Source organism: Vibrio sp. St2 (genome assembly GCF_947311885.1).
In the GTDB taxonomy this organism is placed as follows: domain Bacteria; phylum Pseudomonadota; class Gammaproteobacteria; order Enterobacterales; family Vibrionaceae; genus Vibrio; species Vibrio coralliilyticus.
In genome coordinates, this window is record NZ_CAMZNA010000004.1 from 173,014 (window position 1) to 230,684 (window position 57,671).

Genomic DNA, 57,671 nt, shown 5'->3' on the forward strand with positions numbered 1-57,671 from the left:
AAGCAGAGTTGGGCGCCGGGCTGCCGATGAAACCCGATGAAACACAATCTCGGGAGGTGTCATGCGGATCATTGCGCTAGCAGTATCCACATATTGCTGCAGAGAGGGAGCATTAAGCTTGCCTGCCTTCCAAGCTTTAGCCATGGTACTACCTTCAACAATGTGCAAACTGTGAAGTTTGATCCCATCAGTTCCAACATCAATAACTTTACGCATCGTATCAATGTTATCTTGGTGAGTTTCTTTCGGTAGGCCAACTATCAAGTGGGTACAGACTTTAATACCTAAAGCTCTCGCTCGTTTGGCGATGCTAGCATAACAATTAAATTCATGGCCGCGATTTATACGCTTCAGGGTATCATTGTTCGCAGTCTGAAGACCGAGCTCTAGCCAGATCTCAAAGCCTTCTCGTACATAACCAGACAGCAACTCCAATACAGCATCAGGCACACAATCTGGCCGTGTACCAACACACAGACCCACAATATCGGTCGCTTTTATTGCCTTTTCATACATACTCTTCAGAGCCTGAACTTCAGCATACGTACTGGTATATGCTTGAAAGTAAGCTAAATACTTCTTAGCCCTATGTACTTCCCCTGCACGATCTTTAAGTTGTTCAAGAATACTCTTTGTCTGAGTTTCTTCGTCTGCAAACGAGGCAACATTACAGAAAGTACATCCCCCTCGACCTATAGTGCCATCTCTATTTGGGCAGCTAAAACCGCCATGTAACGTCAGTTTGTGGACTCTCTCGCCATAACGACGCTGAAGATCTTGTCCAATCGTATTAACCAGCTCATGTAACTGCATAGTTTTTTCACAACACAAACAATAATGAATATCATTTCCATTAATGTAATTAAATTACAGCAATGAAAAATTTGCAGGTGAAAATCTAGCGATTTAAAACAGAAAGGAAGTTATTCAAAGTCAATAAACATGCACAAAATGGAGAACAAAACCCAATTGTTAAGCAAAAGTTAAACATAATACCTATAACAACGGCTAAAAAAGTACTCTGCTAACTCGAATTTTGATTGCAATTCATCCTGACAAAATTGTAGGATAATTTCAGATTTTAGTTTTATTTATGTAATAAATTACATATTTAGTTGCTAAAACATCGGTGTTTTCCAGCTCCCACCTATATAAATCACTAGATTGTGATACAAAAAACATGGATTTCACCAAGGATTGTTTTTCTCGCAATATTTTTCCTGCGAGATACGGAATGGAATCAAAGTCGCCAACCTAGGCAGGCTGCGAATCATAAAAATAAAGGACTGGACGCAAAACTAGTATCGGCTAGTACATTTGCGTCTTCTGAACTGGAAGGATGTATCTATGGTAGATAGAGAGCAAAGTTCACAGGGTCTGTATACTCCTGAACTGGAGCATGACGCTTGTGGTATCGGTTTTGTTGCTCACCTCAAAAACCGTAAATCGCACGAAGTAGTAACTCAAGCATTGGATATGCTGGCACGAATGGAACACCGTGGTGGTCAAGGTTGTGACCCATGCAGCGGTGATGGTGCGGGTATCTTGCTACAAAAACCTCATGAATTCCTATTAGAAGAAGCCGTTAAGTTAGGCATTAAACTGCCTTCGTTTGAAAAGTATGGTGTTGGTGTCGTTCTTTTCCCGAAAGACGAGTACAAACGCGAACAATGCCGTGACATTCTAGAACGTAACGCACAACGTCTAGATCTTGAAGTTATCGGCTACCGCGTATTGCCAACCGATAACTCTATGATCGGTGCTGACCCACTAAGCACAGAACCTCAGTTTGAGCATGTGTTTATCTCTGGTGGCCCTGGCATCACACCTGAAGAGCTAGAGCGCAAACTGTACGTACTTCGTAACTACACTGTGCGTGTTTGCCTAGAAAGCGTTTCGAACATTGGTGACGACTTCTACATTAACTCCATGTCTTACAAGACATTGGTGTACAAAGGTCAGTTAACGACCGAGCAAGTACCTCAGTACTTCCTTGATCTGCAAAACCCAACCATGGTGACTGCACTAGCACTTGTACACTCTCGTTTCTCTACCAACACCTTTCCGAAATGGCGTCTTGCACAGCCTTTCCGTTACATTGCCCACAACGGTGAAATCAATACAGTTCGCGGTAACTTGAACTGGATGAAAGCCCGTGAAGCAATCCTAGAATCAGACCTGTTTACTCAGGCTGAAATCGACATGCTTCTTCCAATCTGTCAGGAAGGGAGCTCGGATTCATCTAACTTTGACATGGCACTTGAGCTCCTAGTTCTTTCTGGTCGCAGCCTGCCACATGCGTTGATGATGATGATCCCGGAAGCATGGCAAGAAAACAAAAACATGGATCCTAAGCGTCGCGCGTTCTATCAGTACCACGCGAATATCATGGAACCATGGGATGGTCCTGCTTCAGTATGTTTTACTGATGGTGTTCAAGTTGGCGCGACACTAGACCGTAACGGTTTGCGCCCTTCTCGCTACACAGTGACCAAAGACAACTTCCTAGTAATGGCATCAGAATCCGGTGTTGTGGATATTGAGCCAGAGAACGTAGAGTTCCGCGGTCGTCTACAACCAGGTCGTATCTTCGTTGCAGACCTAGAGCAAGGTCGCATCATCTCTGATGAAGAAGTGAAAGACACCATCGCAACAGCGCAGCCTTACGAGAAGTGGGTAGAAGAAAACCTACTGAGCTTGAAGAAGCTGCCAGATGCGAGCAACCAGTTCAGCCAACCTTCTCCAGAACGTTTGCTACACCGTCAACAAGCTTTCGGTGTGAGCACTGAAGAAGTGAACGAAATCATCGTTCCAATGGCGAATGATGCGAAAGAGCCATTATCAGCAATGGGTGCCGACTGGCCTCTTGCGGTTCTATCTCATCAGTCTCAGCACCTTTCAAACTACTTCAAGCAACTGTTCGCACAGGTAACCAACCCGCCGATCGACCCGATCCGTGAGCGCATGGTTATGTCGCTGAACACTTACTTGGGTAAAGACCAAAACCTTCTGACTGAAACACCACTTCACTGTCAGAAAGTTGAATTGGAATCACCTGTTCTGGCGAACTCTGAGCTTGAGAAATTGCGTGCGATCGATAACGAGCACCTACAAGCGAAGACACTGGATATCGTGTTCCAAGCCAATGAAGATCAAGGCAAGCTTGAGCGCGCACTAAAACGTATCTGCCAATACGCAGAAGACGCGGTTATCGATGGTTACTCAATCATCCTACTAACTGACCGTGCAGTGAACTCAAACCATGCGGCGATCCCAGCAATGCTGGCCGTTGGTGCAGTGCACCACCACTTGATCCGTAAAGGCCTACGTGCGAAGTGTGACATCGTGGTTGAAACCGGTGACGCACGCGAAACGCACCACTTTGCAACGCTACTTGGTTACGGTGCGAATGCGGTTAACCCTTACCTAGTGATTGAAACCATCATTGAACTTCAACGTACGAAGAAGTTGGATCCAGAAGCGAACCCTCGCGATCTGTTCAACAACTACCGTAAAGCGATCAATGGCGGTCTTCTGAAGATCTTCTCGAAGATGGGTATTTCTACGCTGCAGTCGTACCATGGTGCGCAAATCTTCGAAGCCTTGGGTATCCATAAGTCTGTTGTAGACAAATACTTCACAGGTACGGTTTCTCGTATCCAAGGTCTCACCCTTGATGATATCGCCAAAGAAGTGCTGATCCGTCACCGCATCGGTTACCCACAACGTGAAATCCCAATTCAAATGCTGGATGTTGGTGGTGTTTACCAATGGAAACAGCGTGGTGAGAAGCACCTATTCAACCCAGAAACCATTTCTCTACTGCAAGAGTCTACGCGCAACAAGAACTACGATCAGTTCAAACAGTACGCGACAGCAGTAGATAAGCAAGGCGACAACGCGGTAACCCTTCGTAGCCAACTTGAGTTCATTAAGAACCCAGCCGGTTCTATCTCTATCGACGAAGTCGAGCCAATTGAAAGCATCGTGAAACGCTTCGCGACGGGTGCAATGTCATTCGGTTCTATTTCTTACGAAGCACACTCGACACTGGCTGTTGCGATGAACCGCCTTGGCGCGAAATCGAACTCTGGTGAAGGTGGTGAAGACCCAATGCGTTTCGAGCGCAAAAACAACGGTGATTGGGAACGCTCTGCAATCAAGCAGGTGGCTTCAGGTCGTTTCGGCGTAACCTCTTACTACCTAACCAACGCTGATGAGCTACAAATCAAGATGGCTCAAGGTGCGAAACCAGGTGAAGGTGGTCAGCTACCAGGCGATAAAGTAGACGACTGGATCGGTGCAACGCGTCACTCAACTCCGGGCGTCGGTCTTATCTCTCCACCGCCACACCACGATATCTACTCAATCGAAGATTTGGCTCAGCTTATCTACGACTTGAAGAACGCGAACCGCGCGGGCCGCGTAAACGTGAAACTGGTATCGGAAGCAGGCGTAGGTACGATCGCTTCTGGTGTAGCGAAAGCGAAAGCGGACGTTGTACTAATCGCAGGTTTCGACGGTGGTACTGGTGCATCACCAATGTCTTCAATCCGTCATACAGGTCTACCTTGGGAACTTGGTTTGGCAGAAACACACCAAACGCTACTGAAGAACGGTCTGCGTAACCGTATCGTGGTTCAAGCGGATGGTCAGATGAAGACACCTCGCGACCTTGCAGTGGCAACACTACTTGGTGCAGAAGAATGGGGCGTGGCAACCGCAGCGTTGGTGGTTGAAGGTTGTATCATGATGCGTAAGTGTCATAAGAACACCTGTCCTGTCGGTATCGCGACTCAAAACAAGACGCTTCGTGAGCGCTTTGATGGTCGCGTAGAAGACGTAGTAACCTTCTTCCAATACATGGCACAAGGTCTGCGTGAAATCATGGCTGAACTTGGCTTCCGCACTATCGATGAGATGGTCGGTCAAGGTCAGAAGCTGAAGATTCGCCAAGATGTATCTCACTGGAAATACAAGAACCTAGATCTGTCTCCTGTTCTGCACGTGGAGCAAGCTCGCGAAGCCGATGGCGTATTCAACCAAGCTCAGCAGAACCACAATCTAGAAGAAGTTCTAGATCGCAAGCTGATTCAAGCAGCGATTCCTGCTCTCGAGAAAGGCGAAGCGGTAAATGCCGAATTCCCTATCGTCAACACGGACCGCTCTGCAGGTACCATGTTGTCGAACGAAATCTCGAAAGTGTACAAAGATGCTGGTCTACCTAAGCCAATGAACGTGAAGTTCAACGGTTCTGCGGGTCAGTCATTCGGCGCATTCCTAGCTAAGGGTGTGAAGTTCGAAGTGGAAGGTGATGCTAACGACTACTGGGGTAAAGGTCTGTCTGGCGGTACCTTAGTGCTCTACCCAGACGCGAAATCGAGCATTGTCGCGGAAGACAACATCGTAGTTGGTAACGTGTGTTTCTACGGTGCAACTTCGGGTGAGTCTTTCATTCGCGGTATGGCTGGTGAACGTTTCTGTGTTCGTAACTCAGGCGCGAAAGTCGTAGTAGAAGGCGTCGGTGACCACGGTTGTGAATACATGACTGGCGGTGCAGCAATTATCCTTGGTTCAACAGGTCGTAACTTTGCCGCAGGTATGAGTGGCGGCGTGGCTTACGTATGGGATAAATCAGGTGACTTTGAGTCAAAGCTGAACCCAGAGCTAGTAGACCTAGATCCAATCGAGCAAGAAGACAGAGATCTCTTACTCGACATGCTAACTAAGCATGTTCAATTCACAGGAAGTGAAGTCGCTCAGTCTTTCCTAGACAACTTTGAAGCAAGCCTAGCCTCTATGGTTAAGGTAATGCCGCGTGACTACAAAGCGGTTCTTCAAAAGCGTAAAGCTGAAGCACAGTCTCAAGGAAACGAAACTCAAGTGGAGGCCGTATAATGGGTAAGCCTACTGGATTTTTAGAGCATGGTCGTGAACTACCACAGAAGATCGACCCAGCTGAACGCATCAAGAACAACAAAGAGTTCGTTCTGAACGAGGAGTTTGGTGACAAGATCAATACTCAAGCTTCTCGTTGTATGGATTGTGGTGTGCCGTTTTGTCATAACGGCTGCCCTATCGGTAACATCATCCCAGAATTTAACGATGCGGTTTATCGTGATAGCTGGGAAGAAGCATGGAACATTCTAAGCTCAACCAATAACTTCCCAGAGTTCACTGGTCGTGTTTGCCCTGCTCCATGTGAAAGTGCTTGTGTACTTGGCATCAACCAAGACCCAATCACTATCTGTAATATCGAGAAAACCATCGTAGAAACGGCGTATCGTGAAGGATACGCTAAACCAAAAACACCGCGTTCTCGCACAGGCAAAACCGTTGCGATCATCGGTTCGGGCCCTGCTGGTCTTGCGGCTGCTGAGCAGCTAAACAGCGCTGGTCATACCGTTACCGTATTCGAACGTGACGAAAAAGTCGGTGGTCTTCTACGCTTTGGTATCCCAGATTTCAAACTGGGCATGGACGTGATTGATCGTAAGATCAACTTGATGGCAGACGCTGGCATCGAGTTCAGAGTAAACCAACATGTTGGTGTTGATGTGAATGCCCAACAACTACGTCAAGAGTTTGATGTGGTTTTACTGACTGGTGGCTCGACAGTGCCACGTGATTTGCCAGTTCCAGGTCGTGAACTAAAAGGCGTTCACTTCGCGATGGAGTTCCTGGGGCAAAACAACCGTCGTGCCAACGACATGGATCTTAAGACTGAAGAGATCCACGCGAAAGACAAACACGTTGTTGTCATTGGTGGTGGTGATACTGGTTCTGACTGTGTAGGTACTTCTAACCGTCATGGCGCTGCAAGCATCACTCAAGTTGAAATCATGCCGATTCCACCGGAGAAACGCCCAGCAAACATGCCTTGGCCACAATACCCAATGATTATGCGCACCTCGACGTCACACGAGGAAGGTGTCGATCGCCATTGGAATATCTTGACCAAAGAATTCATCGGCAACGACCAAGGTCAGGTAACAGGTCTACGTATTGCAGACATCGTATGGCAAGATGCGAAACCAGGCGAGCGTCCAAACTTCAAAGAAGTAGAAGGCAGCGAGCGTGTGATCCCATGTGATATGGCATTCCTAGCGATGGGTTTCCTGCACCCAGAACCAACAGGCGTACTTGCTCAACTGGATATCGCACTAGATGATCGCGGTAACGTAGCAACTCAAGGTTTTGCTACTAACCAAGAAGGTGTATTTGCTGCTGGTGATATGCGAACAGGCCAATCCTTGGTGGTTCGTTGTATCAACGAAGGTCGCGAATGTGCCCGTGCTATCGATGATTTCCTAATGGGTGGAACTCATCTTGAAGCTAAAGCCGATTCACTGATGCTATCAGCGTAAACCGGATGAAACCTAGAATCAGGTAGCAATGAATGATTCTGGGTCTCAAGCGAATAACTAATCAATCCTTCCAAACTTTCTAACTTGACCAGCACATTGTGCTGGTCTTTTTTATATCCACCGAACTCAATTGTTGCAAAAATGTAACAATCAAAAATCTATACATATGATATATAAGTACTTTTCTAGGTTATTGCTTGGTAAATCGAACATTGACGTGATATTTCACCAAAAACTTGACCTTTTCTATCATAAGCTATACGTTGTGAAGTCGATGAAAATGATTTCGTCTTATTTTGTAAAATAATAACAAAAGATTTTGTGTATATTTATGCAAAATTTAACAATTTGAAAGCATAGTTAGTCATAAATACCAACCCTTTAAATGTTGGTAGTTCTGTCTGGAAGACAGAGAAGCAAAGGGAGAATTGCAATGGCTTTATATGATCCTAGTCTTGAAAAAGACAACTGTGGATTTGGTTTGATTGCCCACATGGAAGGACAACCAAGTCACAAACTGGTTCGTACAGCAATTTCGGCATTGGATCGCATGACCCACCGAGGCGGTATCGCCGCTGACGGTAAAACCGGTGATGGTTGTGGTCTTCTATTACAAAAGCCCGACTCATATTTACGCCTCATCGCTGAAGAAAACGGCTTCAACCTCGGTAAACAATACGCCGTAGGTATGATGTTTTTCAGCCAAGACCCAGTCAAAGCTCAATCCGCTAAAGACATCATCAATAAAGAGTTAGCTCAAGAAACACTTACCGTTTCAGGGTGGCGAGATGTGCCGACCAACTCAGATGTTTTAGGCCCGATCGCACTGGATTCGTTACCTAACATTCAGCAAGTGTTCATTTCAGCTCCAGCAGGCTGGCGTGAGCGCGACATTGAGCGTCGTTTGTATATCGCACGCCGCCGCATAGAAAAGCAAATCACACAAGACAGTGATTTTTATATCTGCAGCTTGTCCACACAGGTGATTGTATATAAAGGTCTGTGTATGCCTGCAGACTTACCACGCTTTTACCTGGATCTTGCAGATTTACGCATGGAATCGGCTATTTGCTTGTTCCACCAGCGTTTTTCAACAAATACCCAACCACGTTGGCCGCTGGCTCAACCGTTCCGCTATCTAGCACACAATGGTGAAATCAACACCATTGAAGGCAACCGCCAGTGGGCACGCGCTCGTGCATACAAATTCGCTTCGCCACTACTGCCTGATCTGCAAACGGCTGCTCCATTTGTTAACGAGACGGGGTCTGATTCGTCCAGTCTGGACAACATGCTTGACCTTTTCCTCGCGGGTGGCATGGACGTCTTCCGCGCGATGAGAATGCTCGTGCCGCCTGCATGGCAGAACCACCCGGATATGGATCCGGACTTGCGTGCGTTCTATGACTTCAACTCTAAACACATGGAGCCATGGGATGGCCCTGCTGGCATCGTATTGTCCGATGGTCGTTATGCCGCGTGTAACCTAGATCGTAATGGCCTGCGCCCAGCTCGTTATGTGATCACCAAAGATCAACTCATCACGCTGGCGTCAGAAGTGGGTATCTGGGATTACGCTCCCGACGAAGTGGCAGAAAAAGGCCGTGTTGGACCGGGTGAGTTGTTGGTCGTTGATACACGCCGCGGGAAATTGTGGCAATCAAGTGAAATTGATAACGATCTAAAAGGTCGCCACCCATATAAAGAGTGGATGGACAACAACGTCCATAAGCTCACACCATTTGCTCAATTGCCTGAAGATCAGGTAGGTGAGCGCAATTTTGACAGCGATTTGCTCAAGACCTATCAGAAGCAATTCGCTATGACCAACGAAGAAGTCGATCAAGTCCTTCGAGTGCTTGGTGATATGGCTCAAGAAGCCGTTGGCTCTATGGGAGATGATACCCCGATGGCCGTTCTTTCTTCTAAAGAGCGCCTAGTTACCGACTACTTCCGTCAGAAATTTGCTCAGGTCACCAACCCACCGATTGACCCGTTGCGTGAAAAACACGTCATGTCATTGGCGACCAGTGTTGGCCAAGAAATGAACGTGTTCTGCGAAACCGATGGACACGCTCATCGCGTAACTTTTGATTCGCCGGTACTGCTTTATTCAGACATGCAGCAACTGCTCGAACTGGCTGATGCGCACTACCGTAACACCATCTTAGATATCAATTACGATCCTGAGAGCAAAGACCTACAACAAGCTATCAACGACTTATGTGACCAAGCAGTCGATGTTGTGCGTGAAGGGACTGTATTGGTGGTTTTATCTGATCGCGCGTTAGTGAAAGGCAAGCTGCCGATTCCTGCTGCGATGGCAGTAGGCGCGGTGCAAACACGTTTGATTGAAGAGAATCTTCGTTGTGATGCCAACATTATTGTCGAGACAGCCACCGCTCGCGATCCACATCAGTTTGCTGTACTACTTGGATTTGGTGCAACAGCGGTTTACCCATATTTGGCTTATGAAGCCTTAGGTAAACTGATTGATGATGGTGCGCTTGAAAAAAGCTATCGCGATGTGATGCAAAACTATCAATATGGCATTAACAAAGGCCTCTACAAGATCATGTCCAAAATGGGCATATCCACCGTTGCCTCTTACCGTTGCTCGCAACTGTTTGAAGCGGTGGGCCTGAGTGAAGATGTTGTCGAACTTTGCTTCCGCGGGGTCACGACTCGTATCCAAGGCGCCAGCTTCGACGACTTCCAGCAAGACTTGTTTAACCTTTCACGTAAAGCCTGGGCTAAACGTAAAGCCATTGAACATGGTGGTTTACTGAAATATGTCCATGGCGGCGAGTATCATGCCTATAACCCGGATGTCGTTGGCACATTGCAACAGGCCGTCAAATCCGGTGAGAGTGGTGATTATCAAAGTTTTGCCAAACAAGTAAACCAACGTCCAGTTGCGATGTTGCGCGACTTGATGACGCTGAAAAAATCTGCGACACCGCTACCACTAGAACAGGTTGAGCCAAGCACGGAACTGTTTAAACGCTTTGACTCTGCCGCAATGTCCATTGGCGCTCTGAGCCCAGAAGCTCATGAAGCTCTGGCAACCGCGATGAACAGTCTCGGTGGCTATTCAAATTCAGGTGAAGGTGGCGAAGATCCACGCCGCTTCGGCACAGAACGTAACTCTCGTATTAAACAGATTGCCTCAGGTCGATTTGGTGTGACCCCGCATTACCTAACTAATGCCGACGTACTGCAAATCAAGGTCGCTCAGGGTGCAAAACCAGGTGAAGGTGGTCAGCTTCCGGGGCATAAGGTTACAGCGGAAATCGCTAAACTACGCTATTCGGTACAAGGCGTTACGCTGATCTCTCCTCCGCCGCACCACGATATCTATTCGATTGAAGATTTAGCTCAGTTGATCTTCGACCTAAAGCAGGTTAATCCAAACGCCTTAGTATCGGTCAAACTGGTTTCTGAACCTGGTGTTGGCACTATTGCCACTGGTGTGGCAAAAGCGTATGCAGACTTGATCACCATCTCAGGCTATGACGGGGGGACTGCTGCCAGCCCACTGACATCGGTAAAATACGCCGGTTGTCCTTGGGAGCTAGGCCTTGCCGAAACTCAACAAGCACTGGTGGCTAACGGGCTTCGTCACAAGATTCGCCTTCAAGTGGATGGCGGTCTAAAAACAGGTTTAGACGTTGTAAAAGCCGCGATACTCGGCGCTGAAAGCTTCGGCTTTGGAACAGCACCTATGGTAGCGATGGGCTGTAAGTTCCTGCGCATTTGTCACCTCAATAACTGTGCAACTGGCGTCGCCACTCAAGACGAAATGCTACGCAAAGAATTCTTTAAAGGTTTACCTGAGCAAGTAATCAATTACTTTGTAGGTTTGGCTGATGAAGTACGTGCTTTGCTAGCAGAACTTGAAGTGGAAAAGCTCACTGATCTCATCGGTCGTACTGAACTGCTTGAGACAGTAGAAGGGATGACCGCCAAGCAAACCAAGCTCGACTTAAGCAATATTCTTGAAGCGCCTGTATCACCGGAAGGTCATCCACTATTTTGGACAGAACCTAACACACCGTTTGATAAGGCCGAGTTGAACCAGAAGATCATCGATGATGCCCTTTCAGCCGTCGAAGCACGCGAGTCCGCAAGCTTCTTCTATAACGTCATTAATACCGATCGCTCGATTGGTGCGCGTCTATCAGGTGAAATTGCTAAGCGTTATGGAAACCAAGGCATGGCGGCAACCCCCATTAAGCTCCACCTTGATGGCACCGCTGGACAATCATTTGGTGTCTGGAATGCCGGTGGTGTAGAGCAGTATCTCACTGGTGATGCCAATGACTATGTTGGTAAAGGCATGGCTGGGGGCAAGTTGGTCATCAAACCACACTTAGGGACAGCATTCCGCTGTAATGAAGCTACCATCATTGGTAACACCTGCTTGTACGGTGCAACCGGGGGCAAACTGTTTGCTGCTGGTACAGCTGGCGAGCGCTTTGGCGTACGCAACTCAGGAACCATCGCGGTTATAGAAGGCGCAGGCGACAACGCTTGTGAATATATGACTGGTGGAATTGTGGCAATTCTTGGGGCAACCGGAGTCAATTTTGGCGCAGGTATGACAGGCGGATTTGCCTACGTTCTTGATAAGAACGAAGACTTCCAAGGTCGAGTGAACAATGAATCAGTCGAGGCACTGGCTCTGTCTGATCTCTATATCCATCAGGAGCATCTACGCGGCCTGATCGCAGAGCATCTTGAAGAGACAAACTCAGTCCACGCTGAAGATATTCTGGCGAACTTTGATGAATGGATTCCAAAGTTCTATCTGGTGAAACCTAAAGCTGCGGATCTTCGTACCCTGCTTGGTCACCAAAGTCGTAGTGCCGCAGAACTTCGCGTTCAAGCGCAGTAATCATGGAGGATGTTTGAATCATGAGCCAGAACGTATACCAATTTATTGACGTACAACGTGTCGATCCTGCGAAGAAACCGATTAAAGTTCGCAAGATTGAATTCGTTGAAATCTATGAACCCTTTACCAAGCAACAAGCGACTGCGCAGGCGGATCGCTGCTTGGATTGTGGTAACCCATATTGTGAATGGAAGTGCCCAGTACACAACTACATCCCACAATGGCTAAAGCTTGCCAATGAGGGGCGTATTCTTGAAGCAGCGGAACTATCCCATCAGACAAATAGCCTGCCAGAAGTATGCGGCCGAGTCTGCCCACAGGATCGATTGTGTGAGGGTTCTTGTACCCTCAATAACGATTTCGGTGCTGTCACGATTGGTAATATAGAGAAGTACATTACCGACAAAGCGTTTGAAATGGGCTGGAAGCCCGACATGTCACAGGTCGAATGGACAGACAAAAAGGTGGCCATTATCGGCGCAGGCCCAGCCGGACTTGCTGCTGCAGATATCTTAGTGCGCAACGGCGTCAAACCTGTTGTTTTTGATCGCTACCCTGAAATCGGTGGCCTACTCACTTTTGGCATCCCATCGTTCAAACTGGAAAAAGGCGTGATGGAAAATCGCCGCCGCATCTTCACTGATATGGGCGTTGAATTTCGTCTCAACGTTGAAGTCGGTCAGGATATAACGATGCAGCAACTGCTTGATGATTATGATGCTGTTTTTCTGGGTGTCGGTACATACAAGTCTATGCGAGCTGGATTAGAAAACGAGGACGCGACGGGCGTATACGATGCACTGCCGTTTTTGATTTCCAACACCTATAAAGTCATGGACTTGGAAGACACACAACCGTTCGTAGATATGGCGGGCAAAAAAGTGGTCGTGCTCGGGGGTGGTGATACCGCGATGGACTGTGTACGCACGTCAATTCGACAAGGCGCCTCTAACGTCATTTGTGCCTACCGACGTGATGAAGCCAATATGCCGGGCTCTCGTCGAGAAGTAAAAAATGCCAAAGAAGAAGGCGTCGACTTTAAGTTTAACCTTCAACCTTTGGGTGTCGAAGTGGATGCCTCTGGCAAAGTCTCTGGTGTGAAAGTGGTTAAAACGGCCCTTGGAGAACCCGATGGAGCCGGACGTCGTCGCCCAGAGCCTGTTGAAGGGAGTGAACATGTTCTGCCAGCAGACGCTGTAATTATGGCGTTTGGATTCCAGCCACATAAGATGGAATGGTTAGCGCCTTATGATGTGGAACTCGATCAGTGGGGAAGGATAAAAGCGCCTTCTGAACAAGAGTTTCAGTATCAGACCAGCAACGAGAAAATCTTCGCGGGTGGGGATGCTGTGCGAGGCTCGGACTTAGTCGTGACCGCCATTGATGAAGGACGCAAAGCTGCAGAAGGAATCCTTGATTACCTTGAAGTCTGATAAACGATCATTGATATGAAATTTGGGTTGACGTTTGTGCGTCAACCCATTTTTATAGAAGTTCTTTAACTAATACACTTAGTTTATAACAATAAGGACATTGTGAATGAAAAGGCCCGCGCTCTTAATCACTTCCGTGATGCTACTATCCGCTTGCAGCCAAGGAGTCCAAACTATGACTGATCGCACCTCATCACCATGTGGTGATAAACCGAACTGTGTTTCCACGCAAGACGAGAGAGAAAAACACCAACTCGCCCCGTTCACTCTCACCAGCCATGCCAGTATCGACGCAATTGAAAATGCGGCACTTCAATTACCCGGTGCAAAAACAGCGGTAAAAGAAGAAGGCTATTTGAGGATAGAATGCACATCAAAAATCATGCGCTTTGTTGATGATCTTGAGTTACGCATAGAAGGAAACAACTTGTTGGTTCGTTCTGAATCCCGCACGGGATACTCAGATTTCGGCGTCAATCGAAAACGCGCTCAGCAACTGAGAGCATTATTGCGTAGCGCGGAGCAGGTTCAGTAACCAGACATAAAAAAACCGAAGCGAACGCTTCGGTTTTTACTGTGCTGCGCTATTTAATCGCGAAAGACAACCAGACGCTTAGGCGCGACCTTTCCGTCATCGTTCAATTCCGCAACACCAATAAAGGTACGCTCATCACCCGAGGTCATGCGCAGCGTTCCTTCTGGTACACCAAGAACATACACTGGCTGTCCGTGCTGAACTAAGTCAGTCTGCTCCGCATTGAGGTTCACTTCCGGTAAATCTTCCACCGCAGTGTCCATTGGCAGTAACAATGGGTCGAGTACCTCACGTGGTGCCACTTCATCACGGTGTGCTTGCTCCAACAACTCGTTAAGTTGCTCAAGCGTCACCATTTTTTCGTATGGATAGTTAGCGACTGCCGTACGACGAAGCATAGTCACGTGTGCACCACAACCAAGCATTTCACCAAGATCATCAACTATCGTACGGATATAAGTGCCTTTTGAGCAATGCACTTCCATCTCAACTTCATCACCTTCAAAACGGTGTAAGATGATTTCATAAACCGTGATCTTGCGAGCTTCACGCGGGACTTCAATACCTTGACGAGCATACTCGTATAAAGGCTTACCTTGATACTTGAGCGCGGAAAACATCGATGGCACCTGATCCGACTCACCACGGAACTTGTCAATACATGCTTCCAGTTTCGTCATATCAACATCAACTGGGCGAGTTTCGACAACTTCACCGTCCGAGTCCGACGTATTGGTGCGCTCGCCTAGCTTGGCAATAACACGATAACGCTTATCCGAATCAAGAAGGAACTGCGAAAACTTTGTGGCTTCTCCAAGACAAATTGGCAACATGCCAGTCGCAAGCGGATCCAGAGCGCCAGTATGCCCAGCTTTCTCTGCAAAATAGATGCGTTTGACTTTCTGTAACGCATCATTGGATGAAATACCTGTCGGTTTATCTAACAGGATGACTCCATCAATTGGACGACCTTTACGACGGCGAGCCATTATGCGTTATCCTCTTCCGAGTTTTCGCCATCACGGCCAGCGTCTTGCTGCTTACGTTTGTCTTCACTTACCACTTCACTGACAAGGTTAGACATACGCATACCTTCAACCAAAGTGTTGTCGTATTCGAAACGAATTTCAGGCGTCAGGCGCAGGCGAATGCGCTTACCTAGCATCATGCGGATATGAACTTCATGTTCACGAAGCGCTTTTAAGCATGACTCAGGTGTTTGTTCACCTACACATAAGAAGGTCACGAACACCTTTGCATACGCAAGGTCACGAGACACTTCTACGTCTGAGATAGTAACCATGCCCAAGCGTGAATCACGAACTTCACGCTGTAGGATCATGGCCAGTTCTTTTTGCAGCTGCTGCGATACTCGCTGCGTGCGGCTAAATTCTTTTGACATATCTTTTCTCTTATTAGAAAGAATGGGGGGATGGATAAATTCCAGCCCCCCATGGCGTATTCAACAACCTATTACCGACACTCACTGCCGGTAAAGTTAGTCAATTAGTCTAGAGTACGTTTAACTTCAACAACTTCGAAGACTTCGATTTGGTCACCAACGCGAACATCATTGTAGTTCTTAACGCCGATACCACATTCGTAGCCGTTCTTAACTTCTTGAACGTCGTCTTTAAAGCGACGTAGTGACTCTAGTTCACCTTCGTAGATAACCACGTTCTCACGTAGTACACGAATAGGGTTATTACGCTTAATAGTACCTTCAGTAACCATACAACCCGCGATAGCGCCAAGTTTAGGTGACTTAAATACATCACGTACTTCTGCAAGGCCGATGATTTCTTGCTTGAATTCTGGAGCAAGCATACCGCCCATTGCTTGTTTCACTTCGTCAATCAATTGGTAAATGATTGAGTAGTAGCGCAGGTCTAGGTTTTCCGTTTCGACTGCACGACGAGCTGTTGCATCAGCACGAACGTTGAAACCTAGGATGATAGCGTTAGACGCAGCCGCTAGAACGGCATCTGTTTCCGTAATACCACCAACACCAGAACCAACGATGTTCACTTTCACTTCTTCAGTAGAAAGTTTACGTAGCGAGTCTGCGATAGCTTCCACAGAACCTTGAACGTCTGCTTTAAGTACTACGTTAAGCTCAGCCACTTCACCAGCAGCCATGTTAGAGAACATGTTCTCTAGTTTCGCTTTTTGTTGACGTGCTAGTTTAACATCACGGAATTTACCTTGACGGTAGTTAGCAACTTCACGTGCTTTACGCTCATCACGTACAACCGTCGCTTCGTCACCAGATGCAGGCACACCAGACAGACCAATGATTTCTACTGGGATAGAAGGACCCGCAGTGAAAATCTCTTGACCATTCTCGTCACGCATTGCACGAACACGGCCGTACTCTTGACCACAAAGAAGGATATCACCTTTGTTTAGAGTACCAGACTGAACCAGTACAGTGGCAACAGGACCGCGGCCTTTATCCAGGCGAGATTCAACAACCACACCAGACGCCATGCCTTCTTCTACCGCTGTCAGCTCAAGAACTTCAGATTGTAGAAGGATAGTTTCTAGCAGGCCTTCAATGTTTGTACCCTGTTTCGCAGAGATGTGAACGAACATGTTCTCACCGCCCCACTCCTCAGGAATAACATCGTATTGAGCTAGCTCATTCTTAACGTTATCTGGGTTCGCGTCTTCTTTATCGATCTTGTTCACTGCAACAATCAGAGGTACACCCGCCGCTTTCGCGTGCTGGATTGCTTCGATTGTCTGTGGCATTACGCCATCGTCTGCTGCTACAACAAGAACAACGATATCTGTTGCCTGAGCACCACGAGCACGCATTGCAGTAAACGCCGCGTGTCCAGGAGTATCCAGGAAGGTGATCATGCCGTTTTCAGTTTCAACGTGGTATGCACCGATGTGCTGTGTAATACCACCAGCTTCACCTGAAGCAACGTGTGCTTTACGGATGTAGTCAAGTGTCGATGTCTTACCATGGTCAACGTGACCCATGATGGTAACAACCGGAGCACGAGGAACTGCTTCTGCATTGCTGTCACGATCTGACAGTACTGCTTCTTCTAGCTCATTCTCTTTACGCAGAATTACCTTGTGACCCATTTCTTCAGCAACAAGTTGTGCTGTTTCTTGGTCGATAACCTGGTTGATCGTCGCCATTGCGCCCATCTTCATCATTACTTTGATAACTTCTGTGCCTTTTACAGACATTTTGTTAGCAAGTTCTGATACAACGATGGTTTCACCGATAACAACGTCAGCTTTCGCAACAGTAGCTGTCTTGTCGAAGCCTTGCTGCATTGATGCAGGCTTCGCCAGTTTACCTTTGTTGCGGCCTTTTCCACCACGCTGGTTACGGCCGCCGCGGTTTTGATCATCGTTAGTAGAAGTTTTCTTCTTCTTCTTGCGACGACCACCTTCTTCTTTGCGGTCTGCAGCGTCTTCCGCTTCACGTGCGTATGATGAAGTCGTTACATGGTAGTCAGAGTTTTCCAACTCTTTCTTCTTCTGTTCCGCTTCAGTCCAACGAGCTTCATTTTCTTCCGCTAGTTTACGCGCTTCTTCAACAAGCTTAGCCGCTTCTTGTTCCGCTTTACGTTGGGCTTCTTCTTCCTGACGACGTTTAAGTTCGTCAGCTTCTTTTTTCGCTTGCGTGTTCACTTCCGCATTTTTTGCATTCATGTCTTTCTTAGCCTTATCAGCTTGTACGCGTTTGGCTTTTTCTTCAGCGTCACGTTTTGCGTCCGCTTCTCGCTTCGCTTTTTCTTCGGCCTCGCGTTGTGCTTTCTCTGCAGCTTCACGTTTTGCTAGCTCTTCAGCCTCACGCTTCGCAAGCTCTTCAGCTTCACGCTTTGCTGCTTCCTCAGCCTCGCGGTTTGCGTCGTCTTCGATAATGCTGCGCTTCACATAAGTTCGCTTCTTGCGAACTTCTACTTGAACATCCTTACTCTTGCCGCCACCTGCGTTTACGCTAAGTGTGCTGCGAGTTTTACGCTGTAGAGTTAAGCGAGTAGGCTCAGCTTCACCAGAAGTGTCGCCGTGCTCTTTCTTAAGGTGAGTAAGAAGCTTCTGCTTCTCTTCTTCAGAAACCTGATCTGTACCCGCTTTCGTCATACCGGCATCAGCAAGTTGCTCTAATAAGCGGTCCACTGGTGTACCAATTTCTTCACTCAGTGCCTTAACAGTAATTTTTGTCATGCCGCTTTCTCCTTGCTGAAAATTATGCGTCTTCGCCGAACCAACAGATGTTACGTGCTGCCATGATTAGCTCACCCGCATATTCTTCGGTTAGACCTTCAATACCTTCGAGATCATCGATACCCTGGTCAGCTAAATCTTCCAGTGTTGCTACACCTTTCGCTGCCAGTTTAAATGCCATTTCACGCTCTAGGCCTTCTAGAGCTAGTAGGTCTTCTGCAGGCTCTAAGCCTTCAAAAGATTCTTCCTGAGCCAGAGCCAGTGTAGTTAAGGCATCTTTTGCACGATTACGTAGTTCTTCGACAAGATCTTCGTCTAGACCATCGACTTCAAGCAGTTCGTTTACCGGTACGTAAGCTACCTCTTCAAGAGAAGAGAAGCCTTCTTCAACTAACAGCTGAGCGAAATCTTCTTCGATATCTAGGTACTTCATGAAGTTTTCAATTGACGCTTGAGACTCTTCTGCGTGTTTCTTCTGCAGATCTTCAACCGTCATTACGTTCAGTTCCCAACCTGTTAGTTGAGAAGCTAGACGTACGTTTTGACCATTACGGCCAATAGCTTGTGCTAGGTTATCGGCTTCAACCGCGATATCCATTGCGTGAGCATCTTCATCAACGATGATAGAAGCCACATCTGCTGGCGCCATTGCATTGATAACAAACTGAGCTGGGTTATCATCCCAAAGCACGATATCAATACGCTCACCACCAAGCTCGCCAGAGACTGCCTGTACACGTGCACCACGCATACCAACACACGCACCCACAGGGTCGATACGCTTGTCGTTAGTCTTCACAGCAATCTTCGCACGAGAACCAGGATCACGAGCCGCACCTTTCAGTTCGATGATCTCTTCTGCAATTTCCGGCACTTCAACACGGAATAGCTCCGCCAGCATTTCTGGCTTAGAACGAGTGATGAATAGTTGGAAACCACGGGCTTCTGGCGCTACGCGGTACAGAAGACCACGAACGCGGTCACCCGGGCGGTGGTTTTCACGAGGAAGCTGGTCATCACGTAGGATTACCGCTTCAGCGTTGTTACCTAGATCAAGTACGATAGTTTCGCGGTTAACTTTCTTAACCACACCAGTAACTAGCTCACCTTCATTGTCGATGAACTGCTCAACGATCTGTGCACGTTCAGCTTCACGAACTTTCTGTACGATAACCTGCTTCGCTGTTTGCGTAGTAATACGGTCAAACGTTACTGATTCGATTTCATCTTCTACGTAGTCACCAAGCTCAATCGTCTCATCATCAAACTGTGCAGCTTCAAGAGAGATTTCTTTTGTTGGGCTTTCTACTTCTTCAACTACTAACCAACGACGGAAAGTATCGAACTCACCCGTTTTACGGTCAATTTCAACACGAACATCGATTTCGATTTCGTGTTTCTTCTTTGTAGATGTAGCTAGAGCAATCTCTAGGGCTTCAAAGATGCGCTCACGAGGTACCCCTTTTTCGTTCGATACCGCTTCTGCTACCGCTAAAATTTCTTTACTCATTTTAAATAGCCTCTAAGACCTTAATTAAAATTTAGGGATCAGGTTAGCTTTTGAAATGTTGCTTAGAGCAAACTCTTCTGCGTTGCCGTCCACAGTAACTGTTACTGTTTCACCTTCGATTGCGTGGATAACACCTTTCCACTTACGACGGTTACCAACAGCCATTTTCAAAACGATGCTTACCTCGTGACCAATAAATTGTTCATAGTGTGCTGCTTTGAAAAGTGGTCTTTCTAAACCTGGAGAAGACACTTCTAGGTTGTAAGCCACGGTGATTGGATCTTCAACGTCCATTACTGCACTAACCTGACGGCTAACTTCTGCACAGTCATCCACAGAGATGCCATTTTCATGGTCAATAAAGATACGTAGTGTTGAATGTTCGCCTGCGCGAATAAATTCTAATCCAACTAACTCATAACCTGATGCTGCTACTGGCGCTTCAAGCATTTCAGTAAGTTGTCTCTCTAAACCAGTCATTTAAACCACTCCAGAAACAAAAAAAGGGCTCAGAGCCCAATTTAAATTCCAAGCAATGTCTGAACTTCTGCAATATAGAAATTCAGATAACAAAAAACCCCGAAAGTCGGGGTTTTTTGATGCTGGACCCTGATGTGTTAAGCAATCAAAGTTTGCTTAACTCACAGTTGCTATTGCGACTGTGCAAACTTGTCCACATCCAGTAAAGGATTGGTTGCGGGGGCCGGATTTGAACCGACGACCTTCGGGTTATGAGCCCGACGAGCTACCAAGCTGCTCCACCCCGCGTCCGACTTGTCGAGCATTATACGCTCTCCAAGGTGTTTTACAAGTTTGTAAACAATGGTGCCGAGAGAGGGACTCGAACCCTCACACCTAAGGCACTAGCACCTCATGCTAGCGTGTCTACCAATTTCACCATCTCGGCAGCTAAATCTTTAGCTTATTGAGGAATTTCGTCGCCTGTTGGGGCTGGAACTTCACTCGCAGCATCATCAGCTTGCTGGATAACTTGACCTTGAGTCGGGTCAACCCACTGAGATTCAGTTTTATGAGTCGACATGTTACCTAGCACTAAGCTAAGGATGAAAAATACTGTTGCAAAAATTGCAGTCATTCGGGTTAGGAAATTACCTGAGCCGCTTGCGCCAAACACTGTGTTTGATGCGCCTGCACCGAATGAGGCTCCCATATCTGCGCCTTTACCTTGTTGAATCAGCACTAGGCCGATTACACCAACCGCTGCCAACAGGTAAATCACAAGTAGAACTGTAAACATGATTTCCACCTATGTTCCAAATTGTTGAGCCAGCGCCGCTCGAAAACTCATTTTTGATGTTTTTGAACAAGGCTAGCGACCTCCTTATCGAAGGCCGAGCAATACTAGCGAAACGTTATTACGCTGACAAGTAGAATTTTTCAAAAAAAGACGACTTGATGACTAAGCGGTCAAAAAAAGGACAAAAGTCATACTTTTCTTTTTACTTGCCAGTACATTTTGTCTAAAACGCTGAAAACTCAGGGCTGTATTCAATTCGACCACTGCGATCGGTAAACTCATTCTCTGCCAGTGCTAACACTTGAAATGCGCCTGCAGGCACTTCCCACTGACAACAAAAGCTGTACTTTTCACTCGCTTCAAAGCCAAAGCGAGAATAATACTCAGGTTCACCCAGTACCACACAAGCCGGGTAGCCAAACTCTTTTAGCGATTCCAGCCCTTCTTTAACTAACTCTGCCGCCAAACCTTGTCGACGGTAGTCTGCTTTTATAGCGAGTGGAGCCAAACCCTGCCAACTGAGGTCTTCACCATTCAATGTGACTGGGCTGAACATGACGTGCCCAACCACCTCTCCTTCATCATTACAGGCGACCAATGATAAGGTTCTACGTCCGTTTTCTCTTAGCCTCATCACTAAATCTGCTTCAGTTTCTGTTTCAAAAGCAGACTTCAGTAGCCTGTCGACGGCAAGAATGTCAGCCGGAGCTTCAGTTCGAATAAGCATTGATAACCTCACTTTGTGCGAGTGGCGATTGTAACCCTTTCTGCACAAAATCGGCTAGTTGATTTAATAGTGTTTGCAACGGTTTCGGCAGCTGCTCTAAATCGACGCTGTCCATCAAGTTCTTTATCTCTAACCCCAGCTCCGTATCTCCTTCTATAGACAAGCGACGCTGGAAGAACAAAGTATCAGGATCTTCTTTTCGCCCAGCAATCAAAACCAGATCATTGAGATTGCCCCGAAAAGCAACGTCTTCTTTAACGGCTGAATCCGCAACCATCAGCCGGCTATCTTGGTAACTAACATACCAACTTAGCTGCATATCTTTTATCTCAATTTTCAGCCACTTACCTTCTAGAAATTCAAAATCACCATCCTCAAGAGACTCTCTAAAAACGCTTTTTAGCCCCTCTAATAAGACTTTTTTTTGTACACTTTTAGGTAATAAGTGGACTGGAGATCGCAAAATTGATGCGGCATTTTCAACTAGCTGGGTGCGAATCTTGTTAATCACGAGCGTTATCCGTTACTTTGTAAATAGGATAGTCATCATAATGGATGATGGTGGAGCGATTCCTGTTGTGTATCAAAAAATTAGTCTGATACCGCTAGCCCTTTAATCTAGCGGCAATCACAGTTATAGTTATTGGTATCGCTTCTATTCACAGCTCTGTGACTCGTATTGCTCTTTGGAGAGTCGGTAATACCCTTGATGCTTTCGCAACAACTACAGCATTGGTTCACGAAGATAACGGCGAACAGCCCGTTTTTTTTCGCCATTTTGGATAGCCAGCATAACTATGCCATGGTTAATGGTCGCTATTGCGATATCGCAGGCCTATCCAACCAAGAACTGATCGGTATGAGCGATACGCAAACCTTAGGTAAGCATTTCTATAACCAACTCAAGCCCTACTATAAGCGTGCCTTCAACGGAGAATCCCTCGAAGCAGAAATCACGCTGAACGAAATTGACCTCGAAACCAGTCTGCATTTCAGCTTAGCCCCCATCGAAATCGACAAAAAAATTGAATACGTTGCCTTTCATGCGGTCGACACATCAGAAAAACATATTCTGGTTCGTTCTTTAGAAGAATCAGAAGGTAAGTTCTCAACACTCACCACTTTGTTGCCTGATGGTCTGCTACTGGTCGAAGAGGATTGCATCATATCTGCCAACCCTGCGGCAGTGCGTTTGCTCGGTTTTGAAGATAACAGTGATTTGTTAGGTGAAGAACTTTCCCGCCTATTTGTCGATGAGAAAACCAAAACGATTTTCAGTAAATCGCTCAGCAGTTCACTGGCGAAAGCACCTTTGACCTGTCTGACTGGCCCAAGATGTGGCTTCGAGCGCCGTGTTCAGCTCCACGCTGATGACGCTATGGTACTAGGCAGCAATACTCAATTGGTGCTGATTCAAGATGCCGATGAAACTCCAAAACACTTGAGTAACAAGCCGTTAGAAGATGCACACATTGATTCTTTAACTGGCCTCTACAATCGTTTTGGTTTTACCAAACGTCTAGAGCAGTTCATTCATAATGAAACACCACTGTTACTGCTCTACCTCGATATCGATAATTTCAAGAACATCAACGACTCTTTAGGTCACCATATTGGTGATAAAGTGATTAAAGAAGTGTCATCTCGTCTTAAGCGTCTTTTACCGCAACATGCGGTAGTAGGGCATTTAGGAGGCGATGAATTTGGCCTGATATTGCCGGAACCAGAAAACAATCGAATGGCGGAGATTCTTGCTGAACGCATAATCTCACTCATTAACCAGCCATTTGATCTGCACCATTTCAGCAAACGCTTAGCGTGTTCTATCGGCAGTGTGACGTATCCGGGAGATGGAAATGACGCACGTATTCTGCTGCAAAACGCCGACACCGCGATGTACGAAGCCAAAGACCGGGGCCGTAACCGCCTGATTAAGTTCAATGATCAGATGAACAAAGAAGCGCGTATGCGTTTATGGCTGGAAATTGAGCTACAAAAAGCCTTACAGCAAAATGGCTTGGAAGTGTGGTATCAACCTAAGGTCAACGCACGTGATTTTAGCATCAATGGCGCTGAAGCCCTTATCCGCTGGAAACACCCTGTGGAAGGTTACATTAGTCCGGGCGCTTTTATCCCTGTCGCTGAACGAGCAGGCTTAATTGAACATCTGGGTCGAGTCGTCATGCGAGAAGTATTCAGCACGGTTAAGCGCTGGAAACTTCAAGGCATTCTACCGGGGCGCGTCGCGATCAACCTTTCGCCAGAACAATTTGGTAATCCAAAACTGATCGATTATATGGAGAAGTTACTGCGTACCACAGAGCTTGATCCTAACTGCATCACGTTTGAGCTGACCGAAAGTGCCGTGATGAGCGACAGTGAACACACGCTGCAAATGCTCAACGCGATTAAAAAGCTTGGCTTTGCTTTATCGATTGACGACTTTGGTACCGGCTACTCATCACTTTCTTATCTCGCCCGTTTCCCGATAGATGAGCTTAAAATTGACCGCGCGTTCATCAATGACATCGATACGCTACCAAAGCAGGTAACGGTAATCGAAAACATCATTAATCTGGGTAAATCGCTTAACCTGACAGTGGTTGCAGAAGGGGTCGAAACCCAGCAACAAGCTACTCTGCTCTCTAACCTAAATTGTAACTCGATTCAGGGCTTCCATTTCTATCGCCCGCAACCAAAGCAAGAAGTCGAAGAGCTCTTCGCTCAGCATCGTCGCCATAAAAACTGATCGCAACTCACTCTAAATGAGTATTTGACTCAGAAACTTACCTAAACCTGCCTTACATCAAACTTGCCGTTCATATTCCTTCATAAAATGCGGAGCAATTTTTCGCAAAGACAGATTGGAAGGCGCAATGGAACTCCTCTGCCCTGCAGGTAACTTACCTGCTCTCAAAACAGCCATCGACTGCGGTGCTGACGCTGTGTATATCGGCTTCAAAGACGATACCAATGCGCGCCATTTCGCAGGTCTTAACTTCACTGGTAAGAAACTGGACAAAGCGGTTCAGTACGTCCATGACCAGAAGAAAAAAATTCACGTCGCGCTGAATACCTTCGCTCATCCGGATGGGTTTGATCGCTGGACTGACGCCGTCGATCGCGCCGCCCAAAGTGGCATTGATGCGTTAATTATCGCTGATATCGCCGTACTGGATTACGCCGCCAACAAATACCCTGAGCTCGAACTGCATTTGTCAGTTCAGGCGTCGGCGACCAATGTGGCGGCAATCGACTTCTATAAACGAAATTTCAATGTTAAACGTGTGGTGCTGCCGCGTGTGCTGTCTATCCATCAGGTCAAGCAGCTGTCACGCAACATCCCGCAAGATGTCGACCTAGAAGTGTTCGCCTTCGGCAGCTTGTGCATTATGTCTGAGGGCCGCTGCTACCTTTCTTCATATATGACGGGCGAGTCTCCCAATACTGTTGGTGCCTGCTCGCCTGCGAAATTTGTTCGTTGGCAGGAGACAGACAAAAGACTGGAATCGCGACTCAATAACATTCTGATTGATCGCTACGGTGACGGAGAAAATGCCGGCTACCCCACTTTATGTAAGGGGCGATTCACAGCAGAGTTAGACAAGCACACTCAGGCTTACCATGCATTGGAAGAACCCACCAGTCTCAACACACTCTCCATGTTGCCAGACTTGTTTGCCGCAAATGTGGCTTCTGTAAAAATCGAAGGCCGTCAACGAAGCCCCGCTTATGTCGAGCAAGTGACTCGTACCTGGCGTGCAGCTATCGACCGCTACTTAGCCAATCCTGAAGCCTATCAAGTTGAAGCAGCTTGGGATGCTGCGTTGGCTAACGTCTCAGAAGGCACTCAGACAACCCTCGGTGCTTACCACCGTAAATGGCAGTAAAGTACAGAAAGGAAAACACGATGAAATACGCACTTGGCCCCCTGCTTTACTTCTGGCCTAAGCAAGATGTTGAAGAGTTTTATCTGCAAGCCGCATCCAGCTCCGCCGACATCATTTACCTTGGCGAGAGCGTCTGTTCCAAACGCCGAGAAATGAAGCCAGCACATTGGATCGATATTGCAAGATCGCTCAATCAATCCGGCAAACAAGTGGTTCTGTCTACCATGGCGTTGCTTGAAGCGCCTAGTGAAGTCAACATCATGAAGAAGTACATTGATAATGGCGAATTTGCTATCGAAGCCAACGATGTCTCCGCCATTCAACTGGCCTCTGAACACAAGGTCCCGTTTGTCGTCGGCCCTGCAGTGAATACCTACAACGCACACACGCTGAAATTATTTCTTAAACAGGGTATGACGCGTTGGTGTATGCCAGTCGAGCTATCTAGAGAATGGTTAGGTAATGTACTTAACCAATGTGATGAAATTGGTATTAAAGGTAAATTTGAAGTCGAGGTATTCAGTCACGGCTATTTGCCACTGGCCTACTCTGCTCGCTGCTTCACCGCACGTGCAGAAAATCGAGCTAAAGACGACTGCGAAACTTGCTGTATCAAATACCCAACAGGCATAAAAGTCAGCAGTCAGGAAGGTCAACAAGTGTTTAACCTCAACGGCATTCAGACTCAATCAGGATATTGCTACAACCTGATCAATGACTTGCCAAATATGAAGGGATTAGTCGATGTCGTTCGCCTCAGCCCACTTGGTATCGAGACCTTCTCAGAGTTAAACCATTTTCGGGCTAACGAATCTGGGCAGTGTCCGATGAAAATTGATAGACGCCAATGTAACGGTTACTGGCATCAGCTCGCCGGACTGGAAGTGAAAAACCTCTGATCTTTACGTCATAAAAAAGACCGATATCACCTCAGTGATATCGGCCTTTTCGCTGTTCTTAAGCTAGCAATTAAGCTTGTGGACGCATCGCTGGGAACAGAATCACGTCACGGATAGTGTGCGTGTTAGTAAACAGCATCGCTAGACGATCGATACCGATACCTTGACCTGCCGTTGGCGGTAAGCCGTGCTCAAGTGCTGTGATGTAGTCCGCATCGTAGTACATAGCTTCATCATCACCTGCGTCTTTCGCATCAACCTGTGCTTTAAAGCGCGCATCTTGGTCTTCTGCGTCGTTAAGCTCTGAGAAGCCATTCGCCACTTCACGACCACCGATGAAGAACTCGAAACGATCTGTGAAGAATGGGTTGTCATCGCTGCGACGAGCAAGAGGAGAAATATCCGCTGGGTAACCAGTGATGAACGTTGGTTGAATTAGCTGAGGTTCAGCAGTCTCACCAAAGATCTCTTCTAGAAGCTGACCACATGTCCAGAACGTTTCTACTTCCACGTGTACCGATTTTGCGATAGCAACCATCTTGTCACGGTTAGTAAGGTCTTGTTCTGTTAGCGCCTGGATCTCAGCGTGCTCTGGGTTGTAGTGTTTGATTGCTTCAAACATGCTCATGCGAGCGTACTTACCACCAAACTCAACTGTTTCGTCACCGTAAGGCATAGACGTTGAACCCAGAACGTCCATCGCAACTGTGCTTAGCATCTCTTCAGTCAGATCCATTAGGTCTTTGTAGTCAGAGTACGCTTGGTAGAATTCCATCATAGTGAATTCTGGGTTGTGACGTGGCGATAGACCTTCGTTACGGAAGTTACGGTTGATCTCGAATACGCGGTCAAAGCCACCAACCACTAGACGCTTCAGGTAAAGCTCTGGAGCAACACGCAGGTACATGTCGATGTCTAGTGCGTTGTGGTGAGTGATGAATGGACGAGCCGTTGCACCACCTGGGATCACGTGCATCATTGGCGTTTCCACTTCTAGGTAGCCTTTTGAGCTCATGAAGTTACGGATTGCCGATACCAGCTTAGAACGGATGATAAACGCTTCACGTGAGTCTTGGTTGACAATTAGGTCAACGTAACGCTGACGGTAACGCATCTCTTGGTCAGTCAGACCGTGGAACTTCTCTGGAAGTGGACGAAGTGCTTTCGTTAGCAGCTCGTAAGACTCCATGTTCACGTAAAGGTCGCCTTTACCTGACTTGTGAAGAGCACCTTTCACACCAATGATGTCACCGATATCTAGGCCTTGGTATTTCTCTTTCAGCTCTTTTTGAACATCTTTTGCAGCGTAAGCTTGGATACGACCAGAGGTTTCTTGAATCGCTAGGAAAGGACCACGCTTAGCCATAACACGTCCAGCGATAGCCACAACATGGTTTAGCTCTTCTAGCTCTTCTTTCGTCTTTTCACCGAATTCCGCTTGAAGATCGCCAGCTAGGTGCTCACGACGGAAGTCATTTGGGTGGCCATTTGCTTTGCAGCTATGACGGATATGATCCAGTTTAGCGCGGCGCTCAGCAATCAGCTTATTCTCTTCTTGTACATTGTCGTTTTGAACAGCATCAGTCATTTTTGATGTATCCTGTCTTTCTTTATGAAAATAGTTTTTCGGTGAAAAGCTTACAGGCCTGATTTCAGGCTAGCTTCGATAAATTTGTCTAGGTCGCCGTCAAGAACCGCTTGAGTGTTGCGGTTTTCAACGCTAGTACGCAGATCTTTGATGCGTGAGTCATCCAGTACGTACGAACGAATCTGGCTACCCCAACCGATGTCCGATTTAGCGTCTTCATTGGCTTGCTTCTCTGCATTTTGCTTTTGAATCTCTAATTCAAAAAGCTTCGCACGAAGCTGTTTCATCGCCTGATCTTTGTTCTTGTGCTGAGAACGATCATTCTGACACTGGACCACAGTATTGGTTGGAACGTGCGTAATACGTACCGCCGATTCCGTGGTGTTAACGTGCTGACCACCCGCACCGGATGCACGGTATACGTCAATACGTAGATCAGAAGGGTTAATGTCGATATCGATGTTGTCATCAATCTCTGGGTAGATAAACGCAGAAGCAAACGATGTATGACGACGGCCACTTGAATCGAATGGCGATTTACGAACCAAGCGATGAACACCTGTTTCTGTACGTAGCCAACCATAAGCGTATTCGCCGGAGATCTTAACCGTTGCACCTTTAAGACCAGCAACTTCACCTTCAGAGACCTCGATCACTTCCGTCTTAAAGCCTTTTGCTTCAGCCCAACGTAAATACATGCGTAGCATCATCGATGTCCAGTCTTGTGCTTCTGTACCACCAGAGCCTGACTGCAAATCAATGTAGCAGTCAGATGCATCATGGTCGCCAGAGAACATACGACGGAATTCGAGCTTTTCTAGCTTAGCTTCAAGCTCAGCAAGCTCTGGCTCAATTTCATCGAAGGTTTCTTGATCTTCTTCTTCAACTGCAAGCTCTAGAAGACCATCAACGTCCTCCACACCTTGCTCAAGTTGGTCAATCGTTTCCACAACCGCTTCTAGGGCAGAACGCTCTTTGCCTAGCGCTTGCGCACGCTCAGGTTCGTTCCACACATCCGGTTGTTCTAGTTCTGCGTTGACTTCTTCTAGACGCTCTTGCTTAGCGTCATAGTCAAAGATACCCCCTCAGGACATTAGTGCGCTCAGACACGTCCTTAAGGCGGTTTTTAATAGGATTGATTTCAAACATGTTTGCTCAACATTTATGAGTAGAATTTAACCGAAGAATTGTACTGAAAAGTGTGACGAAGATACAGGAATTTTTTGCACTGCAACCTGCCGACGATTCAACGAAAAATCCCCTGTCACACGAGGCATGACAGGGGATTTTTATCTATTGAGCGTTTCAGCTTAAGCCGCTTCTTCTGCTAGCTCCGATTGAGCTGATTTTCCAATGAAAAACATGCAGATCATGGCAGCAATTGTTGGTAGCAACCAACCCATGCCAATATCGAACAGCGGTAGCATATTCAGCGCAGACACATCCACACCCGCTACTTTTGCTGCATCAATCAGAGCAAACAGCAGTGACACAAGGATTACAACACGGTAAGCCACTTGTGGGTTTGGTAGCATCTTGCGAATAAATGTCAGTGCAACCAAAGCGATAGCCACTGGGTATAGCGCGAATAGCACAGGAACAGACAAAGCAATCAGTTGAGAAAGACCAACATTCGCGACCACGGCACACGCCACACCGTTAACAACAACCCAAGTTTTGTAAGACACTGGAGTCAGTGAGCTAAAGTAATCAGAACACGCTGAGATAATACCGATAGCCGTCGTTAAACACGCAAGAAGCACAATCACTGACAATACAATTTGACCATACGGGCCGAACAGAGATTGAACGTACACGCTAAGAATCACACCACCATTGTCTGCGCCAGCAGCCACTGCCGCACTAGTTGCACCTAGGTAGAATAAAGAGACGTAAACGAAAGCCAAACCAGCAGCAGCAACACATGCGGCTCTGATCAGGTATTTTGCGGTCGCTTTTTGATCAGAAATGCCTTTTTGACGAAGTGCATCGACGATAAGCCCACCGAACATCAGCGAGGCAAAGGTATCCATGGTGTTATAACCTTCAAGGAAACCTTTTTGCAGTGGGTGTGTCAGGTATTCACCTTGTGCTGCGATCATTTCACCTTGAGGGTCGATAAACACAGCGACAGCAAGCACAATCAAGCCTAAGAAAAGTACTGGAGTCAGTACTTTACCGATCACATCAATCAGCTTGCCTTGTGACCAAGCAAAAGACATGGCCACAGCAAAGAACAAGATAGAAAAAATCGTCAGGTGCGATTGAGCCGCATCAACAAAAAATGGCTTCACCGCCATTTCGTAAGCCACTAAACCTGTGCGCGGCGCGGCAAATGCAGGACCGATAATGATAAAGATCAGTACCGCTATGGTCATCGCCACGCGTTTAGGCAAGTCTTTGGTGAGATGATCCCAAGAACCACCGGCAACGGCGATAGCAACGATAGTAATAAGAGGGAGGCCTACCGCCGTTAGAAGAAAACCTGTCATAGCAGGTACGAGATTCTCACCTGCAAGCTGTCCTGCTAGTGGGGGGAAAATAATATTACCCGCACCTAAGAAGAAAGCGAAAAGCATAAAGCCTACCGCGATAATATCTGTTAATTTTAAAGTCTGATTCACAAGAGACCCTTTAATTATTTTGATTGATGTTGTGCATGCTGAGCAGTCCGAGTTGGCTACCCAATCTATAAATTTGGAGGCGAATAATGACGAAACACACACCCAACCGCAACCCTAGGGCAAAAAACACCATATAAATTTATACTTTCAATCAAAAACCAGTGATATCAACTATAACAATAGAATTAATCAGTTTAATATCTGGATCAATAAATCAAACAAATGCAACATAGGTAGAACAAAAGACCATACAAAGATCCAACAATAGACTTAATCACTCAATTAATAACCACATGCAGAATAAAATGAAAAACACCCAATCCAAGACAAAAGACTTTTCATTCAAGCAGTTTAAAATTGCTGGTGGTTACTCGGGTATGCCTGTCAGCACCGATGGCGTCTTACTCGGTGCGTGGTGCGGCATTAAACAAGCAAATACCCTTTTAGATATTGGAACAGGCACAGGTTTATTGGCTTTAATGTGTGCACAGCGAAACCCTGACTGTGTCATTGACGCGATCGATATTGATCAGCACGCGTTGCAGGCCGCGAAAGAGAACTTCACCTCTTCTCCTTGGTCTTCCCGACTAACACTACTGGAAGGCGACGTGCTCAACTTTCCATTCGGAACACGCTATGACGCTATTGTATGTAATCCGCCGTATTTCAATTCAGGAGAGCACGCCCAAAACCAGCAACGAGCGACCGCAAGGCATACCTTAACCTTGAGCCACGAAGCTTTGCTTGAACGCTGTTTTAAGTTACTGAGCGCTGAGGGCCAGGCTTGGTTTGTCCTCCCAGAAGCAGAAGGACGTATGTTTATCTCCTTGGCAGAAACACTTGGTTGGCATCTGGCGGGTTTATGTGAAGTACAGCCAACAGCCAAGAAACCCGTTGGCCGCTTGCTGATTCAACTTAGCCAATACACATCAAACGCCAAGACAGAAAAACTGATAATTCAAAAGGATAATGGCTACAGCGATGAATTCGTCGCATTAACTAAAGCGTTTTATTTAAAGATGTAGAAATTAAGGTGTGATCCTTATCACCGAACCCTCTATAATACGTCCCCTTAAATTTATCGTTCTCACTTACCAGCTTGTGGAGACACCAGAGTGATCAAAAATTTTGCTGAACTAGAGCTAGATGAAAACCTGCTCGTTGCAATCGAAGAAATGGGTTATACCCGCCCAACCCAGATCCAGGCCGAAGCAATTCCACAAGCTTTGGACGGCAGAGACATTCTCGCTTCTGCGCCAACTGGTACAGGCAAAACCGCCGCTTTTGTTCTGCCAGCTCTACAATACTTGCAGGACTTCCCGCGTCGTAAGCCGGGGCCTGCTCGTGTGCTGATCCTGACTCCTACTCGCGAGTTGGCAATGCAAGTCGCTGATCAAGCTCGTGCTCTCGCAAAAAACACTAATCTGAACATCTTCACCATCACTGGTGGTGTGCAGTATCAAGAACACGCCGATATTCTCGCTAAGACACAAGATATCGTTGTTGCAACGCCTGGTCGTTTGATGGAATACATCGAAGCGGAACGTTTTGACTGCCGTGCCATTGAATGGCTGATCCTTGATGAAGCGGATCGCATGCTCGACATGGGCTTTGGCCCGACAGTTGATCGCCTTTCTTCAGAATGTCGCTGGCGTAAACAAACGTTGCTCTTCTCTGCAACGCTGGAAGGCAAAGGCGTGGAAGGATTTACCGCAGATCTGCTTAAAGAACCTGCTGAGATCGACGCTGAGCCATCTCGCCGAGAGCGTAAAAAGATTGCCCAGTGGTATCACCGTGCCGATGATATGGCGCATAAACTAGCGCTATTGAAAACGATCATCAACGACCAAGCTGAGCGCTCTATTGTCTTTCTGAAAACTCGTGAACGATTAGCCGAGCTGCGCGTTGAACTGGAAAAAGCGCAAATTCCGTGTGCTTGGATTCAGGGCGAAATGCCGCAAGATCGTCGTAACAATGCCATTGCGCGTTTTCGTGACGGTACCGTAAACGTACTTCTGGCAACAGACGTCGCTGCCCGTGGTATCGACTTGCCAGATGTTAGCCATGTCATTAACTACGACATGCCACGCAGTGCAGATGTGTACCTCCACCGTATCGGCCGTACCGCCCGCGCAGGCAAAAAAGGCAATGCGATCTCTTTAGTTGAAGCCCATGACCAAACCATGATGGACCGTGTGGCTCGCTACGTAAAAGAAGAGATCAAAGAGCGCTTTATTAAAGAGCTTCGTCCGAAACACAAAAAACCAGTGTTTAAGAAGAAAAAAGACGACAAGAAAAAAACTACTTCTAAAGGCAAAAAGAGAGTCGCGAAGAAGAAAAAGTAGTAACAAGCTAGCAATTTGAAAGGGTTGATGTGAGAGCATCAACCCTTTTTAGTTTCAATCGGCTAAAAGAGCATCTTCATTGCTAAAAACAAAAATACCGCCTTAGATAAAGGCGGTATTGAGTAATCAGAGCTGTGAAGTCCTTTGGCGCTAGAACAAGACGATGAAAATTAGTGTTCGCGAGTCGCACGGAACTCAACATCTGGGAAACGCTCTTTCGCCAAATTTAAGTTCACCATAGTTGGCGCAATGTACGTCAGGTTATCACCACCATCTAGGGCGAGGTTGGTTTGGTTCTTACGCTGGAACTCATCCAGTTTCTTACCATCTTCACACTCAACCCAACGTGCGGTTGCAACGTTAACGCTCTCATAAATCGCTTCCACGTTGTACTCAGCTTTTAAACGCGCAACAACGACGTCAAACTGAAGCACACCGACCGCACCAACAATCAGGTCATTGTTTTGTAGTGGACGAAATACCTGTACTGCCCCTTCTTCAGACAGCTGTACCAGACCTTTAAGCAACTGCTTTTGCTTCAATGGATCTCTTAGACGAATACGACGGAATAGCTCAGGCGCAAAGTTTGGAATACCTGCGAATTTCAGCGCTTCACCTTGAGTGAAGGTGTCACCAATCTGAATGGTACCGTGGTTGTGTAAGCCAATGATATCGCCCGCGTAGGCATTTTCAGCACGAGAGCGGTCACCAGCCATAAAGGTTACCGCATCAGAGATATTGATCTGCTTGCCAAGGCGCACGTGGTTCATCTTCATACCCTGTGTGTAGGTACCAGATACAATACGCATGAAAGCAATACGGTCACGGTGTTTTGGATCCATGTTGGCCTGAATCTTAAATACGAAGCCAGAGAATTTCTCTTCGTTCGCTTCAACTTGACGCTCATTCGCTTGACGCGGCATTGGCGCAGGCGCCCATTCCGTTAAACCATCCAGCATATGGTCAACACCAAAGTTACCCAGTGCGGTACCAAAGTATACTGGCGTCAATTCACCAGCAAGGAACAACTCCTGATCAAACTCAGGGCATGCACCAATCACAAGCTCTAGCTCTTCGCGTAGCTGCTCCGCTAGCTCAGCACCAACAGCCTCATCAAGCTCAGGGTTATCCAACCCCTTAACAACCAGCTTATCCTGAATGGTGTGGCCTTGACCTGTCGAGTAGAGAATCGTTTCATCGCGATGGATGTGGTACACACCTTTAAACTCTTTACCACAACCGATCGGCCAAGTAATCGGGGCACAGGAAATGTTTAGCTCACTTTCAACCTCGTCCAGTAGCTCCATTGGATCACGGATATCACGGTCAAGTTTGTTCATGAAAGTGACAATTGGCGTATCACGCAGACGGGTAACTTCCATCAGCTTACGTGTACGATCCTCAACACCTTTCGCGGCATCAATGACCATAAGGCAAGAGTCAACCGCGGTTAGGGTACGATAAGTATCTTCCGAGAAGTCTTCGTGTCCTGGTGTATCCAACAGGTTAACTAGGCACTCGTTGTATGGAAACTGCATCACCGAGGTCGTTACCGAGATACCACGCTCTTTTTCCATTTCCATCCAGTCAGATTTTGCGTGCTGCGCAGAGCCACGACCTTTTACTGTACCTGCGGTTTGAATAGCGCGTCCAAAAAGTAATACTTTTTCAGTAATGGTGGTCTTACCCGCATCCGGGTGCGAGATGATAGCGAACGTTCTGCGCTTAGAAACTTCGCCCATAAATGCTGTATTTGACATCAAAGGATCTTCTTCGGTATGAACGCCAGATTGTAGCCAAAATTGGTCATGACATATAAGCTGGCAGATTGATTCGGTTTTGCGCGGTATTCTCCCTTATATTGCTCTTTGGAGCAACAAAGGCAAATAAAACCTCAACAATTCACATCCAAACAAGATACAAATTAAAATATCAATAAATTTGGGCTATAACTAAAGGAGTAGAAGGAACCATATAAAATTATGCCTGCGAGCAAGAAAATAAATTCATTAGCATTCCGACAAGCGAAAACCGTTTTTTTAGTATCCGTGATACTAGGAATAATTTTCAGCTTGTATCAAATTTTGGTGGATCTTCATCAGGAGCAAAAGCGGATTGAAGAACACTACCAATTTAAGTTGCTACAAAATTATTCCAATGCCAGTCAGGCAGCCTATCACCTGAATCAGCTACTCGCTGAGCAGGTCGCATCGAGCCTGATGATGGATGGGGCTATCTATCAGGTTTCGATCGTTGATGACTTTGGAGACACCCTAACCGAACGGGAGAGAGGTGTGTCGCTTGAAAGTTCGTTTACGGAGGCTCTGTCGCGCTACCTGACTCCAACCACTCCTGTCTATAAAACCGAATTACATCAACCCAATTCGCATGTTGTCGTCGGGACACTGAGTTTCTCGGTCAATGGCGCCAATATCGCCAAGGATTTTATCGCCAAGACCAGTCAGATACTGCTGTTTGATCTGTTCCGGAATATCTTGCTGACGACGATCTTATTGTTGTTCTTCTACCAGAAGCTCTCGAAGCCACTGGTGACGTTGATCGACTGGGTTCGTTCACTGCAAGATAAAAAAGCCGAAGTTCCAATGCCGAATCTGTATCGAGATGATGAACTCGGACACTTGGCGAAAACATTCCATAATTTATGGAAAGACAGAGAAGCGGCAGAAGCAAAACTGAATCAATTGGCTTATTACGATTCGCTCACAGGCTTAGCCAACCGTAGTTTACTGCTGCAAATGCTCGAAGAAGCGATCGATAATGCCAACAAGACCAATACATCTGGTGTGCTTTTCTACCTCGATTTAGACCGTTTCAAAACGATTAACGATTCGTTGGGTCACACGATTGGCGACCATCTGATAAAAGCGATTTCTAAACGCATTGAGGCGTGGCTCATTGATGACTACACAGCCGCTCGCATCGGCGGCGATGAGTTTGCCATCTTGATGCCTTCGATCTCTGCGGATAAAGCTCATGAGACCGCTCAGCAGCTTCTTGCTTTGATTTCTAACCCTTACTCCATTGATGATCACTTACTGTACTGCACAACCAGTGTTGGTATCTCGATATTCCCATCCGTGAACAGCACCAACATTGATGTACTGCGTCAGGCGGATACGGCGTTGTATCGCGCTAAGGTGGCAGGCAGAAACAAATACATGTTTTATGAGCCTGAAATGCAGGCTCAAGTTGAGTCTTTCCTAGAGATAGAGAAAGGCTTGCATGAAGCACTCAATAAAGGTCAATTGGAACTCTATTACCAGCCTCAGGTTAATGGCGCACAACAAATCGTTGGCGTTGAAGCGTTGATCCGCTGGAACCATCCAGAGAAAGGCGTTTTGCCTCCCGGCGTATTTATGCCAATTGCTGAAGAAACCGGACAGATCTTACAAATTGGTAACTGGATCATCGAGCAGGCCTGCTACCAATACTCACGCTGGCGCAAACAAGGCGTACTTCCTGATACCTTCCGCCGTTTGGCCATCAACATCAGCCCGCTGCAATTCTCGCAGAACAGCTTCGTTGAACACATTCATGATGTCCTCGCTCAGGCAGACATTGACGGAGAACACATTGAGCTGGAGATCACTGAGAATTTACTTTTAGAAAACGTAGAAAGTGCAATTCAGAGAATGAGTGAGCTTAAGCAGCACAACCTCAAAATATCGATCGATGACTTTGGTACTGGGTATTCTTCACTTAGGTATCTAAAACACCTAGCAGTCGATGTACTTAAAATTGACCGCTCATTTGTCACCCAACTTCATTTGGATGAGAGTGACCAAGCGATCGTCGATACCATTATCATGACCGCACAACGGCTCAATCTGGAAGTCATCGCGGAAGGTGTGGAGGATGCCAACGAATTGAATACGCTCAAACAACTCGGTTGTGATCAGTTCCAAGGCTATCTGTTCGACAAACCTCTGCCTGCTTCCGAATTAATTTCACGTTTTGAAGCGAATTTCTATCCGGTAGAAGGGTCTCCTACCATCAAAGCGGTACAGAAATAATCTAGAAGAAGATGTAACTCATGATAATGGCATCTTCTTTTCCGGTCTCCGTTGGGTAGTAGTTAACGCGGCGATCAACTTCATTAAAGCCTACCGCCTCATACAAGTTAGCCGCGCGAGTATTACTTTCCCTCACCTCTAACCACGCACTTTCCGCTTTTAACTGTTCACACATAATTAAAAACGACTCAATCAGTTGTTTGCCGTATCCTCTACCTTGCTGAGCGGGGTCGACGGCAATATTCAGAAGAGTCACCTCACCCACTATATTCTGAGCATAAAAGTAACCAACCACCTTATCGTCATCCATCAACACATGATGACACGCCCCTCTGCTTGTTACATCGCGAATCATCGTTTCTGACCAAGGGTGGGTATGAGCCTGAGTTTCTATTGAATACACCGAATCTAGGTGAGCTTTTGCTAAAGGAAGTAATGTCATACTATTTTAAAGCTTGGATTTGCTGCCAAAGCGCACGTTTGTGTTGCTGATTGCCGTCAATTTCACTTAGGCTTGGAGATTGAAGCGTTTTGAGACCAAGATCCATCTGGGCTTCACTGCCTGCGAACCAGATCCAGTCAACCTTAGTAGCGCTGAGTAAAACCAGATGTTCAGGGGCTAAGTAACGAGTTTGATCCAACGTCAAATTGATCGTTTTTAAGATATTCTCAAACAAAGTTGCAGTCGCACCTACCGGTTTTTGAGGCGAAACCAAGAGCATTTTGCAGTCATCAGGCAAACGAATACCTTCAGCACGGTAGCCTTGCAATCTCTCTGGGTGAGTCAGCTCGTAGGCTTGAATCCCCATTTCGTGTAAGTATGTAAGCTCTCTAGTCGACATAATTTGCAAATTGCTAGAATATAAAACGGTGCCATGCTATCACAAGCAGGCACCGCTATTATATGACTAAACGAAATGAAAAGCCTTAGAAGCTAGCTTTCACTGCGTCTGCAATTTTTAATGCTGATGATTTTACTAGCTCAGCGTCTTCACCTTCCACCATGACACGGATGAGCGGTTCAGTGCCTGATTTACGTAACAGCACTCGACCTTTATCACCAAGTTCCGCTTCAACTGCAACGACAGAGGCTTTTACCGCTTCAGCTTCTAGTGGATTAGAATCACCAGAAAAACGGACATTCTCCAGCACTTGAGGGTATAACGTCATACCTTGAGAGAGTTCATTCAGGGACATATCACTGCCAACCACTGAAGCTAAAACTTGCAGCGCTGCCACAATAGCATCTCCGGTTGTCACCTTATCAAGTAAGATCACATGGCCTGAATTTTCCGCACCGATTTTCCAGCCTTTTTCAAGCAGCTGCTCCATTACATAACGGTCACCTACTGCGGCACGAACAAAGGGAATACCTAATTGTTTGAGGCCATTTTCCATACCCAGGTTCGTCATCAGGGTTCCAACCACACCACCTTTCAGTTCACCGCGACGCAAGGCATCACGAGCGATGATGTAAGCAATCTGGTCGCCATCGACTTTATTACCAAGGTGATCGACCATAATGATGCGATCACCATCGCCATCGAATGCCAGACCAAGGTGAGCTTGCTCTTCCACTACTCGTTGCTGTAGCGCTTTAACATCCGTAGCACCCACTTCGTGGTTAATATTCGTGCCGTTAGGCTCGATACCCATAGCAATGACATCTGCACCTAGCTCGCTAAAGACGGCTGGAGCTATGTGGTAAGTCGCACCATGCGCACAGTCCACCACAATTTTCAATCCAGAAAGGCTCAACTCAGAAGGGTATGTGCTTTTACAAAACTCAATGTAACGACCAGCAGCATCATCAAGACGGCTGGCTTTACCCAACAATGAAGACTCGACACATTCAATGTCTTTATCAAGTTCCGCTTCAATCGCGAGTTCGATATCGTCAGGAAGCTTAGTACCTTCCGAAGAAAAGAACTTAATGCCGTTATCGTAGTAAGGGTTATGAGAAGCCGAAATCACAATGCCAGCTTCTGCGCGGAATGTCTGGGTCAGGTAAGCCACTGCTGGCGTTGGCATTGGACCAGTAAAGGTAGCTTTCAAGCCAGCGGCAGCAAGGCCTGCCTCAAGTGCAGATTCCAGCATGTAGCCAGAAATACGGGTATCTTTACCGATAATTACTTTTTTGGTGCCCTGCTTTGCCAGAACACGTCCTGCTGCCCAACCAAGCTTAAGTACGAAATCAGGTGTAATTGGGTACTGACCCACTTTTCCTCGTACACCGTCGGTACCAAAATAACGTCTTTTATCAGACATAATTATTCCTTTTTATAATCTATTTCTCAGTGGTTACTTTGCACCATAGAGACAATCTTTACAGCATCAAGCGTTTGTTCAAAATCGTGAACTCGGATGATCTGAGCACCTTTCATTGCAGCAATTGTCGCGCAGCTGACACTGGCGGCAACACACTCGGCAGGCGCTTTATCCAGCAACTTAAACAACATCGATTTACGAGACATACCAGCCAGAAGCGGTAAGCCAAATTGATGAAATTGCTCAAGGTGAGCCAACATGTGGTAGTTGTGCTCAAGCGTTTTTCCAAAACCAAAGCCCGGGTCAAGAATCAATTGACTCTTTTTCATCCCTTTGGCTTCACATGCTTGTACTCTTTCTTGCAGGAATTCACCGACTTCTTTAAGTAAATCGTCGTAATGAGGATTTGCCTGCATGGTTCTTGGCTGTCCTTGCATGTGCATAAGACACACCGGTAACCCGGATTCTGCAGCAACCTCAAGCGCACCTTGCTCTTGCAGTGCCCGAACATCATTAATAATGTCCGCACCAGCTTCAATGGCCTGACGCATGACTTCTGCTTTGCTGGTATCAATAGAAATCCATACGCCAAAGCGTTCACGAATGGCTTTGATCACCGGGATCACCCGACTAAGCTCTTCTTCCAAAGCCACATCAGGTGCACCAGGGCGAGTCGACTCGCCACCGATGTCGATAATACTAACGCCTGCGTTAATCATTTTTTCTGCCTGAATCATCGCATTCTCTAGTGAATTGTATTTTCCACCATCAGAGAACGAGTCAGGCGTGACGTTGAGAATACCCATAACTTGAGGCGTTGATAAGTCGAGGGATTTATTATTTGCTGTAATAATCATAAAAAATACAAAAACCCCGAGTTTCCTCGGGGTTTATTTTATTGGTTTGCGTTATTCAGAATCTTTCTTTTCTGTCGTCTGCTCTTCTGTAGACTCAGAAGAAGAAGCGGATTCTTCTTTCACAGGCTCAGCTTTCGCTTCTGGTTGCTCTGCCTTAGCTTCCGGCTTGCTGTCGGAGTTATCACCCCAACCCGCTGGCTCACGAATATCCGACTTGCGATCCATCAGGTCATCAATTTGACCTGCATCGATGGTCTCATACTTCATCAACGCATCTTTCATTGCGTGCATTATATCCATGTTATCTTCAAGGATCTGTTTTGCACGCGCGTAGTTGCGGTCAATGATCTTACGTACTTCGTCATCAATCAGCTTGGCGGTATCGTCAGACATGTGTTTAGTCTGAGTTACGCTACGGCCCAAGAATACTTCACCTTCTTCTTCTGCATAAAGAAGTGGCCCTAGTTTCTCTGAGAAGCCCCATTGAGTCACCATCTTACGCGCAATATCAGTTGCACGTTCGATATCGTTAGAAGCACCAGTTGATACTTTGTCTGCACCGTAGATAAGCTCTTCAGCAAGACGGCCACCGTACAGGCTCGAGACCATAGACTCGAGATGCTGACGCGACATGCTCACACGGTCTTGCTCTGGCAAGTACATCGTCACACCCAACGCACGACCACGTGGAATGATAGAAACCTTGTAAACTGGATCATGTTCAGGAACCAGACGACCAACGATTGCGTGGCCTGCTTCATGGTAAGCCGTCGACTCTTTAGTCTCTTCAGACATCACCATAGAACGACGCTCAGCACCCATCATGATTTTGTCTTTGGCTAATTCAAACTCAACCATAGATACGTTGCGCTTGTTACCACGTGCTGCAAACAATGCCGCTTCGTTTACTAGGTTAGCTAAATCAGCACCAGAGAAGCCTGGTGTACCACGAGCGATTAGAGATGGTTCTACATCACCGGCTAGTGGCACTTTACGCATATGAACTTTAAGAATCTGCTCACGACCACGAACGTCTGGTAGACCAACCACAACCTGACGGTCAAAGCGACCAGGGCGAAGTAGCGCTGGGTCAAGAACATCTGGGCGGTTAGTTGCCGCAATCACGATGATACCTTCGTTACCTTCGAAGCCATCCATCTCAACGAGCATTTGGTTCAGCGTTTGTTCACGTTCATCGTGACCACCACCAACACCTGCACCACGCTGACGACCTACTGCATCAATCTCATCGATAAAGATAATACAAGGTGCGGCTTTCTTTGCTTGCTCGAACATGTCACGGACACGAGATGCACCCACACCAACGAACATTTCAACGAAGTCAGAACCTGAAATAGTAAAGAAGGGTACCTTCGCTTCACCGGCAATCGCTTTAGCGAGCAGCGTTTTACCCGTACCAGGAGGACCAACCATCAGAACACCAGTTGGGATTTTACCGCCCAGTTTCTGGAAGCGGCTTGGATCACGCAGGTAATCAACCAGTTCTTTTACGTCTTCTTTTGCTTCATCACACCCAGCAACATCACCGAATGTGGTTTTGATTTGTTCTTCGCTCATCATACGAGCTTTGCTCTTACCGAAAGACATTGCGCCTTTACCGCCGCCGCCTTGCATTTGACGCATGAAGAAAATCCATACACCAATCAGTAAGATCATTGGGAACCAAGAAATGAAGATAGTACCTAGTAAGCTCTGCTCTTCTGGCGGAGTACCTTGCACTTTCACATTCTGGTTGATCATGTCATCCAGTAATTTCTGGTCATAGACCGGCATGTAAGTAACATAACGCGAGCCACCGCCACGACGAGTGAAAGTAATTTCCTCGCCCTTAAATGTTGCTTCCTGAATCTGGCCTTGGCCAACTTCCTGTACAAACGTGGTGTAATCAACCGCTCTGCCGTTACTTTCTCCAGGACCGAAGCTCTGGAAAACCGACATCAAGACTACGGCGATTACAAGCCACAGAATTAAATTTTTTGCCATGTCACTCAAGGTGTCAGCCTCGCGATAACTAATTGTAATTAAAGGTAGGGTACTACAGTTTTTTGACTGTAGCTACAGTGTTAACTGCTGCTCGATTGAGCAAATAGTTAACCTTTGTAACCAGTGGCTACAATAAAAACTTCTCGGGAACGAGCCCTTGAAGAGTCAGGTTTACGGATTTTCACGACTTTGAACATGTCACGAACGTCTTTTACGTATTGATCGAAGCCTTCGCCCTGAAATACTTTCACAACAAAACTACCATTGGGCGCAAGAACTTGTCGACACATATCTAAAGCTAATTCAACCAAATACATTGCACGTGGCTGATCAACTGAATTGTTACCTGCAATATTAGGCGCCATATCAGACATCACCACATTCACCATAGAAGGTTGAATTCGATCCAGCAAAGCTTCTAGTACAGCGTCTTCACGGAAGTCACCTTGTAGAAAGCTCACGCCAGCAATAGGATCCATTGGAAGTAAATCACATGCGATGATTTTACCTTCGTCTCCTACTATCTTAGCAGCATATTGAGACCAACCACCGGGAGCCGCACCTAAATCGACGACAGTCATCCCAGGTTTCAATAGTTTGTCTTTGGTTTGAATCTCTTCCATCTTGAAGTAAGCACGAGAACGATAGCCCTTTTTACGCGCTTCATTGGCGAACTTATCGTCAAAATGTTCTTTCAACCAACGGCCTGAGCTCGCCGAATGTTTTTGTTTACTCATTCGATTCCTAACTAATAGAGGGACCAACTTGCCCAATAAATTATAGTCTTCAAGGGTAGATGGCGTTAAAATGGTATTTTTCAACCCTTATAGTAAAGAAAATTGGCCGCGTAATGAACCTAAGCACCAAACAAAAGCAGCATCTAAAAGGCCTAGCGCACAGTCTAAAACCTGTTGTGCTTATGGGCGCAAATGGACTAACTGAGGCTGTTCTAGCGGAAATAGAAATCGCTCTTAATCACCATGAACTGATTAAAGTGAAAGTTGCCTCTGAAGATCGCGAAACGAAAAACCTGATTATTGAAGCTATCGTACGCGAAACTGGCGCAGAAAAAGTACAAGTGATCGGTAAAACACTGGTTATGTACCGTCAGACTGAAGAGCGTAAAATCGAGTTGCCACGTAAATAAGCGAACCTCGGTTTCAATGCTATAAAAAAGGTCGCACTATGCGACCTTTTTGGTTTCTCAAACAGCCAATCTACGATTAAACGTATTCTACACTGTCAATTTCAAAGTCACGATCGCCACCTGGTGTAGAAATCACCACTTCATCGCCTTCCATCTTACCAACCAAGCCACGAGCGATTGGTGAGCTAACAGAAATACGGCCAGCTTTGATATCCGCTTCATCGTCACCGACGATTTGGTAGGTTTTCTCTTCTTCGGTATCACAGTCAATCAAAGTGACGGTTGAACCAAAAATGACCTTGCCTGAATTATCCATCTTAGTAACGTCAATAACCTGAGCTACAGACAGCTTGTACTCAATATCACGGATCTGAGCTTCGCAAATACCCTGCTCTTCACGTGCGGCATGATATTCAGCATTTTCTTTCAGATCGCCTAATTCACGCGCTTCCGCAATAGCTTCAGAAATCTGTGGGCGAAGCTTTAGTAGTCGGTCTAATTCTTCGCGCAGCTTTTGTTCGCCACGCACTGTCATTGGGACTTTTTCCATTGTTTACCTCATTGCCAAAGCTATCTTTGGACAAAACAAAACTACCCAATCCGGTGGATTAGGTAGTGAGTTAACTAATCAATTTCCTTTAGTGTAAACAAAGTTAGCGAGTAAATCATCTGAATTCAATATTCGATATTTTTGCGTCTTATATATGATAGTTCAATCAACTAAATAGCCTTCTCAAGTCTTTTTATAGTTAGCCCATTGAATAAAAAGATCTAAATAATAGAAACATAAACAAACGATAAAAAATCAACAGGAATCTTTTAAAAACAAACAGTTGAGTATTTTTTACATTAAATAAAACAGTGTTCATTAGTCCGATTTATATCATTTTACTAACTCATCGAGGAACTTTGGCGGTACAACAATGCTCACCAAATGCTCTATGACACTCAATGTGTGTGATGTTTCTTATTGATTATGCACTTGAAATCATAGAACGGAAGAAAGAGAAAGGCGAAGCCATGGCGGAGCGTTTTCTCAAAAAACTATTTATGGACAGTAAATTAGGACTTATAAGATGAACAAAACTCTGATCGCTCTAGCAGTTTCTGCAGCAGCAGTGGCAACTGGCGCAAACGCGGCGGAAATCTACAACCAAGACGGTAACTCTATCGAAATGGGTGGTCGCGCGGAAGCACGTCTAGCTCTTAAAGATGGTAAAGCAGAAGACAACTCTCGCGTACGTCTAAACTTCCTAGGTACAGCTCAGATCACTGACAGCCTATACGGTGTGGGTTTCTACGAAGGTGAGTTCACTACAAACGAAGATGGCAAAGGCACTGATGACGGTTCAAGCGATTTAACTAACCGTTACCTATACGGTGGTATCGGCGGTACATTCGGTGAAGTAACCTACGGTAAGAACGACGGCGCACTAGGTGTGATCACTGACTTCACTGATATCATGGCTTACCACGGTAACTCTGCAGCATACAAAATCGCAATTGCTGACCGCTCAGACAACATGATCTCTTACAAAGGCCAATTTGCTGACCTTGGCGTAAAAGCAAGCTACCGTTTTGCAGATGATACAACTACCTCAACTTCAACAAGCTCAACTGACAATGATGCAGATGGTTACTCTCTATCTGCAATCTACGCAATCGGCGAAACAGGCGTTAAGTTAGGTGCTGGTTATGCTGATGGTAACCAAACAGATGTTGAAGGTTTCACAGGTACTGTTGAACGCAGTCAGTACATGCTAGCGGCTTCTTACGCAATCAACGACCTGTACTTTGCTGGTACATTTGTTGATGGTGAAGACCAAGCGAAAGGCTCTAGCACTAAAACAGACAATACAGGTTACGAGCTAGCAGCAGCGTACACTATGGGCCAGACTGTATTCACAACGTCTTACAACTACCTAGAAAACAAAACAGGTTCAACTAAAGAAGATGCTGCAGATAACATCGCTATCGACGCAACATACTACTTTAAGCCTAACTTCCGTGGCTACGTATCGTACAACTTTAACCTGCTAGACGATGACAAATCTTACATCTCTAAAGCACAAGCAGAAGACGAGCTAGCTTTAGGTCTACGTTACGACTTCTAATTTGTGACTTAATGTCATTATCTCTAAACGCCCGCTTCTAGCGGGCGTTTTTTTTACTGGCTATACTGCTTCCTTGTCTTTAGATCTCTCGGCGCTTTGCTATGCAGCTTTCCAAACTGTTTTTGTTGTTTTTTATCTCTTTATTTTCTCTATCAGCTTTTGCCTATGCGCCCGTGGGTCAACTACCCGATGGCAGTCGAGCAGCCCTACTTGTCGAATCACTCGACCAGCAAAATTCCTTACTTGATACTCACAATGGTGATCAGTATTTTCCTCCAGCGAGTACACTCAAGCTCGTCACGGCATTGGCTGCAAAGCTAGAATTAGGTGATAACTTTCGCTTTGAAACCGAACTTGAGCAAACTGGTAAAGATGTCGTCATCCATTTTTCTGGCGACCCGACTCTGGCAACCGAGGATTTAAAACAGCTATTTGTCGTCGCCAAAAGAAATGGGCTTAGCCGAATTGAGGGAGACATCTGGTTAGATAACAGTGCGTTTACTGGATACGACCGTGCTGTCGGCTGGCCGTGGGATATACTGGGCGTTTGCTATAGCGCACCGGCAACTGCCATTTCGCTTGACGGTAACTGTGTCCAAGCTTCTATTTATACGCAAGAGGATGGCAACACACGCGTTTACGTACCGGAGCACTTTCCTGTCTACGTAACCACTCAGGCATCAAGTGTCAGCAAAGACCAGCAAGAAAGTACTCAGTGTGATTTAGAGCTTATCTCTTCTCCAGATAACCATTATCAGCTTCAAGGTTGTTTAACTGAACGGAGCAAACCACTACCACTCAAGTTCGCGGTACAAGATCCTGAGCTTTACACTCAGCGCATGTTAAATAGCGTGTTGAACCAATTAAATCTGCCTTTTTCAGGAACGGTACGAATTGGACGACCAGATCACTCAAGCAAAAAGACTCTACTAGCCACTCACAGCTCCTTACCACTCACAGAGCTACTTGAAACCATGCTGAAAAAATCGGATAACCTGATCGCCGACAACCTAACTAAAACTCTGGGGGCCAAGTTTTATATCCAGCCCGGTAGCTTCAGCAATGGTACTGAAGCCATTAAGCAGATCATTTTTTCTAACACCGGGATAAACTTAGAAGCCACTCCAATGGCCGATGGTTCCGGTTTGTCACGCAACAACCGTTTTACCAGCCAGGCGATGTCGAAAATCTTGCGCTATATCTGGATCAACGACAGCACATTGAAGATGATTGATTTGATGCCCAAGTCGGGTGAATCTGGCACGCTAAAATATCGCCGAAGTATGCGTAAAGAACCGATAAAAGGTGCATTCATCGCTAAAAGTGGCTCACTTTACGGCAGCTACAATATGGCTGGATTTGGGCTCGATAGCTCAGGGAAGCCTACCACCTTGTTCGTACAGTACGTGGCGGATTATTTGCCGCCAAAGAAAAAGAGCGATGATAAACCTACCATCGCTCCTATAACACAATTTGAAACCTTGTTCTATCAGGACATCGTAAAGTTCAGTCAGGCGATACCTAAGAAATAATTCACAACGGTGAAGTAAATCCACATACCGGATATATCGACAATCGAAGCTAACACTGGGCTCACCAATACGGCTGGGTCCAGTTTGAATGCTCGAGCGAGTATCGGTAGCAAACCACCTAAGGTTGTCGACATCGTCACCTGAATAAACAGTGCGACAGCAATCGCCAGTGCGATATTGCTCAGCTCAAAGCCGCCCGTTGATGCCCCATCACTGAACAACATGACCCTGCCAACAATGACCAAAGCGATAGCCAAAGCCAAACACAGTGCAACACGACTTTCTTTCCAGAATACCGCCAACCACTGGCGCTTTTTCAGCTCTCCAGTAGCTAAGGCTCGTATCACCAAAGTCGCAGCTTGAGAACCAGTGTTGCCACCAGCTGCTGCAATGACAGGCATATAAACCGCCAACAATACCAGCTGACTCAAGGTGTCCTCATACTGGGCAATAATCAGCCCAGAAACGATACCCAGCAACGCCAAGGCAATGATCCAACCAATGCGTTGTTTTACGTGCTCCAATACGGACGTACTAAGATAACTGTTGGATGTTTCCACCTCTGAATGAATCAGGCCTAACTGGTGCGCGTAATGGCGCGCGAGTTTGTCATGGCCTTCATTTTCCAGCACAGAAATCAACTGCTGGACATAACCAACTGAACAATGGTGCAAGATAGCCACCGCTTCTTCAATAGGCATCACTGTCAACAAATGAACCTGCTGGTGTTGCTCATATTGCAAAAATGCATTACGAGCTGCCCCAATCTCTTCCGAAGAAAAATTTAGGGTGTTTTCAATGTATGTATTGTTCATTACCGTCATGGCGAATCTCCCGATTGGCAGTAGGTAACGACCATCCAGCTACAGCACGCACAGCAAGTCGAACGCATACTGAGTATGAGTCTGTAACTGAATACTAGATAGGAAGGAGAAAAATCTGAGATTACTTTAGAAAAGAGTTACTCTGCCACTTAGGCAGAGACGAAGATCGCCAATACCGAAGCGGTTTATTTTTCTCCCTTCATACTAGGAGGATGGTCGGTATTGTTCATAAAAATCTCCGAATGAACTGCCAGTCTGGCAGCGCGGGCATGATAACAAAGCACAGACTTTTTTACAGTCAATTTAATGAAAAAATCTCTGATTATTAGCCAAATTTCTCGTATTAAAAAAGCGCCGTTAAGGCGCTTTTTGTTATCAATGTTCAGCAGACGCTTACTTAATCGTAATACGAGCAAATTTACGTTTACCGACTTGGAATACGTACGTGCCTGCTTGTGGTGCAAACTTAGAATCGGCGACTTTCTCGCTATCAATCTTCGCAGCACCCTGCTTGACCATACGCATCGCTTCAGAGGTTGACGCACATAGGCCTGCTTCTTTCAAAAGGTTGCTAACCGGAAGGCCTGCATCAAATTCAAACTCTGGCATTTCATCTGGAATTTGATTCTTAGCGAAACGATTAACGAACTCTTGCTCTGCAGCCTCTGCATCCGCTTCGCTATGGAAGCGAGCAATGATCTCTTTTGCCAGCAAGACTTTAATGTCACGTGGGTTCTTACCTTCAGCAATACTTGCTTTGAACTGTTCGATTTCTTCCAAAGGACGGAACGACAGCAACTCGTAGTAACTCCACATCAAATCGTCTGAGATCGACATGATCTTGCCGAACATTTCACTTGGCGCTTCACTGATACCGATGTAGTTGTTAGCAGACTTCGACATTTTTTTCTCGCCGTCTAGACCAACAAGAAGTGGCATCATTAGTACCGCCTGTGGCTTCTGACCATTGGCTTTTTGCAGCTCGCGGCCCATCAGTAGGTTAAACTTCTGATCGGTACCACCTAGCTCAACGTCAGTTTCCATCGCAACGGAGTCCCAACCTTGCAGCAATGGGTACATAAACTCATGGATAGCGATTGGCTGACCGCCAGCGTAACGCTTTTTAAAGTCATCACGTTCAAGCATGCGAGCAACGGTTTGGTTCGCTGCAAGACGAATCATACCTTCTGCGCCTAACTCAGATAACCATTCGGAGTTGAACTGAATCTTAGTTTTCGCAGGATCAAGGATCTTAAACACCTGTTCCTTGTAAGTTTCAGCATTTCGAAGTACATCTTCACGGCTCAGTGGTGGACGAGTACTGTTCTTACCCGTTGGGTCACCGACCATAGCGGTGAAATCACCGATAAGGAACGTCACTTCATGGCCAAGCTCTTGGAACAAGCGTAGCTTATTGAAAATAACCGTGTGACCCAGGTGAATGTCTGGAGCGGTTGGATCGGCACCCAACTTAATACGTAGAGGACGATTCTCTTTCAGCTTTTCAATCAGCTCTTCTTCTGGAATTAGCTCTTCAACGCCGCGTTTAATCTCGGCCAGTGCAGCTTCAATGCTCGCCATTCTTGTTCACTCCCACAGATTTGGCAAAAATTTGGTAATTTCCCATCTTACTTGAATAGCGATGCTTTTTGAAACCAGTTAGACTAAACAGCTAGCTATTTTTACTGAATTTTTTAGAACGAACATAAATGTTGTCTATTTTCGCTCGACTTCCATGGATGCACCGAGCCTGTATCGCCTTATTTAGTGCACTGATTGTCATCGCACTGTTTCTGCCATCACCTCAAGATCTCAGACCGGATGAGAAGCTTTATGAGGTTGGTGAACATTACCCTATTGCTATCAATGCTGAAGCGTTGATCTCTTCTGATTCAGAAAACACAGCAGCGTCACTGCGCTGGGAGAAACACACCATAGGCTCTGGTGACAGCATGGCTCTGCTTTTTCAACGCGCAGGTCTCTCCTCTCGTCTACTTTATGATCTGACTACGACCAGCAAGGAAATTAAACAGCAGCTCACGCGTGTCCGCCCTGGTGACTCATTTCAGTTCGGTTTCGACACCGATGATCAACTGGTTCAGATAAAACGTCAGCTCAATGCTTACGAAACCTTTTTAATTACCCGCTCTGAAACTGGTTTTACTTCGCAGCTAGATAAAAAAGATGTCCATTACCAGTACAACTACGCAGAAGCAGACATCACATCCAATTTCTGGAATGCGGGGGTTGGCGCAGGTCTCACTGCCAATCAGATTATGGAGTTGGCGGGTATTTTTGGTTGGGACATAGATTTCGCGCTCGACATCCGTAAAGGCGATCATTTTGAGATCCTGTATCAGGAACGCGTGGTAGAGGGAGAAGTGGTTGGGCGTGGCAAAATTATCGCGGCAATTTTTACCAACCAAGGCGATACCTTCAAAGCGATTATTAATGACAAGAATGGCAATTACTACGATGAAAATGGCCGTGCAATGAAGAAAGCTTTCTTGCGTTCGCCACTGGATTTCCGCCGTGTCTCTTCGAACTTTAATCCTCGCCGTCGCCACCCAGTGACAGGAAAAGTACGTGCACACAGAGGAACAGACTATGCAGCCCCAGTAGGAACACCAATTTGGGCCGCTGGTGATGGTATCGTGCAAAAATCCAGCTACAACCAGTTCAACGGTAATTACGTGTTCATCAAACACAGCAATACCTACATCACCAAATACTTACACTTAACCAAGCGAACGGTGAAAACTGGTCAGCGTGTCAAACAAGGCCAAACTATTGGTACTTTGGGCGGAACAGGACGAGTGACTGGCCCGCACCTGCATTATGAGTTCCTAGTCAATGGTGTTCACAAGAACCCAAGAACCGTTAAGCTTCCGCAATCTAAGTCATTAACTGGTAAAGATAAAGCCACCTTTATCGCCAACGCCAAGTTAAGGCTAGAGAAGCTTGATCGCTACGGTGAACTGCTCGCGACTCGTTAAATTGTTTTATGAAAAAGCCCGCTACTGCGGGCTTTTTTAATCTTCTACAATGATATTCGCGTTTTCTTCAACCTTGTGCTGTCGACCCAACATCAGCAAGCATGGCGTCAACACCAAAGTTAACACTGTTGCAAATGCCAGCCCCCCAGCAACAGCGGTTGCCAATTGCGACCACCACTGGGTACTTGGAGCGCCGAACTCAACCTTCTGGTTAATTAAGTCGATGTTCATTTCCAGTACCATAGGCAGCAGGCCTAGGATTGTCGTCACTGTGGTTAACAGAACTGGACGTAAACGCTGCATCCCCGTCCTTAAAATCGCATCTCGCTTATCCATACCGCGCTTGAGAAGCTGATTGTAGGTATCAATCAAAACGATGTTGTTATTCACCACAATGCCCGCCAAAGCAATCACGCCAATCCCCGACATGATGACGCCAAATGGCTTTTGGAAAATCAACAAACCGACAAAAACGCCCACGGTGGAGAACAACACCGCACTGAGGATCAAAAACGCCTGATAGAAGCTATTAAACTGGGTGATCAGAATTAACGCCATCACCACTAAAGCGATCAAAAATGCCTTCTGTAAAAAAGCGGAGGAGTTTTCCTGTTCTTCATTCTGACCACGAATCTTAAACTCGACCCCATCAGGCAAGTTCAGATCGGCAAGTGCTTGTTCAACGTTAGGCAGCTCTAGCGCTAAGTTGTAGCCTTCTTTCATGTCGGCAAAAATATTGATCACTCGATGCCCGTCTATACGCCGTATCGTGTCCTGCTTATGATCTGGAATAATGCTGGCAAAGTTGGTGATAGGAACCATACCCGCGGCGGTTTTGACTTTAAGCTGATCGAAACGGCCAATATCACGCTTATCTTCTGGGTAACGCACCAGAATATCGACCTCTTCAGTGGCATCATCTGGTAAGTAGTCCCCTAATTTGAGGCCATTGGTGACAAACTGAACCGTATTGCCCACCAATGTTGCGTCAGCGAGAAAACGAGAGGCATCGTCACGACGAATATCTATCTGCCAGTCGATGCCTTCTTTACTCGACGTATCACTAATATTGGTGAAAGCAGGGTACGCATCTGCCCAGTGACGAACCATTTTCGCCGCGCGATCTAGTTCTCCCGGAATACGCGTCGACATTTCAATAACCAGATCATGCTCCACAGGCGGCCCAGCATCTGGGAACTTGTACTCGATTTCTACCCCAGCATATTGGTCGGTCGTTTGCTTTAGTTCATCAATAATGGTTTTCACTTTACGCCGATACTGCCAATCCACGGGCGTGATCTGAATCTGTCCGATTTCATCATCACCACCCGTTTTGGTATAAACGCTTTCAAACTCATCATGACCAAGCATGACAGACTCGATATCACGCATGATGACGTCTTTTTCGTTTATCGACAGATCGCCATAAGAACGTACTTTGACAGTAAAGAATGGCGGGTCTACCTCAGGGAAAAACTCTGCACCTAAGCCTGCTTTGGCGTAGGTGAAGCCGACTCCCACAGCAAGTAAAATCGCACTTAACAGAATCTTTAGTGGATGGCGTAAAGCGATGTTAAGCGTTTCAAGATAGAGTTTGGTCAACCCAGTGGCTTTGGAAAAATCACCATCATGCAGAGCGACCATTTTCTCACGTTGTTGTTTGGTGACATGCTGCGGCTTACCAATCAAACCACCGAGTACAGGGACAAACAACAATGCCATCGCCAATGACGCTGCCAATGTAGCTATCAGGGTCAAAGGCAGGTATTTCATAAACTCGCCAGTAATATCTGGCCAAAATAATAGCGGAGCAAATGCCGCCAAGGTTGTCGCGGTAGATGCGGTAATCGGCCATGCCATGCGTTTAGCGGCATCCCGGTATGCATCTCGGCGAGGCGTTCCTTCTTGCATGCGGCGATCAGCAAACTCTGTTACAACAATCGCCCCATCCACCAGCATACCGACCGCCATGATCATCGAGAAAAGCACCACGATATTAACTGTCAGGCCAAACACAGAAAGAACCAATAGCCCCGTGAGGAATGATCCGGGAATGGAAATCCCCACCAATAGTGCAGTTCGGACACCCAAGATAGCGATGATCACCACAACAACCAGAATGATCGCTGACAGAATATTGTTTTGCAGATCATTGAGCATCATTTTGACGTCTTTAGACTGATCCCAAGTGTATTTCACTTGCAAATTATTCGGCCAGTCGGCGCGCTTTTGACCTTCCTCCATCACCTGCTTGATCAATGCGACAGTCTCAATAATATTTTCACCCGCGCGCTTTTTCACATCCAAAACAATCGCAGATTTGCCATCAAGGCGTGCATAGCTTTCAGGGTCGCGAAACGCCCTGCGCACCGTTGCCACATCACCAAAAGTGATCACTTGTTTTCCGTCAACCTTAACTGGCAACTCAAGAACATCTTTCAACGAATCAAATACGGATGGGACTTTTACGGAGAAGCGGCCATAACCAGTGTCAACAAATCCTGCAGCCACGACTCGGTTATTGAGGGCAATCAGATTATAGATATCCGCTTGGTCTAATCCGTAGCTTTCCATCAATAAAGGGTCAACAATGATCTCGACAATGTCTTCCCTATCACCAGCGATATCGACTTCTAAGATCTGACGAAAACTCTCCAGCTTATCTCGGAGTTGACGGGCTATTTGCACTATGGTGCGCTCGGGCACCGTACCATATAAAACCACCGTCAAAGCCGGCTCTTCTGAAGCGAACGTTACCTCATTGACCGTCGGCTCATCACTGTCTTCCGGTAATTTGGGCTTCGCTAAATCAACCGCTTCTCGCACATCCGCCATGGCTTTATTCAGATCCACACCGACACTGAATTCCAACTGCACAGAAGCATGTCCTTCAGAAGCGGTTGAGGTCATTTCCTTAACCCCTTCAATCGAGCGCAACTCTTGCTCGATTGGGCGAACTAATAGACGCTCGGCATCGGTAGGTGAAATCCCCTGATGCCCCACGGATACATAGATAATTGGAATGGTAATATCCGGGCTGGATTCTTTCGGTACCGTCAGATAAGTCATAACACCAGCTATCAGGACGAAGACCAATAGCACCAGCATGGTTCGGGTACGGGATAAGGCCGCATCTATTAAGGCGTACATAATGACTCCTTACTATTGCTGCTCGACAGCGATCACTTGGTCGCCGTCTCGTACAAAACCTTGCCCGGTGGTGATAATACTGACCTCCTCACCCAACCCTGTCAGCCACACGCCGTCCTGCTCTGCTTTTACTAACTGAATCGGAATAAAGTGCACTCGTTCATCAACAAGCGTTTTAACCCCTAAATTGCCAGATTCGTCCAAGGCCAACATTGCTGGAGTCACTTTCACCGCCAGTTGCTGCTTAAGATTGAGTTCCACTTCGGCACTGATTCCTGCAGGGATTCTTTGCTGTGGATTAGGAAGAATGATTTCTATCGGAAAAGTATTGGTTGAAGCTGAAGAAATCCGAGAAATGTAACGAACCTTACCCTCGACTTTTTCGCCACCAATAAAACTGACTGACGCAGGCTGGTTTAGCGTAAGGTCTTGGATATGCCGCTCGCTCACATCGGCTTCAATCACTATCTGACTGAGGTCAATCAAACTAGCGACCGGATCACCAACGCCAACAAAATCACCGAGTTCGATATCTAAACTGTCGACAATGCCGCTAAATGGTGCCGTGACCGCTGTATTTCTCAGAGCAATCTTGGCATTGCTCACCATTGCTTTGGCTTCAACTAAGGCTGCCTGCGCATTACTGAAAGCCACCTCACCTTGTAATCCTTTATCTTTAAGTGACTGAGCCGCCTTGTATTCTTTCTCACGCACTTTAAGCATGGCCTTGGCACGCTCAAGCTGGATCTCCAAATCCCCTTTATCAATCAAAGCAATGACTTGTCCCTGCTTGACGCTATATCCCTTACGTACTTTCAACTCAACGATTTTCCCCGCGATCTCTGCGCCGAGCTTGGCCTGTTTTTCTGGTGCGGTTCTGCCGTATAAGTCGATGGATTTATGAGTACTTTGAGCAGCAAAAGTCTGAAAGGCCACTTTCGCTAATGGCACTACCTCTTGTTGATGCTCAGGCTGACCATCGTCCGCTTTAAGTGTACCAAGGCCGAGCCAAATCGATAAAATGAGAATAATAACGAGTGAAACAATGTAGGGTCTGACCGCGAGAAAACGGAATAGTGAAAATCTGCCCATAACAATCCCTTGCTGAGTAAAAGCACCAACTCTTATAAGCTCAGGATATAAATTAACCAATAAAAAATAAAATACAGTTGGACAGTAATTTAGCCGAGGTCTCAGTTCTGACCTGGTTGCATAGATATTTGGCAGAAAAGAAAAAGCCGCGACTTAGCGCGGCTCTTCAAATTAGACTTTTAATTTAGACGCTAAATGAAGCGCCACAGCCACAAGTTGTTGTCGCATTAGGGTTATTCACGAAGAAACGTGAACCTTCCAAACCCTCGGTGTAGTCCACCTGCCCACCAACAAGATATTGTAAGCTCATTGGATCAACCACAAGCGTTACGCCACTGTTTACAATCGTCGTATCACCGTCATTGACACTCTCATCGAATGTGAAGCCATACTGAAAGCCGCTACAGCCCCCACCCGTAATGTAAACACGCAACTTCAGGTTTGGATTTTCTTCTTCAGCGATTAGCGCGCCAACACGTTGTGCCGCTGCATCTGAAAATGTTAGTGGGATATTTAGTTCGCTCACGATGACCTCTCTCACTCATGTAAATCCAATCACTGTGCACAGTTTTGGATAAATCATCTTTCTATAATCGCTCCATTATCTAATACCTGAGTTATCCGTTCAAGTATTCACCACCTTTCGTAGATTTTTTTCATAAAAACTCCGCTTTCTTGATGGAAAACTGCCCATAATGTGGCGCAAAGCGTTTTCTTGAACGGGAATCGACAGGTACAATGCCAGCCAAATTGGTCCGAGCAATCAAAAGAGGATATATCCATGACCAAATCAGCAGAGCTTTACGAAAAAGCACAACAGACTATTCCTGGTGGCGTTAACTCTCCAGTACGTGCTTTCAACGGCGTTGGCGGTGCACCTATCTTTGTAGAACGCGCAGATGGCCCGTTGATTTTCGATGCTGATGGTAAAGCTTACATTGATTATGTTGGCTCTTGGGGCCCGATGATCCTTGGCCATAACCACGCAGTCATTCGCGAAGCGGTGATTGAAGCAGCACAGCGTGGTCTAAGCTTTGGTGCACCAACTGAAATGGAAATCCAAATGGCTGAGCTGGTCTCTGAACTCGTGCCATCAATGGAACAAGTCAGAATGGTCAGCTCAGGTACAGAAGCTACTATGAGTGCCATTCGTCTCGCACGTGGTTTTACCAACAGAGACAAAATCATCAAGTTTGAAGGCTGCTACCACGGTCATGCAGACAGCTTACTGGTAAAAGCAGGTTCCGGTGCACTTACGCTTGGTCAGCCGAGCTCTCCAGGTGTTCCTGCAGACTTTGCTAAGCACACGCTAACAGCCACGTTTAATGACTTGGATTCTGTTCGCGAGCTGTTTGCTGCGAATAAAGGCGAGATCGCTTGTATCATCGTTGAACCCGTCGCGGGCAATATGAACTGTATCCCACCGGTTGCAGGTTTCCACGAAGGCCTACGTCAAATCTGTGATGAAGAAGGCGCACTGCTGATCTTTGATGAAGTCATGACAGGTTTCCGTGTCGCTTTAGGCGGTGCTCAAGGTCATTACAACATCAAGCCAGATATCACGACGCTAGGTAAAGTCATCGGTGGTGGTATGCCAGTGGGTGCCTTTGGTGGCCGTAAAGACGTGATGCAATACATCGCGCCAACAGGTCCGGTTTATCAGGCAGGTACGTTGTCTGGCAACCCAGTAGCGATGGCTGCGGGTTACGCTTGTTTAAGCCTACTGAAAGAAGAAGGTAACGAAAAGCGCCTTGCTTCAAAGACCAAGCAACTGGCTGATGGCTTCAAATCTCTTGCTGAGCAACACGGCATTCCAATGGTCGTCAATCAAGTGGGTGGCATGTTTGGTTTCTTCTTTACTGAACAAGAAGAAATCACGTGTTACGAAGACGTCACTAAGTGCGACATCGAACGCTTTAAACGCTTCTTCCACCTAATGCTAGAGCACGGTGTGTACTTAGCACCTTCTGCATTTGAAGCGAGTTTCACTTCGCTAGCACACAGCAGTAAAGAAATTGAAGCGACACTAGAAGCGGCTGATCGCTGCTTTGCAATTCTAGCCAAAGAAGCATAATTCATCGTTGTAATAAATGACAAAAGGCTGCGCATGCAGCCTTTTTTATTGCCAGTTAAATACGACTAAAACGACCAGCAGAACAAGAATCAGGGAAAACCAAGGAATTTTGCGCTTAGGTTTCGCGCTTCCACAACAGGACTTATCATCATTGCAGCATCCCATAGTTTTTTTCCTCCGCTAATAACATTTTGATTTTGCGTTGAAGACTCAGTAATTTACAGCCATTATACTTCTATCACGATGAATAATTGGACAACAAACGTGTCAGAAAAACTCAAAATAACTTCCAGCCATTGGGTATTGATTGTT

The 57,671-nt window shown here is 46.4% G+C and carries 42 protein-coding genes and 2 tRNA genes (2 of these 44 only partly in view); 17 read left to right on the forward strand and 27 right to left on the reverse strand.

Annotated elements, in window-relative coordinates:
- Window positions 1–813 carry the 5' portion of a TIGR01212 family radical SAM protein gene (locus tag QMA41_RS14540; RefSeq protein ID WP_281630027.1) on the reverse strand. It extends 147 nt beyond the left edge of the window, so the window shows 813 of its 960 coding nt (coding positions 1–813); its start codon is at window positions 811–813; the stop codon falls past the left edge of the window.
- A 534-nt stretch (window positions 814–1,347) separates the two neighbouring features.
- Between QMA41_RS14540 and gltB (QMA41_RS14545) the strand changes: the two genes are divergently transcribed.
- The 5 genes from gltB (QMA41_RS14545) (at window position 1,348) to QMA41_RS14565 (ending at window position 14,232) form a co-directional block, all read left to right on the forward strand.
- Complete coding sequence (gene gltB / locus QMA41_RS14545) at window positions 1,348–5,898, forward strand: glutamate synthase large subunit (RefSeq protein WP_281630028.1); 4,551 nt, start codon at window positions 1,348–1,350, stop codon at window positions 5,896–5,898.
- Window positions 5,898–7,367 (forward strand): glutamate synthase subunit beta, encoded by a 1,470-nt coding sequence (locus tag QMA41_RS14550; RefSeq protein ID WP_281630029.1) that lies wholly within the window; start codon window positions 5,898–5,900, stop codon window positions 7,365–7,367. Before gltB (QMA41_RS14545) ends, QMA41_RS14550 begins: the two co-directional genes overlap by 1 nt.
- Window positions 7,368–7,800: 433 nt before the next feature.
- Entirely contained in the window at window positions 7,801–12,264 is a 4,464-nt protein-coding gene (gltB, locus tag QMA41_RS14555) for a glutamate synthase large subunit (RefSeq protein ID WP_281630030.1), read from the forward strand.
- A 20-nt stretch (window positions 12,265–12,284) separates the two neighbouring features.
- Window positions 12,285–13,697 (forward strand): FAD-dependent oxidoreductase, encoded by a 1,413-nt coding sequence (locus QMA41_RS14560; RefSeq protein WP_281630031.1) that lies wholly within the window; start codon window positions 12,285–12,287, stop codon window positions 13,695–13,697.
- 106 nt (window positions 13,698–13,803) lie between these two features.
- A complete protein-coding gene (locus QMA41_RS14565) occupies window positions 13,804–14,232 on the forward strand; it encodes a DUF1499 domain-containing protein (RefSeq protein ID WP_281630032.1) in 429 nt (142 codons plus the stop codon).
- Between the two features lie 53 nt (window positions 14,233–14,285).
- On the opposite strand, the gene truB is transcribed toward QMA41_RS14565, so the two are convergent.
- From truB to QMA41_RS14615, 10 genes are all read right to left on the reverse strand, one after another.
- A complete protein-coding gene (truB, locus tag QMA41_RS14570) occupies window positions 14,286–15,221 on the reverse strand; it encodes a tRNA pseudouridine(55) synthase TruB (protein WP_198561504.1) in 936 nt (311 codons plus the stop codon).
- Window positions 15,221–15,634: a 30S ribosome-binding factor RbfA gene (rbfA, locus tag QMA41_RS14575; protein WP_006958047.1), complete on the reverse strand. Its 414-nt coding sequence runs from the start codon at window positions 15,632–15,634 to the stop codon at window positions 15,221–15,223. The genes truB and rbfA overlap by 1 nt, the downstream gene beginning before the upstream one ends.
- Before the next feature lie 104 nt (window positions 15,635–15,738).
- Window positions 15,739–18,426 carry a translation initiation factor IF-2 gene (gene infB, locus QMA41_RS14580; RefSeq protein WP_019274467.1) on the reverse strand — a complete coding sequence of 896 codons (2,688 nt, stop codon included), beginning with the start codon at window positions 18,424–18,426 and terminating at the stop codon, window positions 15,739–15,741.
- Window positions 18,427–18,448: 22 nt separating this feature from the next.
- Complete coding sequence (gene nusA / locus QMA41_RS14585; RefSeq protein WP_019274466.1) at window positions 18,449–19,936, reverse strand: transcription termination factor NusA; 1,488 nt, start codon at window positions 19,934–19,936, stop codon at window positions 18,449–18,451.
- Window positions 19,937–19,960: 24 nt separating this feature from the next.
- Window positions 19,961–20,416 (reverse strand): ribosome maturation factor RimP, encoded by a 456-nt coding sequence (rimP, locus tag QMA41_RS14590; protein WP_006958050.1) that lies wholly within the window; start codon window positions 20,414–20,416, stop codon window positions 19,961–19,963.
- Between the two features lie 211 nt (window positions 20,417–20,627).
- A tRNA-Met gene (locus QMA41_RS14595) sits at window positions 20,628–20,704 on the reverse strand.
- Window positions 20,705–20,759: 55 nt separating this feature from the next.
- A tRNA-Leu gene (locus QMA41_RS14600) sits at window positions 20,760–20,843 on the reverse strand.
- Between the two features lie 15 nt (window positions 20,844–20,858).
- Window positions 20,859–21,194 (reverse strand): preprotein translocase subunit SecG, encoded by a 336-nt coding sequence (gene secG / locus QMA41_RS14605; RefSeq protein WP_006958051.1) that lies wholly within the window; start codon window positions 21,192–21,194, stop codon window positions 20,859–20,861.
- Between the two features lie 223 nt (window positions 21,195–21,417).
- On the reverse strand, window positions 21,418–21,921 hold the full coding sequence (locus tag QMA41_RS14610; RefSeq protein ID WP_045987005.1) for an N-acetyltransferase: 504 nt from the start codon (window positions 21,919–21,921) through the stop codon (window positions 21,418–21,420).
- On the reverse strand, window positions 21,905–22,432 hold the full coding sequence (locus QMA41_RS14615) for an SCP2 domain-containing protein (RefSeq protein ID WP_065741212.1): 528 nt from the start codon (window positions 22,430–22,432) through the stop codon (window positions 21,905–21,907). The genes QMA41_RS14610 and QMA41_RS14615 overlap by 17 nt, the downstream gene beginning before the upstream one ends.
- 198 nt (window positions 22,433–22,630) lie before the next feature.
- On the opposite strand from QMA41_RS14615, the gene QMA41_RS14620 reads away from it, so the two are divergent.
- From QMA41_RS14620 to QMA41_RS14630, 3 genes are all read left to right on the forward strand, one after another.
- A complete protein-coding gene (locus QMA41_RS14620) occupies window positions 22,631–24,670 on the forward strand; it encodes a bifunctional diguanylate cyclase/phosphodiesterase (protein ID WP_281630033.1) in 2,040 nt (679 codons plus the stop codon).
- Window positions 24,671–24,797: 127 nt separating this feature from the next.
- Window positions 24,798–25,811, forward strand: coding sequence for a peptidase U32 family protein (locus tag QMA41_RS14625; protein ID WP_281630034.1), 1,014 nt, complete (start codon window positions 24,798–24,800; stop codon window positions 25,809–25,811).
- Between the two features lie 20 nt (window positions 25,812–25,831).
- Window positions 25,832–26,710: a U32 family peptidase gene (locus QMA41_RS14630; protein WP_281630035.1), complete on the forward strand. Its 879-nt coding sequence runs from the start codon at window positions 25,832–25,834 to the stop codon at window positions 26,708–26,710.
- Window positions 26,711–26,780: 70 nt separating this feature from the next.
- Here QMA41_RS14630 and lysS read toward each other — a convergent pair whose 3' ends face one another.
- The 3 genes from lysS to brnQ form a co-directional block, all read right to left on the reverse strand.
- Complete coding sequence (gene lysS / locus QMA41_RS14635) at window positions 26,781–28,298, reverse strand: lysine--tRNA ligase (RefSeq protein ID WP_281630036.1); 1,518 nt, start codon at window positions 28,296–28,298, stop codon at window positions 26,781–26,783.
- 50 nt (window positions 28,299–28,348) lie between these two features.
- Window positions 28,349–29,447 (reverse strand): peptide chain release factor 2 gene (gene prfB / locus QMA41_RS14640; protein ID WP_096000866.1). Its coding sequence is split into 2 segments (ribosomal slippage): window positions 28,349–29,371 and window positions 29,373–29,447, totalling 1,098 coding nucleotides; the frame shifts between segments, so codons are not numbered across the junction.
- Between the two features lie 161 nt (window positions 29,448–29,608).
- A complete protein-coding gene (brnQ, locus tag QMA41_RS14645) occupies window positions 29,609–30,922 on the reverse strand; it encodes a branched-chain amino acid transport system II carrier protein (RefSeq protein WP_006958060.1) in 1,314 nt (437 codons plus the stop codon).
- 305 nt (window positions 30,923–31,227) lie between these two features.
- On the opposite strand from brnQ, the gene QMA41_RS14650 reads away from it, so the two are divergent.
- Complete coding sequence (locus QMA41_RS14650; protein ID WP_281630037.1) at window positions 31,228–31,947, forward strand: methyltransferase; 720 nt, start codon at window positions 31,228–31,230, stop codon at window positions 31,945–31,947.
- A 90-nt stretch (window positions 31,948–32,037) separates the two neighbouring features.
- Window positions 32,038–33,267 carry an ATP-dependent RNA helicase SrmB gene (gene srmB / locus QMA41_RS14655; protein ID WP_281630038.1) on the forward strand — a complete coding sequence of 410 codons (1,230 nt, stop codon included), beginning with the start codon at window positions 32,038–32,040 and terminating at the stop codon, window positions 33,265–33,267.
- 170 nt (window positions 33,268–33,437) lie between these two features.
- Here the strand turns inward: srmB and prfC are convergent, their stop codons facing one another.
- Window positions 33,438–35,027, reverse strand: a complete 1,590-nt coding sequence (gene prfC / locus QMA41_RS14660) for a peptide chain release factor 3 (protein ID WP_019274456.1) — start codon at window positions 35,025–35,027, stop codon at window positions 33,438–33,440.
- 222 nt (window positions 35,028–35,249) lie between these two features.
- Between prfC and QMA41_RS14665 the strand changes: the two genes are divergently transcribed.
- A complete protein-coding gene (locus QMA41_RS14665; RefSeq protein ID WP_038163411.1) occupies window positions 35,250–37,301 on the forward strand; it encodes an EAL domain-containing protein in 2,052 nt (683 codons plus the stop codon).
- A gap of 1 nt (window position 37,302) precedes the next feature.
- Here the strand turns inward: QMA41_RS14665 and rimI are convergent, their stop codons facing one another.
- The 6 genes from rimI to rlmE form a co-directional block, all read right to left on the reverse strand.
- Window positions 37,303–37,743 (reverse strand): ribosomal protein S18-alanine N-acetyltransferase, encoded by a 441-nt coding sequence (gene rimI, locus QMA41_RS14670; protein WP_281630039.1) that lies wholly within the window; start codon window positions 37,741–37,743, stop codon window positions 37,303–37,305.
- A gap of 1 nt (window position 37,744) precedes the next feature.
- Window positions 37,745–38,143, reverse strand: a complete 399-nt coding sequence (locus QMA41_RS14675) for a DNA polymerase III subunit psi (protein ID WP_281630040.1) — start codon at window positions 38,141–38,143, stop codon at window positions 37,745–37,747.
- 85 nt (window positions 38,144–38,228) lie between these two features.
- The gene (gene glmM, locus QMA41_RS14680; protein WP_281630041.1) at window positions 38,229–39,569 is read right to left on the reverse strand and encodes a phosphoglucosamine mutase; all 1,341 of its coding nucleotides are present in this window, start codon (window positions 39,567–39,569) and stop codon (window positions 38,229–38,231) included.
- Between the two features lie 26 nt (window positions 39,570–39,595).
- Window positions 39,596–40,426 carry a dihydropteroate synthase gene (gene folP / locus QMA41_RS14685; protein ID WP_281630042.1) on the reverse strand — a complete coding sequence of 277 codons (831 nt, stop codon included), beginning with the start codon at window positions 40,424–40,426 and terminating at the stop codon, window positions 39,596–39,598.
- Window positions 40,427–40,477: 51 nt separating this feature from the next.
- Window positions 40,478–42,430, reverse strand: coding sequence for an ATP-dependent zinc metalloprotease FtsH (gene ftsH / locus QMA41_RS14690; RefSeq protein ID WP_006958069.1), 1,953 nt, complete (start codon window positions 42,428–42,430; stop codon window positions 40,478–40,480).
- A 107-nt stretch (window positions 42,431–42,537) separates the two neighbouring features.
- Window positions 42,538–43,167, reverse strand: a complete 630-nt coding sequence (gene rlmE, locus QMA41_RS14695; RefSeq protein ID WP_006958070.1) for a 23S rRNA (uridine(2552)-2'-O)-methyltransferase RlmE — start codon at window positions 43,165–43,167, stop codon at window positions 42,538–42,540.
- Window positions 43,168–43,280: 113 nt separating this feature from the next.
- Here rlmE and yhbY point away from each other — a divergent pair, with 113 nt between their 5' ends.
- Window positions 43,281–43,577 carry a ribosome assembly RNA-binding protein YhbY gene (yhbY, locus tag QMA41_RS14700; RefSeq protein ID WP_006958071.1) on the forward strand — a complete coding sequence of 99 codons (297 nt, stop codon included), beginning with the start codon at window positions 43,281–43,283 and terminating at the stop codon, window positions 43,575–43,577.
- Between the two features lie 76 nt (window positions 43,578–43,653).
- Here yhbY and greA read toward each other — a convergent pair whose 3' ends face one another.
- The gene (gene greA, locus QMA41_RS14705) at window positions 43,654–44,127 is read right to left on the reverse strand and encodes a transcription elongation factor GreA (RefSeq protein WP_006958072.1); all 474 of its coding nucleotides are present in this window, start codon (window positions 44,125–44,127) and stop codon (window positions 43,654–43,656) included.
- Window positions 44,128–44,653: 526 nt separating this feature from the next.
- Between greA and QMA41_RS14710 the strand changes: the two genes are divergently transcribed.
- Both QMA41_RS14710 and dacB read left to right on the forward strand, forming a co-directional pair.
- Entirely contained in the window at window positions 44,654–45,691 is a 1,038-nt protein-coding gene (locus QMA41_RS14710; RefSeq protein ID WP_281630043.1) for a porin, read from the forward strand.
- A gap of 101 nt (window positions 45,692–45,792) precedes the next feature.
- Window positions 45,793–47,223: a serine-type D-Ala-D-Ala carboxypeptidase gene (dacB, locus tag QMA41_RS14715; RefSeq protein ID WP_281630044.1), complete on the forward strand. Its 1,431-nt coding sequence runs from the start codon at window positions 45,793–45,795 to the stop codon at window positions 47,221–47,223.
- Here dacB and QMA41_RS14720 read toward each other — a convergent pair.
- Window positions 47,202–48,047 carry a magnesium transporter gene (locus tag QMA41_RS14720; RefSeq protein ID WP_281630045.1) on the reverse strand — a complete coding sequence of 282 codons (846 nt, stop codon included), beginning with the start codon at window positions 48,045–48,047 and terminating at the stop codon, window positions 47,202–47,204. The genes dacB and QMA41_RS14720 overlap by 22 nt on opposite strands.
- A 393-nt stretch (window positions 48,048–48,440) precedes the next feature.
- Entirely contained in the window at window positions 48,441–49,628 is a 1,188-nt protein-coding gene (tyrS, locus tag QMA41_RS14725) for a tyrosine--tRNA ligase (protein WP_019274447.1), read from the reverse strand.
- A gap of 128 nt (window positions 49,629–49,756) precedes the next feature.
- Here tyrS and QMA41_RS14730 point away from each other — a divergent pair, with 128 nt between their 5' ends.
- On the forward strand, window positions 49,757–51,043 hold the full coding sequence (locus QMA41_RS14730; RefSeq protein WP_043009171.1) for a peptidoglycan DD-metalloendopeptidase family protein: 1,287 nt from the start codon (window positions 49,757–49,759) through the stop codon (window positions 51,041–51,043).
- Window positions 51,044–51,079: 36 nt separating this feature from the next.
- On the opposite strand, the gene QMA41_RS14735 is transcribed toward QMA41_RS14730, so the two are convergent.
- From QMA41_RS14735 to erpA, 3 genes are all read right to left on the reverse strand, one after another.
- Window positions 51,080–54,193 carry an efflux RND transporter permease subunit gene (locus QMA41_RS14735; protein WP_281630046.1) on the reverse strand — a complete coding sequence of 1,038 codons (3,114 nt, stop codon included), beginning with the start codon at window positions 54,191–54,193 and terminating at the stop codon, window positions 51,080–51,082.
- A 12-nt stretch (window positions 54,194–54,205) separates the two neighbouring features.
- Window positions 54,206–55,285 carry an efflux RND transporter periplasmic adaptor subunit gene (locus QMA41_RS14740; protein ID WP_281630047.1) on the reverse strand — a complete coding sequence of 360 codons (1,080 nt, stop codon included), beginning with the start codon at window positions 55,283–55,285 and terminating at the stop codon, window positions 54,206–54,208.
- A gap of 184 nt (window positions 55,286–55,469) precedes the next feature.
- A complete protein-coding gene (gene erpA / locus QMA41_RS14745) occupies window positions 55,470–55,811 on the reverse strand; it encodes an iron-sulfur cluster insertion protein ErpA (RefSeq protein ID WP_019276906.1) in 342 nt (113 codons plus the stop codon).
- A gap of 255 nt (window positions 55,812–56,066) precedes the next feature.
- On the opposite strand from erpA, the gene hemL reads away from it, so the two are divergent.
- Window positions 56,067–57,359, forward strand: coding sequence for a glutamate-1-semialdehyde 2,1-aminomutase (hemL, locus tag QMA41_RS14750; protein WP_198561518.1), 1,293 nt, complete (start codon window positions 56,067–56,069; stop codon window positions 57,357–57,359).
- Window positions 57,360–57,623: 264 nt separating this feature from the next.
- Window positions 57,624–57,671: the 5' end (the start) of an AI-2E family transporter gene (locus QMA41_RS14755; RefSeq protein WP_006958085.1), read on the forward strand. The gene runs 1,038 nt beyond the window's last position; only the first 48 of its 1,086 coding nucleotides appear in the window; the start codon lies at window positions 57,624–57,626; the stop codon falls past the right edge of the window.

What these genes read in the sequence shown, in the direction of transcription:
- rimI (WP_281630039.1), bottom strand. Translation starts at nt 37,743, where the DNA reads ATGACATTACTTCCTTTAGCAAAAGCTCACCTAGATTCGGTGTATTCA.
- QMA41_RS14565 (WP_281630032.1), top strand. Translation starts at nt 13,804, where the DNA reads ATGAAAAGGCCCGCGCTCTTAATCACTTCCGTGATGCTACTATCCGCT.
- secG (WP_006958051.1), bottom strand. Translation starts at nt 21,194, where the DNA reads ATGTTTACAGTTCTACTTGTGATTTACCTGTTGGCAGCGGTTGGTGTA.
- gltB (WP_281630028.1), top strand. Translation starts at nt 1,348, where the DNA reads ATGGTAGATAGAGAGCAAAGTTCACAGGGTCTGTATACTCCTGAACTG.
- prfC (WP_019274456.1), bottom strand. Translation starts at nt 35,027, where the DNA reads ATGTCAAATACAGCATTTATGGGCGAAGTTTCTAAGCGCAGAACGTTC.
- gltB (WP_281630030.1), top strand. Translation starts at nt 7,801, where the DNA reads ATGGCTTTATATGATCCTAGTCTTGAAAAAGACAACTGTGGATTTGGT.
- infB (WP_019274467.1), bottom strand. Translation starts at nt 18,426, where the DNA reads ATGACAAAAATTACTGTTAAGGCACTGAGTGAAGAAATTGGTACACCA.
- QMA41_RS14625 (WP_281630034.1), top strand. Translation starts at nt 24,798, where the DNA reads ATGGAACTCCTCTGCCCTGCAGGTAACTTACCTGCTCTCAAAACAGCC.
- QMA41_RS14620 (WP_281630033.1), top strand. Translation starts at nt 22,631, where the DNA reads ATGCTTTCGCAACAACTACAGCATTGGTTCACGAAGATAACGGCGAAC.
- yhbY (WP_006958071.1), top strand. Translation starts at nt 43,281, where the DNA reads ATGAACCTAAGCACCAAACAAAAGCAGCATCTAAAAGGCCTAGCGCAC.
- QMA41_RS14610 (WP_045987005.1), bottom strand. Translation starts at nt 21,921, where the DNA reads ATGCTTATTCGAACTGAAGCTCCGGCTGACATTCTTGCCGTCGACAGG.
- QMA41_RS14710 (WP_281630043.1), top strand. Translation starts at nt 44,654, where the DNA reads ATGAACAAAACTCTGATCGCTCTAGCAGTTTCTGCAGCAGCAGTGGCA.
- QMA41_RS14665 (WP_038163411.1), top strand. Translation starts at nt 35,250, where the DNA reads ATGCCTGCGAGCAAGAAAATAAATTCATTAGCATTCCGACAAGCGAAA.
- glmM (WP_281630041.1), bottom strand. Translation starts at nt 39,569, where the DNA reads ATGTCTGATAAAAGACGTTATTTTGGTACCGACGGTGTACGAGGAAAA.
- dacB (WP_281630044.1), top strand. Translation starts at nt 45,793, where the DNA reads ATGCAGCTTTCCAAACTGTTTTTGTTGTTTTTTATCTCTTTATTTTCT.
- nusA (WP_019274466.1), bottom strand. Translation starts at nt 19,936, where the DNA reads ATGAGTAAAGAAATTTTAGCGGTAGCAGAAGCGGTATCGAACGAAAAA.
- QMA41_RS14720 (WP_281630045.1), bottom strand. Translation starts at nt 48,047, where the DNA reads ATGACGGTAATGAACAATACATACATTGAAAACACCCTAAATTTTTCT.
- QMA41_RS14550 (WP_281630029.1), top strand. Translation starts at nt 5,898, where the DNA reads ATGGGTAAGCCTACTGGATTTTTAGAGCATGGTCGTGAACTACCACAG.
- QMA41_RS14675 (WP_281630040.1), bottom strand. Translation starts at nt 38,143, where the DNA reads ATGTCGACTAGAGAGCTTACATACTTACACGAAATGGGGATTCAAGCC.
- lysS (WP_281630036.1), bottom strand. Translation starts at nt 28,298, where the DNA reads ATGACTGATGCTGTTCAAAACGACAATGTACAAGAAGAGAATAAGCTG.
- folP (WP_281630042.1), bottom strand. Translation starts at nt 40,426, where the DNA reads ATGATTATTACAGCAAATAATAAATCCCTCGACTTATCAACGCCTCAA.
- tyrS (WP_019274447.1), bottom strand. Translation starts at nt 49,628, where the DNA reads ATGGCGAGCATTGAAGCTGCACTGGCCGAGATTAAACGCGGCGTTGAA.
- QMA41_RS14735 (WP_281630046.1), bottom strand. Translation starts at nt 54,193, where the DNA reads ATGTACGCCTTAATAGATGCGGCCTTATCCCGTACCCGAACCATGCTG.
- QMA41_RS14730 (WP_043009171.1), top strand. Translation starts at nt 49,757, where the DNA reads ATGTTGTCTATTTTCGCTCGACTTCCATGGATGCACCGAGCCTGTATC.
- ftsH (WP_006958069.1), bottom strand. Translation starts at nt 42,430, where the DNA reads ATGGCAAAAAATTTAATTCTGTGGCTTGTAATCGCCGTAGTCTTGATG.
- rlmE (WP_006958070.1), bottom strand. Translation starts at nt 43,167, where the DNA reads ATGAGTAAACAAAAACATTCGGCGAGCTCAGGCCGTTGGTTGAAAGAA.
- truB (WP_198561504.1), bottom strand. Translation starts at nt 15,221, where the DNA reads ATGGCTCGCCGTCGTAAAGGTCGTCCAATTGATGGAGTCATCCTGTTA.
- QMA41_RS14650 (WP_281630037.1), top strand. Translation starts at nt 31,228, where the DNA reads ATGAAAAACACCCAATCCAAGACAAAAGACTTTTCATTCAAGCAGTTT.
- greA (WP_006958072.1), bottom strand. Translation starts at nt 44,127, where the DNA reads ATGGAAAAAGTCCCAATGACAGTGCGTGGCGAACAAAAGCTGCGCGAA.
- hemL (WP_198561518.1), top strand. Translation starts at nt 56,067, where the DNA reads ATGACCAAATCAGCAGAGCTTTACGAAAAAGCACAACAGACTATTCCT.
- QMA41_RS14560 (WP_281630031.1), top strand. Translation starts at nt 12,285, where the DNA reads ATGAGCCAGAACGTATACCAATTTATTGACGTACAACGTGTCGATCCT.
- rbfA (WP_006958047.1), bottom strand. Translation starts at nt 15,634, where the DNA reads ATGTCAAAAGAATTTAGCCGCACGCAGCGAGTATCGCAGCAGCTGCAA.
- rimP (WP_006958050.1), bottom strand. Translation starts at nt 20,416, where the DNA reads ATGACTGGTTTAGAGAGACAACTTACTGAAATGCTTGAAGCGCCAGTA.
- QMA41_RS14740 (WP_281630047.1), bottom strand. Translation starts at nt 55,285, where the DNA reads ATGGGCAGATTTTCACTATTCCGTTTTCTCGCGGTCAGACCCTACATT.
- QMA41_RS14630 (WP_281630035.1), top strand. Translation starts at nt 25,832, where the DNA reads ATGAAATACGCACTTGGCCCCCTGCTTTACTTCTGGCCTAAGCAAGAT.